This window comes from Neobacillus kokaensis, from assembly GCF_014656545.1.
GTDB classification, from domain to species: domain Bacteria; phylum Bacillota; class Bacilli; order Bacillales; family Cytobacillaceae; genus Neobacillus; species Neobacillus kokaensis.
In genome coordinates, this window is sequence record NZ_BNDS01000002.1 from 360,213 (window position 1) to 417,883 (window position 57,671).

The following is a 57,671-nucleotide window of genomic DNA, read 5'->3' on the forward strand; positions in this document are numbered from 1 at the left end:
CATTCAGAGGCGAATTTATGTTTAATTTTGATGATAAAGATTTAATTCAGATGCTTAGTTTAGGAACTGATTCAGAGGTAGAATTGAATGCAATGAAAGAAAAGAAAGTTGAGTTTAGAAAACATTTTGGACAATTACTTAGTAAGAGTAGAAAAAACGCAAAAAGCAATGAATGTTTTTATTGTGGTGAAAAATGTAGTAGTTTTTGCAATTCGCACTCAATACCTGCTTTTTTTCTAAGAAACATCGCTCACCAAGGGTTTGTTTATAATAACCATAAATTAATAAACATGCCATTATTAGATGATGATATAGGTGTAAACAAGACTGGTACTTTTCAATTAATTTGTAGAGAATGTGATAGCAAAATATTTAGTGACTATGAAAATCCAGATAATTATGAAGGTACACCAACTTCAAAAATGATAGCACAAATTGCAATGAAAAATTACTTAAAAAGCATAAGTAAAAGAAAATTAGAAATTGAAATATTTAATAATATGATGGATAGTACCGAACAACCATTTGAAAACATTGAGCAAAAACAAATTATAAATAATTTAGATTTACAAGAATACATCGAAGGATTAAATCGTGCAAAACGAGTAGAAAAAAAGGGATGGGATAATGAGTATTATTTATTTTATTATCAAAAACTAGACTATGTTGTTCCAATCGCTTTCCAAAGTACTGTTGTATTGCTAACTGATTTTGAAGGTAATATTATTAACAATATATACAACTATTCACCCGAATATCAAATGAAATCGGTTCATATATGTGTGTTCCCACTTGAAAGTTCTAGTGTAATTATGATGTTTGTAGATTCAAAGGAAAAGAGATACAGATCCTTCTACAAGCAATTCCGAAAACTGTCTCACGAAGATAAGTTAGCTGCAATAAACTTTATAATTTTTAGTTATTCTGAAGATGTATTTATACACAAAAAAATCAACGAAGAAGTTTTAAAACATCAAGGTCTGGTAGATGTTAGTAGAAAATCCTTAGAGTTAATAACAACAAATCCAAATATAGATGTTAACCCTTTGTTAATAGGTAAAGAAAATGTTAATTTTGATAAAATGCACGAAATTCCTAACCTGCTCTCGAAGGAGTTCAAAGTTCGATAACTTGTAAGGGGGATTTTTACATTTGTTAATTGATTTGCTTATTAATTAGCAATCACAAAAACCCGTAGAAACTGCGTTATATCAACGCCTCTAGGGTTTTTTATTTGTACTTTGCTTTGTAGAATTTTGAATTCTCCCCCAAAGAATTGGGGGGATTTGGGGGAAGTTTTTAAACCAAAAATATCCAATGGGCAGACGAGTACTTAATTATAAAGATTCTCCTAATAAAAGTCGCGGCACCTGTTTTTCAAATTGGCAGAGGATTTTTTATTATTTATTGTTTACCCATTGTATCGTTCTACGATATAGAAATCCTAATACCATATATATACCAATGACAATTGCTGCAGTTAATAATCTTTCACTTAAAACTCCGTCTGCAAAAAGTACAGGTCCGAGTCCGAAAAATGTAACAAGTGCAAGCAAAATAATAAAAACTATGTGTACTAAAAACCTCATCTAATCACCCCTAATGTCCTCTTTCTATATTAGACGATGCGTTAAAAATGATGTTACCTTTATCACTATTTCTTCAGTCTATTCTCCCCTAATACAATACAAAAAAGCACACCAGGTGTGCTTTTTTGTATTCCTGTTCAACAGCCATTATTCAGGTTTTTTCTGCGGCTTTTTATCCGGTTTAACCTTTTGATTGTCTTTGGGCTTATCTTTTGGTTTTTCTTCCGGCTTTCCAGCAACTGGCTGGTCCTCAGATTTTTCTGGCACTCCGATTTCAATCACATTGGAAGGTGGAGATTCCTTACCGGCAATATCTACTGCCGTAACATAGTAAGCACCATTGCCAGCTGCAAATGAGCGCTTAGAACCGTTTACAATGCTGCCTACTTTTGCACCATCTCGATAAACCCGGTAGCCTACCACATCCTTATCAGAAGCATTAGACCAGGTTAAGGTATTTTTACTAGCTTTTAAACTAACAGGGCTTGGATTTTTCCCATCATCACTCATTTTTGCCGTCGATACAAGGATTTTCCCCCAACGATCCCTCTGCGGAATTAACTGGCTGTAATTATGGAAGTTAGGCCCTACCATCCGCTTGATAAAATCAGGGTTTAGGATCATCCCAAACTGGGTAAACTCTTTTGGTGTGGAATCCAAGGCTAAGAACTTTTTATCTCCAACGGTGACATAATTTCCTTCAATTAAGCTATCATCCACTTTTGTCGGAACATTATTGACATTGAAATAATCACTTTCAACAAGTCCAGCTTTTGAACAGACTGCAGATGGAAGCATACCGGAAACTGCACAATAGGAACGCCTTACAATCCCGCCAGGCATTTTAAACGATTGTTTTGGCGCAATTAATTCGGGTTTAATTTTATATGCTGCATTCATTAATTGAGCCCAGAGATTATTGGTACGCTGGCTATATGACATACTTCCATAGGTCTTTAATGACTTAGGCTTATCATACCCTCTCCAAATACCGAATGTAATATTTGGGTTGGTGGCAACAAACCAGGAGTCGATATACTGATTACCTGTTCCGGTTTTCCCAGCCCAGTCAGCACTAAAGTTAAGCTTGCTCCTAATTCCAGCAGCCGTTCCCATTTTAATGACGTCACGCATCATATCTAGCGTTAGATAAGCAGTCTGCGGTTTAAATACATCCACTTCCTTGATCTTATGCTGAAAGATTGTCTTGCCATTTTTATCAACGATTTTATCGATTAAGTAAGCGTCAATGAATTTCCCACCATTGGCAAATGTACTAAACGCATTCGTATTTTCTTCGATTGTTACACCGTTAGTCATGGAACCAATACTAGTCGCAAGATTCGTATAGTCCGCTTTTGTCAGCGAAGTGAAGCCCATCTTTTCTAGATACTTCGCTGGCTGTTGATTGACTATTTCCTTGTAGAGCTTAACCGCTGGCACGTTATAGGATTTCGCAAGAGCATATCGTGCGGAAACTAATCCGCTATACCTTAAATCATAGTTGTGCGGCCATGGGCTCGAGCTTGCAGGATTAAGAGCTAACGCGACATCCGGAAGCGGCGTTCCTGGGGAGGCCTTTCCTAACTCAATTGCTGGTCCATAGATGAGCAGCGGCTTCATTGTCGAACCATTTTGCCGAATGGCATTTGTAGCATGGTTCAACTGGTGCTCGCCATCATACTTTCTTCCACCGACAAAGCTGATAATTTTCCCGGTTTTATTTTCAATCAGCATTGCTCCAACCTGAACCGGCTCCATAACTGTTTTCCATTCACCGGTTTCTGGGTCCTTTATTTTCTCCGGTTTATCAGGCCCGTACCATTGATAGTTGTCCTTTACTTTTTGCATAGCATCGTAGATTTTTTTATCAATTGTAGTGTGGATTTTATAGCCATTTTGCCGTAAATCATGGCTGGCTAACGTTTTATACTTGTAGTATAGAGACTCATCTTTTTTCAATTCTTTTTCAGAATAACCGTCTTTTTGTGCCAAGACATACGTTAAAACCTCTTTGGCTCGATTTTCGATTTCAAACGTCAGCCAAGGGTATTTTTCAATTGGATTTGGCAAAGGCTTAATAAAGTCCTTTGTAATGTCATAGGCTGATGCCTCATTGTATTGTTTTTCATTGATAAATCCGCCATCATACATTCGCTTTAAAACTGTTTTCATCCTTGTGAGTCCAGGTTCAAGATTCTTTTTCACAGTCGCCTCGTTTGTAAAAGGCGTATAACCAAATGGACTTTGCGGCAGACCAGCAATGAAGGCAGCTTGCGGCAATGTCAAGTCACTCGCTTTTTTTCCAAAGATTCCTTTTGCTGCAGCCTGGACCCCGGCAATGTTTTTACCTGAAGAATTTCTTCCGAAGGTGGCAACATTTAAATAGGCCTCTAGAATCTCTTTCTTATCAAAAAATCTCTCTAAGCGGAGGGCAAGCAAGATTTCGTTTGCTTTTCTTTGAAAGGAAACCTCATTCGTTAAAATTTGGTTCTTAATTAATTGCTGTGTTAAGGTACTTCCGCCAGATTGAACCGAGGAGTTTGTTACCTCTTGGAAAAGTGCTCGGAAAACCGCCTTTGGCACCACGCCGTTATGTTGGTAAAAATATTCATCCTCTGTTGCGATGACCGCTTTGGTTAAATAATCAGATACCTGATCAAGCTTTACTTCCTCACGTTCCAGATCCGTTCTAAGCTTTCCAAGATAGACATTATGATCAAAATATAATTGCGATGTTTCCGTGTAATTATAAATATCTTTTTTCATACTATCGTATGAACGGACGGGTTCATCTTTTACAAGTGAGGCAAAATAACCAGCACCTACACCTGCAGCAAACGAGCCGCCAATAATGACCACTGTCAGAATTAGGAGGATTAAATTCCATACGACCGAATAAGTAATCCGGGCTCCCTTAACCGTTTTTCTATGGGTAAGCAAGGTAAAGATGGATTTGACTTTTTTAATCCAAGTTTGCCATTTTTCATTCATTAAATGCATCACCTCATTTTAAATCACCTATCATTATAGCATATCGAAAATATAAAGTTTGACAACATTCAACATTTTTCTGAAATTTCCATTTCCAATTTGACAAGGGAGAAGCTTTATGTTAAAAAAGACTAATAAGAAAATTTTTATAAAAAGCGTTGAAGGGAACAAATTGTAGTTCTTCTATCCCTGTTCAAGAGAGACAGCGGCTGGTGTAAGCTGTCACATATAGAAGAATGAATTACCTCCTGGAGCTTTCTCTGTGAATGATTAAAGTAACAGAGAACGGAAAAACCGTTATTTTTTTCAAGTTGGAGGAGTATTCCTCAAGCTGGGTGGTACCGCGATTTTTTCGTCCCTGCATTATGCAGGGGCGTTTTTATTTTTTAATGGAGGTTATTCAAATGGATTTATTACAAGATTTAAAGTGGCGGGGAATTATTTATCAGCAAACGGACGAAGAGGGTTTGAAAGAATTATTAAATAACGAAAAAATTTCCCTTTATTGCGGAGCTGACCCAACAGCTGACAGCCTGCATATCGGCCACTTAGTGCCATTTTTAACATTAAGACGTTTCCAGCAGCAAGGACATCGTCCGATCGTATTAGTCGGTGGTGCAACCGGATTAATCGGTGACCCTAGCGGCAAAAGCGAAGAAAGAAAACTGCAGACATTAGAGGCAGTTCAAAAAAATGTCGAAGGAATTCAGAAGCAGCTTGCAGCTATTTTTGAATTTGAAGGAGAAAATGGTGCTATTATGGTGAATAACTATGATTGGACCAGTTCGATGAGCGTTGTTACTTTCCTGCGAGATATCGGAAAAAATATCGGCGTCAACTACATGCTGGCAAAGGATACCATTGCTAACCGACTTGAATCAGGTATTTCCTTTACTGAATTTACCTATACCATTCTACAGGCAATGGATTTCAATCATTTATACGATCATCATAATTGTAAATTGCAAATTGGCGGCAGCGATCAGTGGGGGAATATTACGACTGGCTTAGAATTAATCCGCAAGATGCATACCGAAGAAACAAAAGCTTTCGGGATGACGATTCCTCTAGTAACAAAAGCAGATGGTACAAAGTTTGGGAAAACAGAAGGCGGCGCGATTTGGCTTGACCCTGAAAAAACAACTCCGTATGAATTCTATCAATTCTGGATTAATACAGCGGATGCCGATGTTGTGAAATACTTAAAGTACTTCACATACCTTTCTCACGAAGAAATTGAACAGCTTGAGGTAAGTGTTCAGGAAGAACCACATCTTCGCAAGGCGCAAAAAGGATTGGCAGAAGAAATGACCCGCCTGATTCACGGGGAAGAAGCATTGCAGCAGGCTATTAAAATTTCACAGGCATTATTTAGCGGCGATGTGAAGAATCTTTCGGCTGTTGAAATTAAGCAAGGCTTTAAGGATGTACCAACATATGAGGCGGCAGGTGAGGAAAATTTAGTCGATCTTTTAGTCGCTGCTAAAATTTCACCATCGAAACGCCAGGCTCGTGAAGATATCTCAAATGGTGCTGTTACGGTAAATGGCGAAAAAATTACCGACACTGCTCACATCCTGCAAGAAGAGGACAGAATCGAAGGACAGTTTACGATCATTAGAAGAGGTAAAAAGAAATACACCTTGGTCAAATATTAAAAAAAGAAAGACAGCACAATCTTTAGATTTGGCTGTCTTTTCTTTTGTATTAGTCTTCCATTGTCGAAAGGTCACCGGTCGGTAAATCTAGTTCCCATGCTTTTAGGACACGTCTCATGATTTTACCGCTTCGTGTCTTTGGCAGCTTGTCACGGAAATCAATTTCCCTAGGTGCTGCATGAGCAGCAAGGCCTTTTTTGACAAACTGACGAATTTCTTCTTTTAATTCTTCAGTCGCACTATAACCGTCTCGAAGCGCAATAAACGCTTTTATGATTTCACCGCGGACAGGGTCAGGTTTACCGATTACGCCTGCTTCTGCAACGGCAGGATGCTCTACAAGCTTACTTTCTACTTCAAACGGGCCGACACGCTCACCAGATGTCATAATGACATCGTCTACACGGCCTTGGAACCAGAAATACCCGTCCTCATCCATGTAAGCTGAATCGCCAGAAACGTACCAGTCTCCATGTGGCAAGAAGTAAGATTCATATTTTGCTTGATTATTCCAAATCGTATGCATCATGGATGGCCAGCCTTTTTTGATAGCCAAATTTCCCATACGATATGGCGGAAGCTCATTGCCTTGATCATCAACAATAGCAGCCACAACACCTGGGATTGGTTTACCCATTGAGCCAGGTTTAATTTCCATACATGGGTAGTTGCTGATTAGCTGTGCACCAGTTTCTGTCATCCACCAATTGTCATGGATTCGCTTATTGAATACTTTCGCACCCCATTTTACGACTTCCGGATTTAATGGCTCGCCCACACTCAATACATGACGGAGGCTGCTTAAGTCGAACTTCTTAACAAGCTCGTCACCTGCCCCCATTAGCATCCTGAATGCCGTTGGTGCACTATACCATACTGTTACGCCAAAGTCTTCAATCATTTTATACCATGATTCAGGGCTGAAGCGTCCGCCGATAATCACGTTTGATGTTCCAGTTAACCACGGACCAAAGATACCGTAAGAAGTACCAGTAACCCAGCCTGGGTCAGCCGTACACCAGTAGACATCATCCTCTTTTAAGTCAAGCACCCATTTAGCAGTTTGATATTGCTGAAGCATCGCATTATGTACATGCAGCACCCCTTTTGGTTTGCCTGTTGAACCGGAGGTATAATGCAGGATTAAACCGTCAGTGCGCTCCACCCATTCAATGTTAAGATTGCTGCTTGCTTTTTCGAATTTTTCAAGGAAGTTAATCAAATTACCCTGTTCTTCAACATTTTTTCCGACAAGGAAAATTTGCTTTAATTCAGGCAGATCCTGAACAGGAACTCGATCGAGCAATTCAGGAGTAGTTACAAGAACTTTCGCGCCGCTATCTTGCAAACGGTCTCTGACAGCGCCTTCCATAAATGCTTCAAATAATGGACCTACAATCGCGCCTAATTTAATGGCACCTAAAACAGTAAAGTAAAGCTCCGGTGAACGTGGCATGAAAATAAATACGCGGTCCCCCTTCTCTACATCGCCATAATTCTTTAGCACATTCCCCGCTTTGTTGGAAAGCTCCTTCATTTCCTTAAAAGTATACTTTTCATTTCTTGAACCGTCCCGATAGTAAAGAGCGACCTTATTTTTCCGGAAGGATTCAGCATGACGATCGATGGCTTCAAATGCCATATTGACTAGCCCTGTTTCACTCCAGGAAAATTCCTTCTCCGCATCTTTCCAGTTGAAATGTTCATACATTTCTTCATAGTTGCGTAAATTATGATCCCCTTGCACAACTGGTAATGCTTGCACTTTCACATTAATCTCCCCCTTGAAACTTATTTAGATTATTATATTACAAATAGTAACTATTCACAATTTTAAAAATAATATTTTTTTAAAAATATTATTTGTCCATTATTTATCCTGTTTTCATTTTCATATTACTGAAAATTTTGTGAAATGTCTTATTCATCTGCAAAATTATGTATAATAGAGTTATTATACGATAGATTTTTCTAGGGGTGACCTAATGAAACATAAAAAAACTTATAATGCGAAGGAGTTAAAAACACCTGACGGTACGCTTATCATTGAAGGGCCAATTTCATCAGAATCACTAAAGGGCTATGATTTTCATGAAGATTTAATCGCCTTTCGTCCTCCTGAGCAGCAGCATACAGCATTAATTGGAATTGCCGACCTGCCTGAAGGAAGAATTATCATAGCAAGGCATCAAAACACTATTGTTGGTTATGTTACCTTCCTCTATCCTGATCCCCTGGAACGGTGGTCGGAAGGGAAAATGGAAAATTTAATAGAATTAGGTGCTATTGAAGTTATTCCGAAATTTAGAGGATGTGCCGTCGGTAAAAACCTGCTGAAGGTTTCGATGATGGATGATGCAATGGAAGATTATCTGATTATTACAACGGAATATTATTGGCATTGGGATTTAAAAGGAACGAAATTAAATGTATGGGAATATCGAAAAATCATGGAGAAGATGATGAACGCCGGAGGGTTAGAGTGGTATGCCACAGATGATCCAGAAATATGCTCGCACCCCGCGAATTGTTTAATGGCAAGAATCGGTAAACGGATCGACCTGGAGACAGTTCAAAAGTTCGACCGACTGCGCTTTATGAACCGTTTTATGTACTAACCGGCTTTTTCATCCTGAATTTAATAAGAATTGAGGCGATACTGAAATGATTGTAGAAGAAATCATGAAAACAGATGTCGTAACATTATATCCAACAGATACCATTGCAGATGCTATTCATGTAATGGAAACTAATAATATCCGCCATATTCCAATTATCAATAAGGAGAATAATTTAGTCGGTCTTGTGACTATTTCTAGATTAAAAGAAGTCACCCCGTCAACCTTTCGGACAAATGAAAATCCAGATGAATTAACAAAGCCACTCGAATTAATCATGGAGCAAAATGTAATTACCGGTCACCCGCTGGATTTTGTAGAAGAGTCTGCAGCGTTATTTTATGAGTATAAAATCAGCGCCATTCCGATTATTAAAGACCGCAAGCTCGTTGGAATCATAACAGAAACAGATATACTTCGAACGATGGTGGAACTTACTGGTGCGCACCAGCCTGGGTCGCAAATTGAAATCAGGGTACCAAACATTTCAGGCATCCTTTCGGACATTGCCGGAATCATTCGCAAACGGAATGCCAATATTCTTAGTGTTTTAGTTTACCCGGATAAAAAGGATGATCAATTCAAAATACTTGTCATTAGAGTCCAATTAATGAATCCTACCGGTTTAATTCAAGATTTAAGAAAGGCTGGTCACCAGGTTCTATGGCCAAATCTTCCGGGGATTTAACTATGAAAGATGCTTGCGCCTTTGTTTTTTCAGAAGAACTGCTAAATTATAAATTTAGCAGCCATCATCCTTTTAATCAATTCCGGCTAAAATTAACAGTAGATTTATTAAACAAGATGAATGCACTAGATCCTAAACAAATTATTCCGCCAAGGATGGCAACGGAAGAGGAGTTAAAGCTTATCCATGATCCAGGTTTTATTGATGCCGTTAAAAAAGCAGGCAACGGCCAGCTTCCAAAGGAAATTGCCGAAAATTATGGGCTGGGTACAGAAGATACTCCAATATTTCCTAACATGCATGAAGCAAGTTCCCTTTTAGTCGGCGGAACACTTACTGCTGTCGATCAGGTAATGACAGGAAAAGCCCTCCATGCTGTGCATCTTGGAGGTGGATTGCATCATGGTTTTCGAGGAAAGGCATCTGGGTTTTGTGTTTATAACGATAGTTCAGTCGCCATAAAATATTTACTTGAAAAATATAATGCCCGTGTACTATATGTTGATACAGATGCTCACCATGGTGATGGAGTTCAATGGTCTTTTTATGATGAACCAAACGTGTGTACACTCTCCATCCATGAGACAGGACGCTATTTATTTCCCGGAACTGGGAATATCAACGAAAGAGGACAGGGCGCGGGTTACGGATATTCTTTTAACATCCCAGTAGATGCCTTTACCGAAGATGAATCGTGGCTTCAGGCCTATTCACAGGCAATTAGAGAGGTTGCTGAGTTTTTCAAGCCAGACGTCATACTTACTCAAAACGGGGCCGATTCGCACTACTATGACCCTCTCACTCATTTATCAGCGACGATGAAAATTTATCGAGAAATTCCAAAGCTCGCACATGAAATAGCCCACCAATATTGCGGAGGCAGATGGGTAGCAGTTGGCGGGGGCGGGTATGACATTTGGAGGGTCGTTCCAAGAGCATGGGCCCTGATATGGCTTGTGATGACAGAAAACTCAAATTGTTACGGCAGCTTGCCGAAAGAATGGGTAAACTATTGGCAGAAAAAATCTCCTGTAGAGCTCCCAAAAGAATGGGATGATCCGGATAATCTATATCCTCCCATCCCAAGAAAACCGGAAATCACCGAAAAAAATTTTAATACACTGGAAAAAGCCTTATATCCAATTCGAAATCAAAAAAAGTAAATTTCTATAATTGAAAAACAATATAAAAACGGCCGGTTATTTTAACCGGCCATTTTCTTACTGTTCTCTCGTTGATTGGCGATGCTCTATCCGATGTGGCAGAACAACGATTTGATCTTCCACTTTTTCCTTATTCATCAGCTTTGTTAAGAGACGCATAGCAACAGCACCGATATCATATAACGGCTGAACAATCGTCGTCAGCTGCGGACGAACCATTAATGACAATCGTGTATTATCAGATGTAATCACTTCAAAGTCTTGAGGAATATGGTAACCTTTATCTTCTGCCCCATGAACTACTCCAAGGGCCATCTCATCTGCACCAACAAAAATCGCAGTTGGTCTTTCAGGCAATTCTAGCAATTTTTCGAATGCTTCTAATCCGGAATCGTAAGTATAATCCCCTTCAATAATCAATTGTTCATTAAATGGAATATTTGCTTCATTTAAAGCTCTCTTATATCCCTTAAGTTTTTTTACAGTAATATCTGGCTCATAATGCGGACCATTTACAAAGGCTATTTGTTTATGACCTCGCTCAATAAATTCTTTTACAGAATCATACGCAGCTTGTTCATAATTAATATTTACTGAAGGAATCTTTTCGGTCTCTTCAATTGACCCGGCAAGGACAAGTGGAACCTGTGATTTCTCAAATTCCTCAACATGTTCCTCGGTAATATTCCCGCCCATGAAGACAATACCATCCACTTGTTTTCCAAGCATAGTATGCAGCAAATGTAACTCTTTATCCTTGTTTTGGTCAGAGTTGCTGAGGATAATATTGTATTTGTACATTGTTGCAATATCCTCAATACCACGAGCAAGCTCCGCAAAAAAGATATTGGAGATATCCGGGATGATAACACCCACTGTTGTAGTTTTCTTACTTGCCAATCCCCTAGCTACGGCATTGGGAACATAACCAAGTCTTTCAATTACCTCTAAAACCTTTTTACGTGTAACAGGTTTGACATTCGGATTTCCATTCACTACACGTGAGACCGTTGCCATAGACACGTTTGCCTCGCGGGCAACATCATAAATTGTAATATTATTCACTAATAAACACTCTCCTAAAAACGAACATTGTTTACTTTATTTTATATCACGCAGTGTAAATCTAGTCATACATTCTAGCATCAGTAACTAGTCTGTTTCATTCACACAACACCACTGCGGATTTTGTGATAAAGTAAACAATCTAAATTATGTATTAATGATACGATAAGAACGAAAAAGCCGCAATTACATCGCATCATTTTTTACATTTTCTTTAAAAAAAATTAACCTTCTGCTTCATCAGCAGAAGGCTTTTAATCATAATTAAGTTAAATACGGACAAAATTTGATGCAATCAGTTCATTATAGAATTGATCGAACTGTTCTAAATTCATTTGCTGCTGTGCGTCAGATAATGCAACTGCTGGATCTGGATGAACTTCAGCCATAACTCCATCTGCTCCAATAGCAATTGCCGCTTTCGCACATGGAAGAAGCAGATCTCTTCTGCCAGTAGAATGAGTTACATCAACCATTACAGGCAGGTGCGTTTCTTGTTTTAAAATTGGTACAGCGGAAATATCCAATGTGTTTCTTGTTGCTTTTTCGTATGTTCTTATGCCGCGCTCACACAGAATAATCTGCCCATTTCCTTGTGCCATGATATATTCAGCTGCATTGATAAATTCTTCAATTGTTGCAGCCAGTCCTCTTTTTAAAAGAACAGGTTTATTGACAGCGCCTGCGGCTTTTAATAATTCAAAGTTTTGCATATTTCTGGCGCCAATTTGAATTACGTCAATATATTCAGCTGCCATTTCGATATCAGCTGGATTAACAATTTCACTAATAACCGCCATATCAAATTCAGTTGCCACGCGTTTTAATATTTTTAAGCCCTCTACACCTAAACCTTGGAAATCATATGGAGATGTTCTTGGTTTATAAGCACCGCCGCGCAATAGCTTTAAGCCTTTTTCCTTCATTGCCTTTGCAACGGTCGCTACTTGCTCATATGATTCTACTGCACATGGACCGAAAACAAAATGCTGTTTGCCATCACCGATGTTTTCACCTTTCAAGCTGACAATCGTATTTTCTGGCTTTTTCTTTCTTGATACGAGTAAGGCCTTCTTATGGTCATCCTTTTGTAAATCAAGGCCAGCCTTGAAGATTTCCTTAAAGATATGGTCAATTGTAGCATTGTCAAATGGACCATCATTATTTTGCTTAATCTTATCAAGCATCATTCTTTCACGAACCGGGTCGAAACGATAAACCCCCTGGCTCCCCTTTACATGCCCAATTTCTTGGACGAGCTGGGCTCTTTCGTTGATTAACCTCAACAACTCCAAGTTCACTTCGTCTACGCGGTCTCTTAATTGATCTAATTCATTTTTGCCCATTTATCGTCCCACCCTTTCTTTTGCAAACCAGTATGACTGTCCCTAATTATTATTATTATTAATTGTTTACTGGCTCACAAGCTTATATTTGAAATTTTATAACAATTTAATATTAGGATTTATTATAACTGAAAAAAATTTCTTTGTCATCCCTTTTTTCTTTATTTCTTAAACGCTTTTAAGCGTTAAAGTAATTTTGGATTTATTAAATTATTATATTACTTAGTATTTCAATTTGTGCATTATTATTTTTTTATGAAGGAACAAGAATAATTTATTCATTCTCTGACAAGGCGTTTGTCAAAGTCTTTTTAGTAATCTTCCAATGAGAGGCATTCCATACAGCTTTACCGTTTGAAAATAATATTGCTTGAGGAGACTCATGCTGAATTTGAAAAGTATCAGCAATCTCATTTGATAATGGACGTGAATCCTGAACAGCTAAATAATAACTAGACAGCTCTTGATGTTCCGCTGCAAATTTTTCATATTCCTTATAGGCAGCATGACTGATCGGACATGTTAGACTATGCTTTAAAAAGTAAAATTTCTCTTCTTCTTTTAATAATTGATTAAATTGTTCAGTTGTATCGACTTTTTTTATCATTTTTTTTACCTCCAAAAATAAACGGTGAAGTAATTTTAACACTTCACCGTTTACTTAACAAATAATCAGAATTTTTTTGTACCATCTTATAGTTTTATCCTGTTTTCTTCTTCATCAAAGGCCATTTGTGCCTCCAATAATTTTTTTCTTATTTCATCATCATTTGCAGTGCCTTTGTCTTCCTGTTTTACAGGGGAAGTATTACTGGAACTCCCAATCGAAATATAGTTGATTTCCGTGTCATCCTTAGCTTCTTCCTTGCTTATTGCTTTTTCTTTTACCTTACTTAATAACTCCGCAGACTGCTGAACTATTCCTTGCGAAAGGGTGGATGTTTTCGCTGCAAGTGCAGTGCCTTTAGTCTTCACTGTTTCACTCAATTGCCCTGTTTTATTCACAATAGACCCTGCGTTGCTGCCAATCGTATTCCGCAGGTCTTTTCCAGTTTTAGGTGTTAGGAAAAGGGCAGCTGCTGCCCCAACCGCTCCACCGATAATCGCGCCTAGTAAAAAGCTGCTCGTTGATCCTTCATTGCGACCTTGATTCGTTTCCCGTGAGTCATATTCCCGATTAGCCATTATATCCAACTCCTCATAAGTTTTAATATGAACGAACTTTTTGCTTTTCTTGTAGAATATCCACCTTTTTTGCTTGTTTTCTTTCCTGCCACTTGTCCTTTAATTCGAGAATGACATTACTCCATTGAATAATTTGTGAGACCTTCTCTTTACTTTCATCAACCTGCCTGTCAACTGTTTTCGTTATGTTTTGCAATGTTCCGTTAAAGTTGGAAACGGTAACCCCTACACCCTTAACCGCATCTACAACACTGTTTAAGTTTGCGGATTTCTGCTGAATATCATCAGCTAATGCATTTGTTTTTTGTAATAGTAATGTGGTTTCTCTTGTTACGCCATCAAGCTGTTTCTCCACCCCTTTTAACGTATCAGAGACACTGTCGAGTGTTACTTGAAGTGTTTTAAGCGTTTTGGAAATAAAAATGACCAGTACTAAGAACGCCACAGCTACCAAGGCAACGCTTAAGTATAATATAATTTGCATGATCGCACCTCCGCCTTAATATATCCCTATGTATTACCCAACTTATGAGAAACTAAACTTCGCTAATATCTTATACTACTTCCATTTATTTGTCCTGTTTTCCTGCAAGATGAATAAAATTTTTCAAGTTTGCCTGTTCACTGGAGCGGAATCAATAGTATTCAAATGTAATGACTTTCAACGCTGCCTAATTTTAATAAACAAAAAGGATGCCAAACGCACTGGCATCCCTTTTTTTAGACTAGTTGTTTTTCATATGATTCCTGAAACTTTTGGATATCTCCAGCACCCATAAACAGGATGACACTATGATCATGTTGTTTTAATACAGAAGTATTTTCTTCCGAAAGAATTTCAGATCCGGCAACCTTCTCTTGCAGATCCTTAATCGATAGTTGACCGTGGTTCTCTCGAGCAGAGCCAAAAATTTCACACAAATACGTTTTATCCGCCAATCTCAATGACGCGGCAAAATCCTCGAGGAACGCTTGCGTCCGCGTAAAGGTATGCGGCTGAAATACTGCAATAATTTCCCTGTCTGGGTATTTTTGTTTAGCAGCATCAATGGTTGCTTTAATTTCGGTAGGATGATGGGCATAATCGTCAATTAGAATCTGAGATCCGACTGCTTTTTCTGAGAATCTTCTTTTAACTCCCTGGAAGCTCATTAATCTTTCTTTAACTGCCTCCACACTCATTTCTTCATAATGGCATAAACCAATTACTGCAAGTGCATTTAGCACATTGTGATCACCGAATGTCGGAATTGAAAAAGTATCATAGAATGTATTGCGGATAAACACATCAAAGCTCGTTCCATCTGTTGTTTTGACGATATTTTTGGCCTGATAATCATTCCCCTCGTCAAAGCCGTAGAACAAAACAGGAACCTTTGCCTGAATTTTTTGAAGCTGCTCGTCATCGCCGCATGCAAATATTGCTTTCTTTACTTGTACCGCCATTTCTTGAAATGCTGAAAAAACATCATCAATATTGGCAAAGTAATCAGGATGATCAAAATCAATATTTGTCATAATGGCGTAATCAGGAAAATAGGAGAGAAAATGTCGTCTATATTCACATGCTTCAAAGACAAAATATTCTGCCTCTTCTTCCCCTTTACCTGTACCGTCACCAATTAAAAATGAAGTGGGCCGTGTTCCAGAAATCACATGGGCAAGCAGCCCTGTTGTCGAAGTTTTACCGTGCGCTCCAGTTATTGCAACGCTCGTAAAGTTCTGCATAAAATCGCCTAAAAAACGGTGATAACGTACGATAGGAAGTCCGAGCTTCATTGCCTCTTGAATTTCCTCATGTGTATCTGGAAAAGCATTTCCTGCAATAATTGTCATACCCGGTTTTATATTTTCCTTTTGGAAAGGAAGAATTTTAATTCCTGATTTTTCAAGGGCAACTTGTGTAAAAAAGTGCTTTTCATAATCGGAGCCTTGCACTTCAAATTTCATATCATGTAGAACCTGTGCGAGTGCACTCATTCCTGACCCCTTTATACCTACAAAATGGTAAATAGTCATAGATGAACCTCCAACCAACGTAATACTGTAAAACAGTATATGACATTTGTCTGTAATTGCTAATAATGAAGCATTGCTTAATAAGCGCTAATTCATTTTGTTAAATCATATTTCAATATTATAGCATTGTTTATTTATAAAAACTATTTAATAACTCAACCTGCCAAACAGCTAAGACTATATAGTACTTATTATTTGTCCATGTCTCTAAAGAATACTATTCGATTAAACATTATAGCTGTCCTCTTGGATGGCCGCAAAGTCCGCTTCCGAAATCAATACTTCGCGAGGTTTACTGCCATTTGCACTTGTAATATAGCCATTTTGCTCTAACATATCCATTAGTCTCGCCGCACGATTATAACCGATTTTAAAGCGTCGCTGTAGACTTGAGGTGGAAGCTGCCCCTTGGTCGATAATAAACTCACAAACCTCAAAAAACAGCTCATCTTCGCCTTCTGAAACCTGTGCTTTTTTTAACAGCTCTTCCTGCTCAAATAAATACTCCGGCTCCCGCTGCTCCCTTACATGACCAACAACAAAATCAATTTCTTCGTCAGAAACAAACGTTCCTTGTAAACGAACTGGTTTTGACGAACCGTTTTCTAAAAATAACATATCACCGCGTCCTAATAATTTCTCTGCACCGCTTATGTCAATAATGGTTCGAGAATCAATCTGTGATGAGACGGAAAAAGCAATCCGAGTTGGAATATTGGCTTTGATTAACCCTGTTATGACGTCTACGGAAGGTCTTTGTGTCGCAATAATTAAATGAATTCCGCACGCCCTGGCCTTTTGAGCGATCCGGCAAATGGCTTCTTCTACGTCTGCTGGTGACATCATCATGAGATCTGCCAGCTCATCAATGATAATGACGATAAATGGCAGCTTATCAGAATATTGTTTATGCTCCATTGCCAATTCATTAAATCGGTTAATATCTCGAACTCCAGTATGAGCAAATAATTCATAGCGCCGTTCCATTTCTTCAACAGCCCATTTTAATGCAGCAGTTGCCGCCTTCACATCTGTTATCACAGGGCTGACAAGATGTGGAATACGATTATACGGTGCCAGTTCAACCATTTTTGGGTCGATTAACAATAACCGTACATCTTCTGGCGTTGCCTTATATAATAAGCTTATTAGGATAGAGTTCACGCATACGCTTTTTCCCGAACCAGTCGCCCCAGCAATTAGTCCATGAGGCATTTTCTTTAAATCCGTTACAATTGGCTTCCCGGCAATATCAAGACCTAGCACAGCTGTCAACGGCGAGGAAGATTCACCGAAGGGAGTGCTCTGGATAATTTCACTTATCTGTACTGGCCTTGAAGTTTGATTCGGCACCTCAATTCCAATCGTGTGTTTCCCTGGAATAGGGGCTTCAATCCGAATATCTCTTGCCGCAAGGCTTAATTTAATATCATCACTTAGGTTTGTGATTTTATTGACCTTTACTCCCGGTTCTGGCTGAACCTCGAATCGAGTAACAGAAGGCCCTTGGGTAACATGTACAACACCGGCACTGACATTAAAATTTTGTAATGTTTGATTGAGAAGCTCTTCCTGTTCTGCAAGCCACTCCGTATCTTTTCCTTTACTAATTGGCGGATTTAGCAAACTAAATTCAGGAAAAATATAATGACCAATCTCATCTCTTTGTCCGGCAGTATCAGGCACACTAATAGGCATTTTTCTGGTTTTATGAACGGCGGTTTGGTCTTGCAGCATTTTTTCCTCTAGCGGTTCTTTTAGCTGTACTGGCTTACTTTGGTCTGTCTGTGTTCTGATTATTTCCTGCTTCAGTTCCCATTTTTCCTTATCCTGCTTCAACATCATGACATTAAATGGCAAATGTGTTCTTCCTGATCTCGCAGATCTCCGCTGCTCGAGGTTTTCTTCGTTTAAAAACGGTTCCGCTGTCTTTTCTTTTTCTAAAACCTCTATATTACCTTTGCTTAATTCTGGCGGCGATACAGGCTCCTTATATGTAATTTCCTCCTCATGATCCCTCTCTGCCTTCTCAATCACCTTTGTTAGCATCGCAGGTACTGCCTGGTCGTTCTGAACAATTGGAACGGACTCACTGTCTTCGGTTCCCAATTGGATTATTTCTTCTGCCGTTTCGGCGATGCTTTCCTTCGGTGCCGCTTCAGTTTGCGAAAAATGACTTAATTCATGTTCAACGATAGCAGTTGATTTTCTAGGCCGATTAAATCCAAATACTGGCGACGGAATTTCAGTTGGATGAAATGGGCCGCGCATGTTTGGCAACGGTTCTGTTTTCCCTTTGGGCAGTTCTATTTTCTCGGTTCTCACCTTCGTTGTTTCTGAACTGCTGGATTCGACAACCTTATTTTTTTGATTTTTCGATCTACCTTCTCTAGATGTTTTATTCCTTTTAGGTGCGGAAGGAGTTCCTTTAGGATACTGATAAGAAACTTTTACATCGACATCTTTTATGCTCTCATATTTGTCAGGCGGCGGGAGATCTCCCGTTTTATCATTATGAAAAAAGGAAGCGTCAAATTCTTCTTCCCCGTCTTTTCTTAATTTTTGAAACAAGTTTTGGATCCAGCTCAAAACTATCACTCTTTCTTCTTCATCTATCATTCTATTTTATCAGTATTTGATATTTTTTCGACATAATTCTGCGGAATTAGTCAAAATCTCTTTTGCTTTGGATGATAACGGAAATACCCGATGTAAAAAGGACCAACTAAATGGTCCCTTTCCCTTTTATTATTTATTTTTCCCAAGAATAAAAATAGGTTCTAATTCCCCATTTTCAAAATAAAACGATAGTGCCGTTATCGGTACACGACCGCTGGCAAAAAAGCTCATGGTCATTTGTGCTAATACATCATAACCGCGGTCATTACGGATATCCGCAATAATTAATACGTCCTGATGTGGTACGGCGACGACCATTGTTCCAGTAATTCGCTGTTGGATATCATTTAAGAATCCTTTATTTAATATTCGGCTTGCATCGTACCCATCATTGGTGTTTAGGAAATAGAAGATATTCCCAGCAACCTGATCTTCCTTTAATGATGTTGACAATGACCTGACATTAAATAAGGCTATTTCTTTGATTCGATATGGATCCCATCCCTCTTTTTCAAGAACCCGCGAATCAATTAACCTATAAGTTTTCCCCATATCGAGGGCATAATAAATTTTTGTTTCAGCTGTATGCTCATCCGTTAGAAAAGGAACTCCCTCTTCTGCTTCTGTAGGGAAGGAAGCGGAGCGAATAACGGGAAAAATTCTTTTTTCATGATCTGTTAATTGGACTGGGCTCTCCATTGCCTTAAGTCCCTCTTCCACATAATAAACAACTTCATTTATCGCCTTTTCCTTTTCATTATGCCATTTAGCTACAATTCCACCCAGGGAAAGAGTGATTCCTTTTCCAACTTTCTTACTCTCAATCCGCAGCTGATCATTTTCACGGTCATATGTTATCAGTCGCTCGTCTCCGCCTAAGCGGGACTCTAATTCTCGTTTCATTTTAATGCTATCCATCTTCATTACTTTTCCTCCTCCGTTATCAGGAGCCGTTTCCCCTATTTTACATGAAGAAACCTCCTTCTCCAAGGGAAGGAGGTGAAGATATTAGTTTAAGCCTTTAATAAAGGTTTCAATTTCTTCCTTTGTTTTTCTGTCTTTGCTGACAAATCTTCCAAGTTCCTTGCCATTTTCAAAGGCGATAAAGCTTGGAATTCCGAATACATCAAGCTGCTGGCATAAATCGATAAAGTCATCACGGTCAATATGAATAAATCTATACTCAGAGAAGTCTGCTTCTATTTCCGGTAATACCGGTTCTATCACACGGCAATCTGGACACCAGCCTGCAGAAAACATAAAAATAGTTTTTCCTTGATCACGAAGCTGTTCAAATTGCTCCATTGAATCTAAATGTTTCATTTTTTAACGCCTCCGTTTGCCTTTATACTTATGTAAGTTTCCTTCACAATCATAGCAGGTAGTTTACTTACTAGTCCAACAGAATGCACAAGTGATTTGCGCTTCAGGCGCTTTCTCAGTCAACCTAGTGCAATCAACTTTCTTTTCCCAAACTACTACGATTCAATTTGATTCTGTTTTTGTTGGTAGGTGTATTGTCCGATTAAAAGATTCATTACATGGGTGAACATTTCTGCTCGGTTCACCAGCCCATTTGTAAATACCCCGACGGCTCCTTCTTGCTTGCTTACATTTTTCTTTTTCGCATAGTCTTCCATGACCGGCCCTAGTTCTTCTCCCGTTCGGAGCCTTGCTGCTATTTCCTCGGGAAGCAAAATTCGGGCACCGCCGGCAATGATCGGTTCCAATCCTTTAGCCGCTAATGCTCCCCAATTGCATATGAACAGCCCGTGATTTGTTTCCTGAACACCGCCCTCTAAACCAATGCCAATGTCGCCACTTCCTTCACGAAGGGCCCCTGCCGCCCGATTAATCGCCCCTTTAATCGTTTCTTCGTCTGAAAGAGGCTGATCGCTGACACCTGATGGGATGTCAAGCGAACTTAATTCAATATATTGATTCGTAAAGCTATTTTTTACAGCTTCAATTTTCGCAGGATTTTTTGACCCAATGATAACTCTCATTGCTGTATACCTCTCCTTTTATAAAAAGGAGGCTGATTCCAAAGAAACGCCTCCACGTTAACATTAACTATTTGCTTTTATTGTATCCACTGTTGTTTTATCACAGGCTTTGACTAATTTCACCAATAATTCTTTAGCAGCAGCGTAATCATCCACATGGATAATGGAGGCATGTGTGTGGATATAACGGGAACAAATTCCGATTACTGCACTAGGAATCCCTTCATTCAATTGGTGAACACGACCGGCATCTGTTCCGCCTTGTGATACAAAATATTGATACGGAATATTGTTTGTCTCAGCAGTATCAAGGACAAACTCACGTATTCCCCGATGTGTTACCATGGATCTGTCCAGGATGCGGAGTAAGGTGCCCTTCCCTAATTGGCCAAATTCTGATTTATCACCACTTGCATCATTTGCAGGCGAGGCATCAAGAGCAAAAAAGATATCTGGTTTAATCATATTTGCCGCCGTTTGCGCACCGCGAAGCCCAACTTCCTCCTGCACAGTAGCTCCCGAATAAAGGATATTCGGCAGCGTCTCATCCTTTACTTCCTGCAGCAGTTCAATCGCTAAGCCGCATCCATAGCGATTATCCCATGCTTTTGCTAAGATCTTATTCTCATTTGCCATCGGAGTAAATGGACAGATTGGCAGAATCGCCTGTCCAGGTTTAATTCCCATTCTTTCGGCATCTGCCCGGTCATCAGCACCTACATCAATCAGCATATTTTTTTGTTCCATCGGTTTATTCTTCTTAGACTCATCTAACAGATGAGGTGGAATCGATCCAATGACCCCGATAATCGGCCCTTTGTTTGTCATAACCTGGACTCTTTGGGCAAGAAGAACCTGGCTCCACCAGCCTCCCAGCGGTTGAAATCGAAGCATCCCGTTATCAGTAATAGCTGTAACCATAAAGCCAACCTCATCCATATGACCAGCAACCATAATCGTTGGACCATTTTCATTGCCCCTTTTGACACCAAAAATACTGCCAAGCTTATCTTGGACAATTTCATCGGAGTATGGTGACAGCTGCTCACGCATAAATTTACGGATTGCATGTTCATTTCCCGGTGCCCCAGGAAGCTCTGTTAACGTTTGAAAAAGCTTTAACGTTTGTTCATTCATGGACTTTAAGCTCCTTTTGGATGATTCTATTAATATGTATATACTTTATTTTACAAAATTTATGTTTTACTTACCAACAATTCATTTTCAATATAACTGTAATATTACCTTCATCCTAATAAATACGATATACTGAAGGTAGAATACTGATATGTAATCTTTTCCATATTTAATGTTGGAGGTTCTGCTACATGAACTGGAAATCGTTTATTGTTGGTGCTGCAGTTGGAATTCTAAGCGGCTATGCCGCACGTGAAATCTTCTCAAATAATTCGAAGGTGTCACCTGAAAAAGTGCTGGAAAACGTAAAAAAACAATTTACTCAAAAAGGGCCAATCACGGGTTCCTGGATTCATATGGCCGTAGAACCATATGAAATACACGATATTCATTATCAGGTCTACAAAGGTGGAATTTCAAAAAATATTGACGGTGTTAACGAGCAATACGAATTTGCCGCTGATGCTTCCACAGGAACCCTGATCGATGTCCGCCGTTTATCGGCATCGTAGACGAAAGCCGTATCACACACAAATGATACGGCTTTTCATTTATTTCGAACGCATAATACTCTCAATAATTTGTCCATCTTCTCCCCATTTTACTGCCCGGTAAACTGCATCATGATAAAAGGTAAACCAGGCATTTTTCTCTATAGCATATGGCTGCCACTTTCCTTTTGCAGCAATGGAGTCCATTGGATAATCGTCATAAGCCATTACCCATAAAACATTTTGGTGGGCATGGGTAGCTAAAATGTCCGCCATATGTATAGCCATTTCACCACCATCTTCAATGATAATGATGGAATGTCCATTGCTATGACCGCCTGTATGAACCATGCGAATTGGACCTAAACTCCAAGTTTCCTCAAATAGCTCGACCTGTGTTTCAATCGCTTCCCAGTTTTCCTTCCAATATGTACTCTTTGAACGAATATTAGGATTCCGCATTTCATCCCACTCGATTTGCGAAGTAATGATTTTCGCATTAGGAAATACTGAAACATACTCCCCATTTACCAGCTTTGTTAATCCGCAGGAATGGTCAAAATGTAAATGGGTCATTAACACATAATCAATTTTTTCTGTATCAAGCCCTAGGCTTTCTAAGGACGCATCTAACTCAGATTCCTTTGTCACCCCAAAATTCCGGAGTTGTTTTTCAGTTAATTTTCCATTGCCGAGTCCTGATTCAATTAAGATATTCTTGCCATCTAATTGAATTAAAATAGGATCTGTCGGCAATTCAATTTGGTTTTTATCATTTGCCGGATATTTTCTGGACCATAGCGCTTTTGGGACAACCCCAAACATTGCACCGCCATCTAAATTGGTTATCCCGCCAGACAACCATGTAAGGGAGACGTTCCCTATCTTTAATGTATCCATTTTCATCCACTCCTTTCTTTCATTTTACCATTGCCTGATTATTATGAAAAATAAAATAGGACAACTCCTTATAAAGAGTTGTCCTAAAGTTTATGGTTGGAATTTTACTTCACAACGATAAATTCGATTCCCTTGTTCAGAAAATTTCTGTTCGTACTCTGTCATGATGTTACCTTCAAAATTACTTTTGTGAAGATCAAGGCTGACAAACTTCAATAGCATGCCATATGCTGAAAAACTCATTAACGAATATTCAAATAAGCCTTGATTATCTGTTTTAAAATGAATTTCACCGCCATCAACCATAATATCCTCATATAGCTTTAAAAAATCCTTATAGGTTAATCTTCTTTTTTCATGGCGGACTTTTGGCCATGGATCTGAAAAATTTAAATAGACCCGATCTACATCATTTTTAGTAAAGTATTTCGCTAAATCATTAGCATTGACATTTAACAGTTTAAGATTAGGCAAATCTGCTTCAATTAAACGGTCTAATGCTGCAACAATGACACTATCAAACAGCTCAATGCCCATGTAATTAATATCCGGGTGAGCTTTCGCCATTTCCGTAATAAAACGACCTTTCCCAGTTCCCACTTCAATATGAAGCGGCTGCTCATTGCCAAAAGCTTCATTCCATTTTCCTTTGTAATCTTCTGGATTTGGAACAATATATTGCGGGTATTCCGCTATTTTATCCTTTGCCCAAGGTTTATTTCTAAGTCTCATGTCGGCACTCCTAAAAATATAATTTCGTTCACAACATATCATGAAGCAAATTGACTTGCAAGTGAATAAACAAAAAAAGAATTCACAACCTAAATGTGAATTCCGTTTTAAATTTCACTTGAAAGGATGCACCGATATGCCATTAAGTCATCATGACCAAGTTACATTACTTAAAGATATATTAAATAACCATCAAACAGATTGCTGCGGGTCGACAGCAGAATGTGAACAACTAGAACGATTAGCTAAATCACTGATGGTCAATGCACAGGTTCATCAAAATGTAAAAAGCATTTTGCAGGATGTCTATTATTACAGCCAGACGGGATCGCAGACTGCCGATTTAGACCAGCATATTTTATCCAACCAAGAAAATTTATCACAGTGGGTCAACGATATCGGACAGTTTTCATAATTAAAGAATATCGTTTAAAAATTGTATCCAGTTGTTCATTTCCGCAAAACGATTTTTATTTTTATGCCATTGAATGGATGAAATTGTTTGAAGAACCACATACCATTTCATTCTTAAGCGTAAGTCGTCTGTAAGCTCTTCACCGTACATGGAAAGCCAATCCTGCCAATTTTCCTCGGGAATGTACCAATAAAGAAGCATCCCTAAATCAATGGCAGGATCAGCAATGGATGCCCCGTCCCAATCAATTAAGTACAACTGGTTGTCTTCCGCAAGCAGCCAGTTGTTATGATTGACATCACCATGACAAACAACTTTTTCTTCACTATGAATATTTTTCGCTTCATGTTTTAAAAAGCCTAATGCTTTTTTTACCTCTGGCAAAGAAAGCGTTTCTTGATCCACTTCATTGATCATTGATTGAAAAATCATTTCGGGATTCAATGGGGATTTTTCCAAGCGGCTAAGCATACCAAGCATCGGCTCTGAACGGTGAATTTTCTTTAGGAGCCTGGCAACATGCTCTTGATTCATCTCCGCTGGCTTTAACTCACGGCCCTCAAGCCATTGCTGAGCAGTAATGACATCCCCATTTTCCAATCTTTTCGTCCAAACAAGCTTTGGGACAATCCCTTCAGCTGACAGAACTGCCAAAAAAGGCGAGGAATTCCGTTTCAAAAATAGACTTTGATCCTCATACCTTGCATAAAATGCTTCACCTGTGGCGCCGCCAGCGGGAGTTATTTCCCACTCTTGTCCTAATATATGTTCCAACATTGTTCACCTTCAATTTATGCCGTTCTAATGGTGGCAGTCCACTTTCCCTAACCCATGGAGGAGGACCTATCTTTTTAAGAAGTAAAACCTAGACGTCTAAAGGTTCTACTTTTTTCATTGCCATTTCCATTAAGAATAAGTTTCAAAAGCAAGATTTTGAATTAAATAAAAAAAAGCTATTGATATGTTTTTCTACAATAGCCATCTTTATAAATTTTATCTCCAATTGCCTTTTTTCGTCAAGTCATCTTTTTTAAGAAAACATGTAATGAAATTGGTGCAATCTTCACGTCTCCTTGGTATACATAACCTTTTGGCGTTTTGCCAGCATAATTTTGATTTGCAAGCATGCACCACTCGCCAATTGGAAGTGCAATCGAGTGTTCCTTTTCTGATGGATTGATGACCAGTAAAAGATTGTATTCTTCAGTTTGGAGCGTGCAGCCTAATACAGGAAAAGGCAATGCCAGCGGCTGAATATTCTTCCTAATTTCCACTGCAGTCCGTAAACGAAAACAACGATAGGCCTTTCGAATTTGAATTAGACCTCTCATGTATTCCACATTTTCTTTATGCTCGCTTTTTCGCAGCCAATCAAGCTGATTAATGGAATCAGGAGAACGGTAGCTGTTTCCATCACCCTTTTTTGTTCGAAAAAACTCCTGACCGCTGTGGAGAAAAGGTATTCCTTGTGACAGAATTACAATGCCAGTTGCCAGACGATGGTATTTCCGTTTTACCACTTCATCTACATCCTTCAAGCAAACCTGAAGCTTATCCCATAACGTATGGTTATCGTGGCATTCAATATAGTTTACCGATTGGGTAGGTTCGTTAAATAACCCTTGATTGTCTTCTTTAAAGCCAATACTGCCGGTAATTGCTTCAAATGCCTCCCAATAATAATGTTCATTTCCTAACGCATAACCTTTATCGTAAATGTTAAACGTACTGCCTTTAATGGTATCGCGAAATTGATCATTGAATTGGGCAATTAGCGGTATTTTCTTCTGGTTGGCAATGATGGCTTTCTGCTTAAAAGGCAGCGGGGTATTTAAATTCCAACCCTCCCCAATTATGAGAGTATCTTTTTTAATGGTATCACAAACATTTTTCACGAGGTTCATTGTTTCAATGTCTAAAATCCCCATTAAATCGAATCTAAATCCGTCAATATGATACTCTTCCATCCAGAAGCGAACGGAATCGACAATAAATTTTCGCACCATCCGCCTTTCAGATGCTATGTCATTCCCCACTCCAGTCCCATTTGACGGCATCCCCATCTCATTGTGACGGAAATAATAACCCGGAACAATTCTTTCAAAAGAAGAATGTTCACGTTTATAAACATGATTAAAAACAACGTCCATGATAACCCGAAGTCCGGCGCGATGAACCTGATCTATTAATTGCTTTAATTCGATAATTCTGGAATAAGGATTTGCAGGGTCTGTGGAATAACTGCCTTCAGGTGCATTGAAATGAAGGGGGTTATAGCCCCAGTTATATTCTTCATTAGGTCTTAATTCATCAACGCCTGCAAAATCATGAAAAGGAAGGAATTCAATATGGGTAATGCCTAAATTTTCCACATAGGATACCCCAGTTAGTTCAGTATCTTTTCCTTTTGTATATAGCTCCCCGGCCCCTAGATACAGTCCTTTATTTCTCACACCGCTATCTGGGTGGATAGTAAAATCTCTTATATGGGTTTCATAAATAATAGCATCAACGGAACTTTCGAGAGGAGGGATGTCGATTTTAGAGCGATTTGTTTTCTTTAAATTGACAATAACACCTTGTTCCCCATTTACGCTAACCGCTTTCGCATAAGGGTCAACGGCCTCGTGCCACTCCTGATTCACTTGAACAAGGAAACTATATTGAAAATATTCCAAATCGCGATAAACGACCGCCGTCCAAACCCCTTTGTCCTCCCTCTTCATCTTCACAATCTCTGAATAATGGCTATTAGGAGAACGTAATTTTACCTTTACCTGAGAGGCAGTTGGTGCCCACAGCTTAAATAAACTTTGATCGGGACAGTATGTCACTCCCAAATCGGTTCCCTGATAATAAAACTTCTGATCAAAAGCTTCTGTTCTAATAACGGCACCAATTTGAAGGTCTGTTTTCCCTCCATGTTCATCCATAATCCAATATTGTGTTCCAAAACAATATTTTGCCGATAACCGGCACACATATTTATAATGGCCTTCTATTAAAAGCTTTTCTATGATCTGCAATCGACTCTTACCATGCCCATCTATGATATAAAATGACGAAGACAAGCCTTGGTGATACGAAAGGGGAAGGAGAATCGTAATTAAGTTCATCTCGTCTAAATAGGCAAGAAAATCCCTTTTAATGGATGTCATTCGAATCCCTCGCTTTTACATCAACTTCTTTCATATTTTGCCATCTCGTCAACACTTGCATCGCCTTTACCTGGATATCGATTTTTAAAGGAGATTGACCAATATGCTCTCCGTCACCATGAACGAATAATTTTTCTTTAGATTGGATTGACACCTGCTTGCCCTTAAACGTTTTTACCTCCGAAAAATAAATATGCTTTCCCCAAAATACACTGAAAAATACAAGCAGCAGCTTCCATTTCGATAATTCATGAACGACCGTTATGTCCAGAAAACCATCGTTTGGAACAGCTTCAGGGGCAATTTTCATTCCGCCGCCATAATATGGCTGATTAGAAACCGTTACAAACCATGTTTGATTAAATGTATGCTTATATCCATCAATTGATAAATCAATTGTTGCTGTTTTAAAGGTAAATAATTCTCTTAGCAGTAAATAAACATAGACTAAGCGTCCCAGTGATAGTTTATTGAAAAATGCCTTAATCCGTGAATGATTGACCTTATAGGCAATTAACGCATCAAATCCAGCACCCATATTGTTAATAAAATACTCTTCCCTTCCGTCTTCCATTGTCATTTTCCCTGTATCAATCTGGACAAGTTCGCTTTTTGAAAGACGGAGAAGTACTTTTAAGGCGCTGGCTGGGTCGGCTGGAATCTTGAATCCTCTGGAGTAATCATTCCCGGTACCGCCCGGAATAAAACCAAGTGTTATATTTTTATGCTTGAAGATACCATTCATAACCTCATGCATCGTTCCATCGCCGCCAACTGCAATAATAATTTTTTCATGATCATTCTTTGCCGCAATCTGTCTGGCCAGCTGCTTCGCATGCTCAGGATATTCAGTGAAAAATGCTAGATATGGAATCTGTTCATCCTTTAGTTGAAGCTCAATTTTCCCCCAAACTTTACGACAGCGTCCATTCCCAGCTTTTGGATTGATAATAAAGTACATACTCCTCATATACCCCAAACCTCATTTTTATTTAAGTTTGTAATGGAAAAACAGCTGCAGCTTCATATTTTGGCGTTTGATTTAGATGTGTTCGATATAGAACAACGTCTTTTACCTGAAACAAAAGTGGCTCTTGTTGAATCTCGTCCATTCTTTTTCTTTCGAAATGATCCATAGAGTTCCATTTTCTAGCCAGTGTAATATGTGGGCGGAATGGTCTTGTTTCCAGTTGAAACCCCGCCAGTTCACAAGCAGAAAAGACCTTATTTCTAATCAATTGAAGTTTATGACTTTCTGCCGTATCAGCCCAAAACACTCTTGGGGAATCCTCCCTTCCAAATATCCCAAGACCCTGAATCTGTAAAGAAAAGCTGTTTTCATCCTTTACAGCCTCCCTCACGAAATTTTGAGCGGCTGAGAGTTTGTCAGATTCCGCACTCCCGAGAAAGGCCAATGTGATATGGAAATCCAGATGATGAACCCAGCGGCTGAATGGGAAGATTTCTTTCATTTTGTCAATCCGGTCCTTCATTATGATTTTCGTTTCATCGGGTATTCTGACCGCAAAGAAATAGTGCGCTTGCATCATGTATTCATTCCTTTTCTTAAATTTTATTCTATTTTTGCCTAATTGTATGTAGATGTAGACAAAGAATATTTTATGGTCCGAAAAAGACGTGGAGTTAGTATCCACGTCTTTTCTAAAAACTTTTTATAGGTTACCGCATTGTTTTTCAATTTCTTTTTTAAACAGCTCTTGTAATTGCCTTGTTACCGGTCCCGGCACCCCGTCGCCGACTTTTTTATCGTCAATCACAACGATTGGTGTTACCTCGCTGGTTGTACTTGAAAGGAATACTTCATCCGCCTGCGCTAGCTCCTCAAGTGTAAATGTCCGCTCTTCAACTGGAATCTGCTTTTCCTCACATACTCTTAATATCACGTCTTTTGTAATTCCTTTTAAAATCAAATTATTAGATTCATGTGTAATCACAACACCATTTTTCACAATGAATACGTTAGATGAGCTTCCTTCCGTTATATCCTGTCCGCGATGCTGGATTGCTTCATAGCAGCCATTTTCTGCCGCCTTTTGTTTTGCTAAAATATTTCCTAATAGGTTCAAGCTTTTTATATCGCAGCGGAGCCAGCGGATATCCTCGGTTAGAATGGTTTTTACACCTTGTTGGAGGTTAGCTTCCGGAATTGGCATTTCCTTCGTATAAGCTGTAATACATGGAGTAACATCTCCGACCGGGAATGCATGATTCCTAGGAGCAGCCCCTCTAGTAATTTGCATATAAATGATTCCCAGCTTAAGGTTGTTTTTTTCAACTAGTTCATCAAGCATATTCATTATGTTTTCTGCTGAAAATGGAAGTTTGATGCCGATGCTTTCAGAACTCTTAATAAACCGGTCCATATGTTCTTTCCCAGTAAACATTTTCCCATTGTACACCCGGATGACTTCATATACCCCATCACCAAATTGATAACCGCGGTCTTCGATATCGACTTTTGCTTCAGATCGGTTAATAATTTCACTGTTTAAAATGGCATACCCCATGTTTCACATCTCCCTGTTTATTCTATTTATTTTGTGCTAACTCATATATGGTCTGTGCATAAATAGCAGTTGCTTTTACCAAATCTTCAATATACATATACTCGTCCTTTTGATGGGCGATATCCGGTCTCCCTGGAAATAACGGTCCGAATGCAACTCCTAATTTTAATGAGCGAGCGTACGTACCTCCGCCAATCGCAATTAATTCTGCCTTCTCACCTGTTTGTTCTTCATAAACCTTTTTCATTGTTTGAATCAAAAATTCCTTTTCATCCACATGATGCGGCTTCGAATCCGAGAAGTTTTCCATTACGAAGCCTTCTTTTTCTAATAGTAAATCCAATTTTGCTTTCGTTTTTTCGATTTTATTGGTGACCGAATACCTGCAAGTTATACCGATGCTTCCGCCGGATTCAGCTGAATAAGAGAATTTTCCCGGATTAACCGTTAAATCCCCGGAAATATCATCTGAATAAGCGACCCCTATTTTGACACCTCTAGAATCCTTAAAGAAATAGCGGGAAACAAATTGAAAATAGTGTTCAGCTTTCGAATCTACATTAAGCGTAGAAAGAAATTCTGCTAAAAATAGGCCTGCATTTTTCCCGTGTTCCGGCAGCGATCCATGCGCTGAAATCCCTTTCACTTCTAAAATAAGCTGATCCTTCTCTGAAGTGAAGTTATGTTCTAGTTCATGATTATTCATGAAATTCGTAAATTGCTGGCTGATTTCATTTTGATTTTTTGTATTTAGCACGGCTTTGGCGAAATCGGGGACCATATTATATCTCTTTCCAGAAACAAAGCTTACAACGCCGATATTGTTATTTGATGCTTCAGGAACAAGCACATTCTGTACAATATCAAAATTAGCAATCCCTTTTTCTGCATTAATAATCGGAAAATCAGCATCTGGTGCAAACCCCAATGTCGGCATTTCTTCATGATTAAAATAATGCTCGACACAGCGCCAGCCGCTTTCCTCATCAGTCCCAATTATCATCCGAACACGCTTTGCGAGCGGCAGTCCCAGTTCTTTTACAATTTTCATTGCGTAATAAGCAGCCATTGTCGGGCCTTTGTCATCTAAAGCTCCGCGGGCATAAATTTTACCATTACGAATTTCTGCACCAAATGGATCGCTTGTCCAACCATCCCCTTCAGGAACAACATCCACATGGCAAAGAACTCCAAGAAGGTCCTTACCTTCACCGAACTCTAAATGTCCTGATACGTTTCCAACATTTTTTGCAATAAAGCCATCCTTTTCACCAAGATGAAGCATGTAATCTAATGCCTCTTTCACCCCTTTTCCAAGAGGTGCTTCTGATGATGCATGCTCCTCATCCAAAATGCTTTTAATATGTAATAATCCTTGTGTATCTTGAATAAGCGCATCTTTCCTTTTTTCGACCTCAGCCATCCAATCAATCTTTGTCAAATTCGTTTACACCCCCAATATTTGTATAAAAGTATCTTATCAATTTTGTCCGAAAAAACGAAATATTAATTTATGAAAAATTTAATTTAATAATTAGCAGAAAATTCTAATATCCCATCATAATTCTTACACTATATACCATACCTATATATTAAGTAATTGAACTAAGGAGGTTAGGTCAAAACTTTTTTCAAATTAATGGAACAAATTATATCCTCGTGGTAGAAATTTTCAGAAATTGTGGGTACAATAAAAGTAGATGTATGACATCTAGCATTCACAATTAACCTTCTATAAAAAAAGGAGATGTCTGCGCGGAAAAGAAAACTACATATTTTTGAAGAGCTATCTTCAAACAAGCTGTCGGTAGAGGGATTAGACAATAGGTTTTAAAAAAGGATAGGGAGTGGTTCTTTGAAACCTTCAACTAACCGGATGTTAAACCGCATCAAATGTATCTACATGTTTATTCGTAAGAACGGCACAGTGACAACGCAGGAACTTGTAGAGGAATTTGGTATCACTCCTCGCACCATACAACGAGATTTGAATGTCTTAGCCTACAATGACTTGGTCATAAGCCCAAGCCGCGGAAAATGGACAACAACACAAAAGAAAGTGAAGATGTCATCGTAACAAAACTAAAAAGTAAATATAAGAATAAAATAACACGCGAATCATCGCGTGTTATTTGTTTTATCAAGTTCCCTATTAATCAATCAGGATTGACATTTCCCCAAAAAATGATATATTAATATAAAAATACTTTAGTACTTAAAAGCGTCTAAGTAAAATAAGAAAAGGTGCAGCATGGATAAAAAACATCAAGATTTAAATAAAGGATTATTACCGCGGCATGTACAATTTATCGCCTTAGCAGGTATGATTGGTACAGGAATCTTTAAAGGCAGCTCTGATACATTAAATATTGCCGGTCCCAGTGTCATTGTGGCGTATTTAATTGGCGGGCTCTTACTTTTTATTATTATGGCGGCATTAGGTGAGCTGGCACTTGCCTATCCTAACAACAATGTACAGCATTTAGTAAACAGAGCGTTTGGGTTCCAGATTTCCTTTCTAGTTGGATGGCTTTACTGGATTAACTGGATAATTGTTACTGTAGTAGAATTATTAGCAGCTGGGAGCTTTTTGCAATTTTGGCTGCCGCAAACACCATTATGGCTGCTCAGCCTCATTTGTGCAGTGATCATCATTGGCATCAATTTGTTTCAGGTTAAATATTACGGCGAGCTGGAATTTTGGTTTGCCAGTGTGAAAATTATTGCTTTAACAGCATTTATTGTTTTAGGATTTTTACTTCTTTTAGGTGTCATTCCAAGCGACATTCATAATCCAATGTCAAACTATACAGCCCATGGCGGATTTTTTCCTCACGGCATTGGTGGTACCTTCAGCGCTTTTTTAGTGGTTATGTTTTCATATGGCGGGGCTGAATTAATCGGTGTGGCTGTTACCGAAACAAAGAATGCTGAGAAGGTATTGCCTAAAATCATTAAAAGTGCTGTTTGGCGGGTGGTAATCTTCTACATTTTTCCAATCCTTATTATTTGCGGGATAATGCCATGGAACAAGGTAACCGGCGAGGAAAGCCCCTTCGTTCAAGTGTTTAGTGTAACAGGCTTGCCTGGTGCGGCACATATAATGAATTTCGTACTCTTAACAGCGGTGCTATCAGCGGCTAACTCAGGAATTTACGCCACTTCGAGGACATTATTCTCAATGGCCCAAAGTGGTGTAGCACCTGCTGGACTTGCAAAAATCTCTCGCAAAGGTATTCCGGTTGTCGGGATTATATTGACTAGCCTTTGTATCTTAATTGGTGTGTTCCTAGCATACCTAACACCAAGTGAGGTCATCAGCTATCTCATGACGATTCCAGGTTTTACCGTCATGCTCCTTTGGATGAGCATTTGTGCAGCACAGTTGAAATTAAGACCACATTACTTAAATCAGCCATCCTTTAAGGTAAAATGGTTCCCTTATACGACCTGGTTCGCGATAATAGCCTTGGGCGTTATATTTATTGGATTCTTATTTAACCCAAATAATATCACTGGGACTACAGTAAGTCTTATAACCATTGGACTGTTAATTTTATTCTCTTTTATTACTAGAAAAACAAATACTGCAACAGTATAAAAGCCAGCGATTAAGTGCTGGCTTTTTCTTTTATAATTACCCTATCAGGTTGATAGATCCATGTAAATTGAAGAGATGGCCCTAATCTTTTTTTCGGTTGATAATAGACTCGGTTTCTGAAATGACCAGTATACGGAAGGTTCAATGACTGCTCATTCTTATACTTCTTTTTGGATCGGATTCATCGTTTACCCGTCATTTTTCGGAGTTTACCCGTCTGTCTTGTGAAGTTACCCATCGATTTTTTCACTTTACCTTCAACTTGACTCCTCCAACAATAAAAAAAGCGATATCCCAATAGGAATATCACTCTCAATTTATTGCTGCCCGCTTGTTAGGAGTGCCTGGGCTATTCCGATGAAGTACTCGGATTCACGGATAATGTGCACGAGTACTACTTTAGCTGTGTGATTTGAACTAACGGCGGCGCTATGTGTTTTAATTTGCTGACACAACTGAATGAACCCTTCACTTTGCTGCAGGCAATAAGCAACGAGTTCCATCACTTGCTGCTGCAATTGTTCTGATACCTGATTTCCGGAGCGAACAACTGATTCAATATAGCGGATGACCTGCTGGTGCGTTTCCCCGAGTGCCTGCTCCCATTTTTTCAGAGCATCGACAAATTCAGGTTCCAGCCCGGTTACCAGCTCGCGAATGACTACGGTATGCTCTTCCTCTTGATGTTTCCAAAATTCCGCTTCATCTAATATCCTTAATGGCATTTGCTGGCCATAGTAAAATTGCATACAAACTCCCCTCCCATTCAAAATGTATGGGATAGGCTGTAAAAATATGCTTAGTTTCCAGCTCCGCCGTTAGCTGAAGCAGCATTGTTTCTCCTGCGCTTTTGAATTGCGTTAACCCCCATTACAACTGCTATTAATTCCTCAGTTGATAACTTATTGCTGTGATTGGTTAATTGGAAGGCGGGCGATGCGAAAAAGCCGCTAACCTTTTCAAATTTGGCAATCTGGTTAGACTGCTCGTCAAAAATATTATACTCGCGCGAAAATGCTTCAGAATGAATAAGATATACCCCGCGCCCGTAAGCATCGTATTCATATTTTTTTGACATGAACGTAAATTTCTGTTTCAGGATTCCCAAATCTTCCCCGCTCCGGGTGGTTATCCTCCACTTATTGCTAAAAAAGCCAAAACTTCCGCTTACAACTTGACTGCCATCTTTATCTAGTACATCCATACTGGAAGAAAAAGCACTTCTTAAATTAAGCTCGCCAACCTTTTCTTTCTCACTATTAAAAATTTCTGTTTTTCCTGCGGAAAAGAAATTATCCTTAAAAAATACAGTTTGCTTGCTCATCCCAATCCCCCCTGTATTTTTATTACGTTTCTCCATTGATACAGGTTTCACCATATTGGTACAATATTGGTAAAAAGCAGACCCGAGGTAAAAAATGTATTGGAACAGCCAATTTTTAAGAAGCATTCACTTAAAACGAAATGAGATTCCGTCTTTTAATCGATATCCATTTCAACTTCCTTGTGTAAAAAATTTAGATGTGCTGCATTTTCACCCCAAGGTTACCTTCCTTGTCGGAGAAAATGGCATGGGAAAATCTACATTACTGGAGGCCATTGCAGTTGCCTTAGGGTTTAATCCTGAGGGCGGATCCTTAAACTTTAATTTTTCAACCTATGATTCTCATTCTCCACTCGGGGATTATCTCAAACTCATTAAAGGAATGAATAAACCAGAAGATGGATTTTTTCTGCGGGCTGAAAGCTTTTATAATGTAGCTTCCAATATTGAGGAATTGGACCGGGAAATAATCGGACCAAGAATTATTGATTCCTATGGCGGTGTCTCGCTTCATGAGCAGTCTCATGGTGAGGCGTTCTTTGCTACGTTTCTTCATCGTTTTGGCGGAAATGGAATCTATATTTTGGACGAACCGGAGGCAGCTCTGTCGCCTCTCAGGCAAATGTCCATGCTGACGCGGATTCATGATTTGGTTCAGGATAATTCCCAATTTATCATCGCGACTCATTCTCCGATTATAATGGCATACCCTGATGCGAAGATTTTTGAATTTACAAATACCGGGATTACCGAAAGTAAGCTCGAAGAAACAAACCATTACAAGATAATGAAGCAATTTTTCGATGATAAAAATCGAATGCTTCACCATTTATTGGACGAATAATGGAAAAAGAGCCCGGAGTGTCCGAAGCTCTTTTTCCTATACAATATTTTTCCCGTAAAAAATCTCATCCATTTCCAGCTTGATTCTTTCGGTTATTTCATCTACTTCTTTTTGCGATAATTTATCTTTTGTATATCCGAACAGATAGTTATTAATATCAAAATCCCGCAGCTTACATTTCGTATGAAAAATATTCTCCTGATAGACATTCACATCAATCATATCGAATAATTCAATTAAATCGTCAGGAATGTAATTCTGAATAGAGCTGATTTCATGATCGATAAATAGTTTGTAGCCATCTTTGTTTCTAGTGAAGCCGCGCACGCGGTAATCAATTGTCATGACGTCGGTCTCAAAGGAGCGGATTAAATGGTGCAATGCCTTCAAAGGTGAAATTTCACCACAAGTAGAGACATCAATATCGGCCCTGAATGTGCTGATCCCCTCGTCAGGATGGTACTCAGGGTATGTATGGACAGTGACATGGCTTTTATCTAATTGAAGAACAACGGATTCCATTAACGGTCCTGGTGATTCCTCAAAAATTTCAGATGCCGGATTTTCAACCGGAGCTTCCGATACTAAAAATGTTACACTAGCCCCCGCAGGCTCAAAATCCTGACTAGCGATGTTCAAGACATGTGCGCCAATAATATCAGCTACATCCTGTAAAATTCCCGTTAGCCTTTCAGCACTATACTGCTCATCAATATATTTTAAATAGGCCTCTCGCTCTTCTTTTGTTCTTGTATAGCAGATATCATACATGTTAAAGCTTAGCGACTTAGTTAAATTATTAAAGCCATGTAACTCAATCGCTTTTTCATGTGTTAATTTCATCCACACTTCCCCCCATAAATTCTTTATTTAGTAAGATACCCAAAGTTTAGGTGAAATATCGGGTCAAGACGTTTTTAAACAAAAATCAAGAAATCACTTGAAAATACTATGCTTTTTTTATCATATTTCACCAATTGTTGAGGACATTAACATTGAGGTGACACGATGAAAAAACTAATTTGGCTGTTATTTATTTTTCTAATAGTACCCAGTCTGGCAAAAGCTGAATCACAGAATACTAAAATAAAAACGGTATTTGTCAAGGAAGGATTTCTGTGGACGAAAATAAACGGAAAAGAAGAAAAAATTACAAAGGAAGCGGCAAAATACCCAAATTCACCGCAATGGTCTCACGACGGTGTTTGGATTGTTTACCAAGTGGAACCGCAAAAGAAAATAAGACCTGACCTGGAAAACCAAACGGAAATTTGGGTGTACAATACGAAAACAAAAAAGCATAAGAGAATTACTTTTAACGGAAGGAACCCGCAATGGTCTCCAACGGAAAACCTGCTGGCGTTTAAAAGCGGCGGTGTCTTAAATGTTTCTAATCTTAAACAATTTTATAATATTGCCCTCGGTGTCGGTGATTATCGCTGGTTCCCGGACGGCCGTGCCTTTATTGCATCGTCTGGGGCGACTTTAAAGCCGGACGGCTGGACAGATCCAGTTCTTTATAAAATCGCATTAGAAAAGGACTTAGACAAAATCTCAAGTCTGACTAAAAACGTAAAGAAGATTTATACCATCCCAAGCGAATTAAAGAAAGGCGACATGACACTACTGGCCATTAATGCAACAGATTTCCGGTTCTCACCCGACGGAAGATGGATTTCATTTATGACCAGTCCAACTGCTTCTTGGTCTATGGACAGCAATTTCGCTTGTGTGATTTCAACTGATGGTCAAAAGTTTGAAGTGTTGGATGATATTATTTGGGAAGTCGGTACACCAAAATGGGCGTATCAGCAAAATCGCTTAGGCTATATTGCCGGCTCCGGCAGGATTGTCTTTGGGTTTACGAATAAAAATATGAAGGTTACGGACCTGCCTTCATTTAATTCTCTCAGTCTCACACCGACAAACTTTGCGGAACTAGGTTTTACATGGAAGGATGACTATTCTATCATCGTTTCACGAGTTAAAGAAAGTGAATGGTCAAATGATGCGAAAAAACGCCCAGACCCGTCGTTATTTTTAATAAAAATTGGCGAACAGACCCAAACACAGTTGACCCATCCACCAAATGACTACGGTGATTACGATCCTATTTATCTTCCAACGGCACAAAAACTCACCTGGCAGAGGAAACAGGACCTAGCCTCAGCCCAGAAAGATTTATGGATCGCTGACGGAAACGGAAAAAACGCAATGGTTTGGATTAAGAATATTGAGGGGTATGATTTTTACGAAGAAAAATAGTTTTCTTCAATTGTTTTCGAATTCCAATCGGATAAGGCTGCTGCAGCTTTGTCCGATTTTATTTTTTCAAAAGAAAACTAAAATGGGAAATGGTATGATAAAAATAAGGCATTTAAGGGGGAATAATAAATGGGGCAATTCCGCAAAATCCAATGGATTGTTTTACTTTCTGTGTTGTTTTTATTATCAGGTTGCTGGACGCAAACACCTCACGAGAGCAAAGAAATTAAACGTAAGGAAATTGGTCTTGAACCTAAAGAAATTGATAGTGCCTCCATTAAAATACTGCAGAACATGATGAAGCTGGCACAGGCTGGTACGGTACCTGGTTGTCCATTTAATGTCCTAAATAGCACCATTGATCAGGCTAAGGCCGAATGGGGCGAACCGGATCAAGTTGATCAAGCAGGTTTGGGATTCTACGCGACTTATGAAAAAAGAAATATCGTTCTAGGCTATAATAAAGCTGGCGAAATTTTTGATGTCCGTTCATATGCCGATAACCTAAAAGACCTTACAGACAAAATGGTTGAAAAAGAATTTGGCCAACCCGCGGAAAAAAGGAATAACACCAATGAAAATATTTATGTTTACCCCATATCCCAAGATATCCAGCTTAAAATCATCATTCCGAAAAGCGCTCCAATTATCGATCATTACTCGATTTATAATCCTAACAGGGTTGCTGGTGATTATACCCTTGAGATAAAAGGGAGATCGAATAACCTTTCCAAATCGGCATGGGCCTCCATGCAAAGATGGCGGAATGAAATCGTTGTTTTTTCAAAAGATCAGGAAAATGTCTATATCAATGGACCTGATAAAAAGATGGTTGCCCTTACCTTTGATGATGGACCAGATACGGTTATTACCCCTGCCATCATAGATATTTTAGCCCGCCATCATGTAAAAGGAAACTTCTTCTTTTTGGGAAGTAAAGTGAAGGAACACCCTGATGTTGCTAAAGAAGCCTATAGGCGAGGAAACCTAGTTTTGAGTCACAGCTATGACCATGTTGAATTAACGAAATTGGAACCAGAAGCGATTCGGAATGAAATTGATCAGGCTGGGAAGATGATCAAATCAGTGACTGGAAAAGAACCAGCCGTACTAAGGACACCATATGGGGATACAAACGCTGAGGTAGCGCAAATTTCTAAACAGCAAGGATATTCGATTGTCCTTTGGTCGATTGATACACTAGATTGGTCGCAAAAGGATCCGGAAAATATTATTCACAATGTAGCAGCAAATGTCAGAAATGGTGATATTATCTTAATGCATTCCGATTCCGATAAGATTGCGACAAAAAAGGCATTGCCAAAGCTTATCAAAGAACTCCAGGAAAGAAACTATGAAATTGTCGACCTGGAAGAACTGTTGAATATTCAAGCTTATCAATAACATGAATTTTTTAAGGCAAAGTCTGCTGTCGACCGGCAAACCGCATTAAGCGGAGAAATTTATACGCTATAGGAGGAGCTTAGGGAAAAGGGAATTATCCTAACTGTGATATTAGTAGACTAAAGAGACGAGGCCTCAGTCACCCTATTTCCGAACCAAAAAAATGTCCTTCATCACCTTGATGAAGGACATTTTCTATATTACAAGACCGTATTTCATCCGGGATCGCCTAATCAGTGGCAGGCGCTGTTTCATTTCACCTGATAATCCTTCAATAACTCGACTTCTTCATCCGTCAATTCCCGATATTCTCCAAGCTCGAGCGTTTCGTCCAAAGCAAGTGGTCCCATAGAAATCCGCTGCAGGTAGACGACCCTTTTTCCAACGGCTTGGAACATTCGCTTTACCTGATGAAACTTGCCTTCTGTAATCGTTAATTCAATATCGGAACGAATCCCGGACTTTAAGATTTTCAGATCACCGGGCTTTGTTTTATACCCATCGTCGAGGACGACACCTTGGGCAAAGGCTTTAACATCCTCTTCCGTTACCTCTTGATCAATCACTGCAAAATACGTTTTAGGGACATGCTTTTTTGGAGAAAGCAGGCGGTGTGCCAATTGACCGTCATTGGTGATCAATAAAAGTCCCTCGGTATCTTTATCAAGTCTGCCGACCGGGAACGGCTCATAAACCTGATCCTCAAGTTCCAATAAATCAATCACCGTTTCAGCGTTGTTATCCTCTGTTGCCGATAAAACCCCAGGCGGCTTGTTCATCATTAAATAAATAAATTCTTTATACTCAATTACCTCACCATTAAGTGTAACGGTCTCCGATTCCGGATCAACATGCTGTTTCGCGTCCTTGACCACTACATCATCAACCTTAACGGCACCGCTTTTTAACAGCTGCTTTACTTCCTTGCGGCTGCCGTAGCCAAGATTGGCAAGCATTTTATCAATTCTCAACGCTTCGTCTCCTTCCAGGCAACTTAAATTTTGTCATAATCCGGTCTAATCTTGTGCCAAACAAGCGTCTAGCCAAACCTGACCTTAAAGAAAGATAGAAATAAATCGCTGCCCCTGCTGCAGCACTGATAACAATTATAATCACCGATTGTATCTTCGATGCAGGTGAAAGGAATAACAGCAATAGCTGATAGACACCTTCTGTTCCAGCCCACATCAATCCGGCAAAGATAACAATCAATAAACTTCTGCGCCAAACAAAACGGAATGGATAGTTGGCAAATTTTTTAATGACGATGAGATTAATCATAATCGCTGCTAAATATCCAAGTGTGGTTGCTAAAACTGCTCCTTTTGTTTCCATCATTTTGATCAGCGGAATATTCAACGATAATTTGACCAGTAAGCCGACAAGCAGGCTGAGCACGGTAAATCGTTGTTCATTAATGCCCTGTAAAATGGCTGCTGTTACAGAGTATAGAGAAAAGAGAATTGCGACTGGCGCATAAGCGCTTAGAACTTCTTTTCCAATTAGGTCATGCTGATAAAAGACTGTATAAACCGGTTCTGCCAGTAAGGACAGCCCAATTGCAGCCGGCAATGTTAAAAATAAAAGAACCTGAAAGGACTGATTCAATTGATGAACCATGCTTTTTCTGTCGCCCTCTACAAACGCCTTTGTAATACTTGGGACCAAAGTTAAAGAAAAAGCTGTCGCGAGTGAAACAGGGATAATAACAATTTTATGTGATTCAAAGTTTAGCATGGAAAAAAAGGCATCTGCCATTTTCTCGGTGAACCCAATTTGAACTAATGCTTTACTAAACGTAAATTGGTCAATTGCCTGAAATAAAGGATTGGCGATTCCAACTAAGACAAACGGAAAAGAATACATAATGATTTCTTTATAGATTTCTTTAAGTGAAATATTAATTGTACCTTTATCTTGTTCAAGCAATTGATTTAAATACGATTTTCTTTTATACAAATACCAGAATAATACAGCCAGCCCGCCAATTGCTCCGATAAATGCGGCAAATGTGGCCACACTGACAGCTGTCACAAGTTCGCCATTCAGAAACTTTATTACCACAAAGGCACCCAAGAGAACGAAGGCGATTCTGACAATCTGTTCCACTACTTGTGAAAGTGCAGAAGGTCCCATTGATTGGTGTCCTTGAAAGTAACCTCTAATTAAACTCATAAACGGTACAACAATCAGGGCAAAACTGACAGCTCGCATGACAGCAGTGACATCTTTTAAATTAGCTTCCCCGCCGGTACTCATCTTAGCAAGGGTCGGCGCAGCGAAATACATAATTAAAAAGGCAGCAAATCCTGTCGTCAGCATAATCACTAATCCAGACTTAAATAGCTTTCTGCCAACCCCATATTCCTCTAAAGCATTATATTTTGAAATAAATTTAGAAACAGCCAGCGGCACACCTGCCGTTGCTACACTAATAAAAATTGTATATGGAACGTAGGAATATTGATAAAGTACAGTTCCTTCCCGGCCAACTATTTGAAAAAACGGGATAACATAAATTAAACCAAGAATTTTTGAAAGTATTGTTCCTAATGTTAAGATAAACGTGCCTCGTAAAAGCTTAGACTGCATAGAATCCCTTCCTGACTGAACAAATACGTGTGTTTCATCGGGTCCAAAAAATTCGACCTTTTTTGCACACTATTAGTAGTTTACAACTTCTTTTCCTGTGATGCTACTAACAACCAAGTTATTTTTGTTAAAAATCATTGGAAATTCGTTTATTTATAATAGATATGTATATAATGAAATGAATATATTTAAAGTTGGTGGAAGTATGGAATTTGATGTTATTGTGATTGGCGGCGGTCCCTCAGGATTAATGGCAGCCATTGCCGCTGGAGAAAAAGGCGCTAAGGTGCTATTGATTGATAAAGGGGACAAGCTTGGCAGAAAGCTAGCGATCTCAGGCGGCGGACGCTGCAACGTTACAAATCGGCTGCCGGAAGATGAAATTATTAAACATATCCCGGGAAACGGCAAATTTTTATACAGCGCATTTTCGATTTTTAATAATGAAGACATTATCAGGTTCTTTGAAGGGTTAGGAATTGCCCTAAAGGAAGAAGACCATGGCCGGATGTTTCCCGTATCCAATAAGGCCCAGTCGGTCGTCGATGCCCTATTACAGCAATTAGAAAAACTCAATGTCAGGGTGTATAAAAATAGCCCGGTTGCCGACGTGATGTATGACGATGGCCGGGTTTCGGGAGTTTTATTAAAAGACGGGCAAAAGTTTACTGCTAAATCAATAGTGATTGCTGTCGGAGGCAAATCAGTACCACATACAGGTTCGACGGGCGATGGCTATGCTTGGGCGGAAAAAGCGGGACATACGATTAGTGAATTATTTCCTACTGAAGTGCCTGTTACCTCAGGAGAGCCGTTTATTCAGAATAAAACGCTGCAAGGTTTATCATTAAGGGGCATCGAATTAAGTGTGTTAAATCCAAAAGGCAAGGCACTGATCAGCCATCGCATGGATATGATTTTTACCCATTTTGGAATCAGCGGCCCGGCGGTATTAAGATGCAGCCAGTTTATCGTCAAGGCGATGAAAAAGTGGAACCTAACACAGGTTACGATGAGCTTGGATGCCCTCCCAGATCGCAAAGAAGAAGAGGTATTTCAGGAAATTGTTAAACTAGTAAAAGCTGAACCAAAAAAGAGTATCAAAAATACATTAAAAGGAATGCTTCCTGAACGTTATTTACTTTATCTTTTGGAATATAATGAGATCGATCCTTCCGCGCAAGGCGGAACCATTTCTAATGAAAGTATCCGCAGTTTTGCCAAAAGCTGCAAGCAATTTGAGTTTAAAGTCAATGGTACACTGTCACTTGAAAAAGCCTTTGTCACAGGCGGCGGAGTGTCTGTGAAGGAAATCGATCCTAAAACGATGGGCTCGAAATTCATGAACGGGTTGTATTTCTGTGGTGAAATCCTCGATATTCATGGTTATACCGGCGGTTATAATATTACCTCCGCGCTTGTTACCGGCAGGCTGGCCGGAACGAATGCTGCTTTAACTGCTAAGGCCTGACTTCTTTGTCAGGCCTTATAAATTATCATGGCTGAAAAACAATAGATTTGTTCTTCCTCTTCTTCCTCTGTCATAGCTGCCACATTGTATTTAATATCCAAAAGACTCTTTTCATCCAGTCCTTTTAAAAAGCGGTTCATTTCTTTTTCTAGATCCTTCTCATGCTCCCGGTCAAACAGCTTTACTTGAATCAATGGACTCTTCCTTTCTTTTTTGTATCAGTATTACCAACTTTTCAGAAAATTAAAAACAGAAGAAGCAAAAAAAACGACTCCGTAAAGGAATCGTTACTTTGTATTACCAGTCCAATTTAGCATACCGCCAATCATATTGCGGACCTTGTAGCCCTGCTCCTGCAAATAATAGCAGACATTTTCACTGCGGCGGCTGGAGCGGCAGATAAAAATATATTCTTTGTCTTTGTCAAAATAATCAAGGTTAGCCGGAATATCCCCCATACGGATATGCTTAGCACCAGGAATCATCCCTTCTGCCACCTCTTCATCTTCCCGAACATCTACAAGCTCGAGTTTTTCCCCTGCTTCAAGCTTCTTTTGCAGTTCTTCTGGTGTAATAATATTGATTTCTTCCATCCCGTACATCCTTTCATAAAAGTGACATTCCTTAACTGGTGTCAGGCACCATGTGAATTGTTCACATGGTGCCTGACACCGTAATTATGACACCGTAGTTAATTTTTAGTTTGCAACAATATTAACTAGCTTTCCTGGTACTGTGATAACCTTGCGAACGGTTTTTCCATCGATTTGTTCCTTAACACGGTCATCATCCATGGCGATTCCTTCTAAGGCATCTTTACTTGCATCTTTTGGTACTACAAGCTTTGCCTTAACTTTACCATTCACTTGAATAACAATTTCCACCTCATCGTCTACCAGCTTTGCTTCATCATATGCCGGCCAAGCTTGGTAAGAAATTGTTTCATTATATCCTAGTTTTTCCCAAAGTTCTTCTGCAATATGCGGAGCAACAGGTGCCAGCATTTTAACGAAGCCTTCTACATATGATTTTGGAATAACTGTAGCTTTGTACGCTTCATTTATGAAAACCATCATTTGTGAAATGGCTGTATTAAAATGAAGTGCTTCATAATCCTCAGTTACCTTTTTCACGGTTTGATGATAAACCTTCTCTAAGCCTGATGATTCTTCATTTGGCTGGATTTTAGGACTTAATTCACCATTTTCCTCGACAAATAAACGCCAGATACGATCAAGGAAGCGGCGTGATCCGTCCAGTCCATTTGTTGACCAGGCAATTGACGCATCTAACGGTCCCATAAACATTTCATATAAACGAAGCGTATCGGCACCATGGCTCTCGATAATGTCATCTGGATTAACGACATTACCTTTGGATTTACTCATCTTTTCATTACCTTCGCCTAAAATCATTCCTTGATTAAATAGTTTTTGGAATGGCTCTTTTGTTGGCACCACACCGATATCATATAAGAATTTATGCCAGAAGCGTGCGTATAGCAAGTGAAGAACCGCATGCTCGGCACCACCGATGTATATATCAACAGGCAGCCAATGCTTTAATTTTTCAGGTGATGCAAGTTGTTTATCATTGTTTGGGTCAATATAGCGTAAGAAGTACCAGCAGCTTCCCGCCCATTGCGGCATTGTGTTTGTTTCACGACGGCCTTTTTTACCTGTAACTGGATCAACGACATTTACCCAGTCTTCGATATTGGCAAGCGGCGATTCCCCGGTACCGGATGGTTTAATATCTTTTGTTTTTGGCAATGTCAATGGAAGTTCCTCATCCGGAACAGCCGTCATTGTACCATCTTCCCATTGAATAATTGGAATCGGTTCACCCCAATAACGCTGGCGGCTAAATAGCCAATCACGCAGGCGGTAAGTGACTTTCTTTGTACCGATGCCTTTTTCTTCTAACCAGGAAATCATTTTTGAAATTCCATCCGTTTTGTTTAAACCGTTTAAGAATTCCGAGTTAACGTGTTCACCGTCACCTGTATAGGCCTCTTTTGTAACATCGCCGCCGGCAACAACTTCTTTTATCGGCAGGTCAAATTTCTTTGCAAATTCATAGTCGCGCTCATCATGTGCAGGAACAGCCATGATGGCACCAGTACCGTAGCTTGCTAAGACATAGTCAGCAATCCAGATCGGCATTTTTTCGCCATTTGCTGGATTAATCGCATAAGCACCCGTAAAGACGCCTGTTTTTTCTTTTGCAAGATCGGTACGTTCAAGATCGCTTTTCGCTTTAACTTTTTCAATGTAGGCATCAACTGCTAAGCGTTGTTCTGCCGTTGTAATTTCATCCACAAGTTTATGTTCTGGTGCAAGCACCGCGTAGGTAGCCCCAAATAGTGTATCTGGACGAGTCGTGAATACAGTAAACGTTCCTTTATGTCCTTCAATTTGGAAGTTAACTTCAGCCCCTTCAGAACGGCCAATCCAGTTGCGCTGCATTTCCTTTAAGCTTTCTGGCCAATCTAAATCTTCAAGGTCTTCTAATAATCGATCTGCATAGGCAGTTATTTTCAAAATCCACTGTCTCATTGGACGTCGTTCAACTGGATGACCGCCTCGCTCACTTTTTCCATCAATTACCTCTTCATTAGCTAATACGGTACCAAGTGCCGGGCACCAGTTAACAGGTACTTCATCCACATATGCAAGGCCTTTTTCCCATAGCTTCAAGAAAATCCACTGTGTCCATTTATAATATTCCGGATCGGTTGTGTTAACTTCACGATCCCAATCATAAGAGAACCCAAGAGCTTTAATTTGTCTGCGGAAGGTTTCAATGTTTTTCGCCGTGAATTCCGCAGGGTCGTTCCCTGTATCTAAAGCATATTGTTCTGCCGGAAGACCAAATGCATCCCAGCCCATTGGGTGCAGTACATTATACCCCTGCATCCGTTTCATCCGCGATAGTATGTCTGTTGCCGTATATCCTTCAGGGTGCCCTACATGAAGCCCGGCACCTGATGGGTATGGAAACATATCTAAAGCGTAGAATTTTCTTTTGTCATATTCTTCGCTTGTTTTAAATGTTTTTTCTTCTTCCCATTTTTTTTGCCACTTCTTTTCGATTTGTTGATGATCGAAACTCATATTTGTTACCTCCTATTGAAAAATAAAAGCGGAAGCGCCTCTGTCAGGAACGACACGCACAAGCCGCTAAACACTTTTGCTAGAAAAAATAAAAAACCCCTCATCCCACACAGGGACGAGAGGATTGTATGTATCTTCCCGCGGTACCACCCACATTAGTGCTGATGCACTCGCTTCATTCATCCTTAACGCGGAAAACGGCAAACAATACTTAAGTTTCATGTCTGCAACTCCTAGGCGAGTTCATGATGTTCCCGGTTGACTTTCACCAGCCGTCAACTCTCTAATAAGCGGGTATTCACCATTACTGCTCCTACTCACGGTTTTTAATTTATTCAAAAAGTATAATGTAATAACCATTTTATTAAATTTTCTAACAGGATGCAAGTAAACTTGAGCCTATTTTCATCTTTAACAAAATTTTTGACATTTACACACAATTTTCAGTTGGATTCAGAAAGTGTCCACCCCACATGGACAAATCGTTACATTTGTCCACGGATGGTGCCTGACACCACTTTCAAACTGCGGTCATACATCACTGTGGTTACAATGGCAAACAGGAATAATCCTATTAGTACAATAAATAATGCTGACATGCTGTATAGGTCGACGATAATTCCTCCGAGTAAAGGGCCGACCATTCTGCCGCCGGTGGCCGTACTGTTGACGATTCCTTGGTAAAAACCTTCGCGTCCCTTCGGTGCAAGGCTGAAGGCAACGGTTGGCACAGCCGGCCAGATGAACATTTCTCCAATTGTTAAGATGATCATGGCAACAAGAAAACCTGTAAACGAGCCTGCTTTGCCAGCAATTAAAAATGATACAATAAATATTCCAATGCCAATCAGCATTTGAACCTTTAGAGAAGCTGACAAATGCTTTAGGAGACCGTTTAATAGAGGCTGCCCAAGTACGATAACAGCACCGTTTATAGTCCATAACAGGCTGTATTGTTTAAGCGAAATGTTTATTTCCTGAGTATAAGAGGCAATCGTTGTAGTCCATTGACAGTAGGCAACCCAGCAAAGCAGATATCCTATGCAAAGAATCAATAATGCTTGAAGATTCCGCTTGCTGCTAAGTTGAACTTCTATCTCTTTACTGCTCTGCCTTGCTGAATCTGCAGTGATTCCTTTATATCCAAAAATAGCAATCAATAAAAATAGGATATACATAATCGTATTGGCAAGGAAGATTAGTTGAAATGAATACGCCGCGACAATTCCGCCAAGCGCTGCCCCTACTGCTACACCAAGGTTTTGTGCAACATACAAAACATTAAACGCTTTTCGCCCGCCTTCTTTCCATACAGAACCGGCCATGGCATACATAGCTGGAAAAATAATTCCTGTTCCAAAACCGACAATTGTTAAAAACACAACATACTGCGGCCAGCTATGCCAGATGGTTAAACCGACCAATGCAAAGAGTGAAATAAAAATTCCTAGAAGAATAGATTTATAGCCACCAATTTTATCAAATAAACTGCCGCCATATAGATTTCCAATTACATTTGCTCCCGAGTTTAACATGAGTACAAGTCCCGCTACCGATAAGGACTTTCCTAAATGATCGTGAATATAGATTGTATTTAGAGGCCATAAAAAAGAAGAGCCTATTACATTCACTGCCATCCCGATAATCAAGAGCCATAGGGCACGTGGCATGAAAAACGCTCCTTTATCTAAAAAGTATTTCGATATCCTAGGTAATTTTAGTCGTTTTTATTGACGAGTGCAATCTTTTTTCTTTACCATTTTTCGACGCAGGATGATTCCGCAAAATCCAGAATAATTCCGCCAATTTTTTTGTTTTTCCAGCGATTTTTCGCCGATTTTCCCTCTTATTCGGTGGTTTATCAGCTAATTCGCCTTCGCGTGCTTAATTCGAATCAATTTCAAAAAAATCTCCCAACAGATTGTTGAGAGATTTTTGAATTTTTAAGACGATTGTCCTTTTTCTTGGTGCATTTTCGATTTAACCGGCTGACCGCCTGTATTTTCCATTTTCTTTTTTGCCTGCTTTAGTAAATCCTGTTCCTGACCAAGCTCAAGATCTTGGTTATTTATCCCGTTACGTGTCTTTTGTTCAGGGTTTTGCTGCTTAGAACGCTTTTTCAAAACTGTTCTCCTCCTCTTGACCCCTGTAATATCAAACTGTTTTGGAGCTGCTGCACCTGCAGGCGCATCCGGTGAAGCTGTTCCCTCTGTTGACCGTTGGCGCTATGGGCCATTGTGGCAATATCTTGATACATTTGTTCAAGACGCTGCAAAGCTTGGATGTAATTATCATCATTATATTGTTCCTGCATACTGCTTTGTTTATATTGCTCTTCAGCAAAACGGATTGTGTCCTCAACCTGCTGCGTTAAAGTAGACATTGAATCTCGCGTAGCCATCCTAAGAACCCCCTTAATCATCACTGCCTTGAAGCGTAGTGCTTCATTTCTTATTGTGTTCTTCGTTCATCTTCCTATTACGTAAACAGTTTGATAATTACTTCCAAAAAATATTGAAAACCAGCTTCACAAGGAAGACTTCTATAGTATAAGCATTGCACGAAGGTGCTTTAGCTCTATATAGAAACAATTACATTTGGATATGCAGCATGCTTCGTGATAAAATTATTCTTATGCAAATTTTATATAAGGAGGTTTTCTGAATGCTTCAGACAAAACCTTTTCCATATGCTTCAGATGATAAACGTTACCACACATGGAATTATCATTTGCGCCAGCAATTTGGACATAAAGTATTTAAAGTGGCCCTTGATGGCGGATTTGATTGTCCGAACCGTGACGGCACCGTTGCCCACGGCGGCTGTACTTTCTGCAGTGCAGCAGGCTCAGGTGACTTTGCCGGTAATCGTGCGGAGAGTTTGGAGAAACAATTTAATGAAATAAAGGAAAAAATGCATACAAAATGGAAAGATGGCAAATATATGGCCTATTTCCAGGCGTTCACAAATACGCACGCACCAGTTGAGGAACTTCGTGAAAAATACGAAACAGTTCTAAAGCAAGATGGTGTTGTCGGACTTTCAATCGCAACCCGCCCCGACTGTCTGCCTGATGATGTAGTTGAATATTTAGCAGAATTAAATGAACGAACATATTTATGGGTAGAGCTTGGATTGCAGACTGTACATGAACGAACTGCCATGCTGATTAACCGTGCACATGATTTCCAATGTTATATTGACGGTGTTAATAAGCTTAGAAAACACGGAATACGGATTTGTTCTCATATTATTAACGGGCTGCCGCTCGAAAATTATGACATGATGATGGAAACCGCCCGTGAAGTAGCGAAATTGGATGTGCAAGGTATTAAGATTCATCTGCTTCACCTGCTAAAAGGGACACCAATGGTCAAACAATATGAAAAAGGGATGCTTGAATTCCTCTCACAAGAAGACTATGTAAACTTAGTATGTGATCAATTGGAAATTCTACCACCGGAAATGATTGTTCACCGTATTACCGGTGATGGACCAATTGAATTAATGGTTGGACCAATGTGGAGCGTGAACAAATGGGAAGTGTTAAATGCCATTAATGCGGAGCTAAAACGCCGAAACAGCTGGCAGGGTAAGTTTTATCAAGGAAGTGTTATGTAATAACGATGAAGCTGGATCGAATTCTTCCATTTGCAAAAATTTTATTAAAAAAAGCTGTCTCAACTGGTGGTGTGGTTGTAGATGCCACATTAGGCAATGGTCATGATACGGTTTTCCTCGCAGATCTTGTTGGTGACACAGGAAAAGTATACGGCTTTGATGTTCAGGAACGAGCGCTTGCAGCCACCAAAGACCGTCTAAATCAGCAAGGGTTGCTTGGACGTGCCACCCTTTTTCATAATGGGCATGAACATCTGGCCGCTTCTATTCCACCCGGTGACCACGGAAAAATAACCGGAGCTATATTTAACCTTGGTTACCTGCCAGGCAGTGATAAAACAATTGTCACACGTCCGGAAACAACGATTGCAGCCATAAACCAGCTGCTTGAAATCATGGCACCGGAGGGAATTATTGTGCTTGTGATTTATCACGGTCACGATGAAGGAGCTGTCGAACGAGACGCACTGTTGCAGTATTGCAGCACCATTGACCAAAAAACTGCCCATGTCCTGCAATACCAATTTATTAACCAGAAGCATCATCCACCATTTATCGTGGCAATTGAAAAAATGTAAAACCAGGCCCACAATTGGCGCCTGGTTTATTTAATGAAACAGAAGAAACCGACCCTCTGTTACCTATTTTCTTTGCAGAGAGCGGTAGGCTAGTCCATTAAAATAAAAGAAATAGCTTACCCATCCGCCGGTTTTTATAATGCCTTTAGCGAGCTTTCTCACATTTTTCTGTCTGCGGACTTTGGAGTCGGATAAATAAATCCCAAGCAGACCTCGATTGATTAGCTGATGAAATCTCTTATGTGGAAGCATCTCCGTATGCTTGTCCGCTTCAGCAACAAAATGCTTTAAACGGTTAAACAACGTTTCTTGATTCTCATAGTAAAAGCAAAAGTTCAAATCTCCGCCTGCTTTGTCTTCCTCTTGGTCAATGAAGTAATCAAGCAGTATGTGAAGGCCTTGGATATACGGAAAATATCCATTGCGAATATTTAAGGCATCACTTGCAGTAAAATCGTTACGCATGGCATAAGAAATCAAACAAAATATCCCTAATGTTGAACCGGAACACGCCGAAAATTCATACCATTCCATTTCCGGCAGCTCATCTTGATAATGCTGAAACCACTTTTCAAGCCGAGGTACTCGTTCTTCCTTTTTCACATGCTTATGAATTTGCAAATCGCAATAATACTGACAAAGCTCTTGAAGATAATCTTTAATTAACTCATAATGCTCAAGTTCACGTAAACACGCACGGCATGTTTCTGACAAATCATATAAATAATCAGCATCATCTTGATCTTCGCGTAAACGGTAATAATTCTTCTTATCAGCTTGTAATACAAGAGCATCTGACATCGACTCATGGAGCGCTGCAAAATCTTCAGGGTCAAGTGACGTACTGCGATCACAAAGGTTATCCAGATAATCGCTGATTGTTTGATAGGCAACGATGAACTTTATTGCCTGTTTATAATGGTTATTTGCCGTCAGAGCCAGAATTGCTCCGCCTTCACAATGGAAGGTTTTATGTTCAATGCTCGCCAAAGCTTGTTTTCTTAGCTCTGGATTTGGAATTTCTTCAGCACGACTTTTCCAATAAGCCAATTCTTGGTGAACAGCTGGCAGTATTTTACGATATACACTGGACATTAGGGTAAATGGCTTCATGGAAACAACAACCTTTCTATACAATATAACCAATTGATTTTAACTGGCTTAAAACAAAATCCTTTGCGTATTCAAAAACCTCTTCTCGTTCAGGCTCATTGAAAATTTCATGGTAGCATTTCGGCCATTCCTTAAATCTCTTTTCCGATAATGGAACGCGGTTAAACCAATCCTTGACAGGAACTTTATTGACAATTTTATCATCGCCGCCCTGCATCACCAGCATCGGTACATCTTGTATTTTCTCGAGATTCAGGAAAGCCAGCTTAATGGCATGGACAAGTTCACGATACCACCTGACAGAAACCTTTGTCACGTAAAGTGTATCATTCGAATCGGCTTCTCTAACATCCTCATTTCTCGTCGCCATTTGAACGGTCAGACCGGAGTTCATCCTAAATGAAGGAAACACGATATTTAACAAATGAGATATAAGCTCTAAAAATTTTGATGGTGCTTTAACAAGTCCAAGACATGGGGATGAGAGAATGACCCCTGCGATATTCAATCTTTCCTCCTGTAAAAGACGGATAGAAATTAATCCCCCCATGCTATGTCCGACCAAAAATACCGGCAGATTATATCGGTAGGCTGCCTGCACCCAATCTTTGACTTCGATTATGTATTCATCAAAGGAGTGAATATGTCCGCGGTTTGCTCTTGTTGTCATTCCTTGCCCCGGCAAGTCGGACATAATGACATGGAAGCCTGATGAACGCCACATTTCAATCAGCCAGCCATATCTTCGGTGATGCTCCATGGCACCGTGAACAATCACAATGACTGCCTTTGCTTCCCCTTCTGCTTCCCACTTCCACATACTACCTTCCTCCTATAAATTTCATTCATTATTAATTTATTTTACCATAAATGCCGTTCTTAAGCGCGTTATGCCCTATAAGCAAAAAGCCTTAAGAGATAACCTTTGTATTTCTTTCTTCCTTTTCGATAAAATAGAACCATCATTACTTGAACAAGGAGCGAACATTATGATTTATCCTTATAAAGATATATACCCCAAAATTGCAGATTCAGCATTCATTGCAGATTATGTAACCATTACCGGCGATGTTGAAATTGGGGAAGAATCCAGTGTTTTTTTTAATACATCTATTAGAGGCGACGTGGCCCCTACCAAGATTGGCAGAAGGGTTAACATTCAAGACAATTCCGTACTTCACCAAAGTCCTAATAATCCGCTTATTTTAGAAGATGAAGTAACAGTGGGCCATCAGGTCATTCTCCACAGCTGTATTATTAGAAAAAGGGCATTGATTGGAATGGGGTCTATTATTCTTGATCAAGCCGAAATCGGTGAAGGGGCGTTTATTGGTGCTGGCAGCCTTGTTCCCCAGGGAAAGAAAATCCCACCTAATACTTTAGCATTTGGCAGACCGGCAAAAGTTATTAGAGAATTAACGGATGAAGATAGAAAAGATATGACCCGGATTTACAATGAATATGTTGAAAAGGGGCAATATTATAAGTCTCTTCAAAAAAAATAAGCACCTTTTGCAGGTGCTTATTTTTTATTAATTATTGGCAAGTACTTTTTCCACCTTATATTCATCTTGGAAAGAGTACACATTCTCAACATATATTTGATGCCAAACCATAAACATGAGAACCGTCCAGATTTTACGGCTATTATCCGCTTTTCCTAGGCAATGGTCATCAAGCAGCTTCAACAGATACGATTTATTAATTAAATGATCCGTCTGACTCGCGTGGATAATGTTTTTCGCCCATTCGTTCATTTCCGCCTTCAGCCAGTGTCGAATTGGAACCGGGAAGCCAAGTTTCTTACGATTCAGCACATGGTCTGGAACAATACCTTCTGCTGCTTTCCGTAAAATATACTTTGTCGTACCATTAGCTGTTTTTAAGCTTGTTGGTATTTTCGAAGCCACTTCGAATACAGCTTTATCTAAGAATGGAACACGTAATTCTAATGAATGAGCCATCGTCATTTTATCTGCTTTTAGTAATATATCGCCGCGCATCCATGTATGGATATCAATATACTGCATCCGGTCAACCGGATCGTATCCTTTGGATTCCTGGTAAAGCGGCTTTGTTATATCTGTATATCTCAATCCTTCATGATATACATTTAATAACTCTCGCTTCTCTTCTTCGCTAAACATTTTCGCATTCCCAATGTAGCGTTCTTCCATTGGTGTTACACCGCGTTCGATGAAGCTTTTTCCCTTCATCCCCTCAGGCATCATGCTGGCAATTAATTTTAAGAATCCGTGGAACACACGTGGTATTTTATTAAAAACATCTAAATCCTGTGGTTCACGATAAATATTATAGCCTCCAAACAGCTCATCGGCACCTTCACCGGAAAGTACCACCGTTACATGCTTCCTTGCTTCACGTGCTACAAAGTACAGTGGAACACAAGCAGGGTCTGCGAGCGGATCGTCCATGTGCCACATGATTTTCGGAATTTCATTCATATATTCCTCTGGCGAGATGATATAGCTAATGTTTTCTACCCCAAGTTTCTCAGCCGTTTCCTTGGCCACATCAATTTCACTAAATCCATTATGATCAAAACCGACAGAGAAGGTTTTAATTGCCGGATGAAACTCCTTTGCAATAGAAGCAATAATAGATGAATCAATGCCGCCTGAAAGGAATGAACCGACAGGAACATCACTGCGCATATGCATTTTTACTGAATCAAATAACACATCTTGAATTTTTTTAATAAAATCTGTTTCTGATTTTTGAATTGGTGCAAAATGTGCCTTCCAATAGCGTTTAATCTCCATCTTGGAACCGAATTTTTTCGTGAAAAAGTGACCTGGTTCAAGCTTCTTAATACCTGAAGACATTGTATTGGGTTCCGGTACAAACTGATATGTTAAGTAGTGCTGCAGTGAGTCATAGTCTAACACATCATTTTCTAATGCAAGTAAAATACTCTTTTTCTCAGAAGCAAAGAAGGTTCTTTCGCTGTCCTCAAGATAAAAGAATGGTTTAATGCCAAATGGGTCGCGGGCACCATAGAGAGTTTGCGTTTGTTTATCCCAAATAACGAAGGCAAACATTCCCCGTAACTTTTCTACTGCCTTTTCTCCCAAGTGACTAAAAAGAGCGATAATAACCTCAGTGTCGGAACTCGTGTTAAACGTTAGTCCCTCTTTTAACAATTCTTCACGCAGCTCTACATAATTGTAGATTTCACCGTTAAAAATAATCCAGTAGCGTTCGTTTTCATAGGTAAGCGGCTGGTGACCGCTCTCAATATCAATAATACTTAAACGGCGGAAGCCGAATTGAATATGGTCATCAAAATAATAACCATCATCATCCGGTCCACGGTGGGTAATGATATCATTCATATTTTTAAATTGTTGTTTTTGTTCATCTCTGTAATTTTGAGACTTTTCATGTACACAGCCAATAAATCCGCACATTATGTACCTCACCTACTCCATTTCTATACATTATGGATTACTCCATACAAATACTATCTAATACTACCACTTTTTCTTTCAAAATTGCATAGTAACATAAGGAAATTAAAGGTATCCTCATTTTTCACTTCTAAAGTCCTACTTAAACATTGTATTCCCACTACATAGCTCTTGAACAAAAAATTAGACGAAAAAATAAAAATGGGAGTTACATTATAAATGCAACTCCCATCATGATTAATGATTTTCAGCTTGACTGCGAAGTGTCTCTGCTTTATCTGTACGTTCCCAAGGCAGGTCAACATCTGTACGGCCAAAATGACCATATGCTGCCGTTTGCTTATATATAGGACGACGTAGATCTAACATTTTAATAATACCTGCGGGACGCAGGTCAAAGTTTTGGCTGACTAAATCCACTAATACATCCTCACTTACTTTACCAGTACCAAACGTATCAATTGAAATAGAAACAGGTCTTGCCACACCAATCGCGTAGGCTAACTGCACCTCACACTTATCAGCAAGTCCTGCAGCCACAATATTTTTAGCTACATAGCGTGCAGCATACGCAGCAGAACGGTCAACCTTTGTCGGATCCTTACCGGAGAATGCCCCTCCGCCATGACGAGCGTAACCGCCGTAAGTATCGACAATAATTTTACGACCCGTTAAGCCGGCATCACCTTGAGGACCACCGATGACGAAACGGCCTGTTGGATTAATAAAATATTTAGTATTATCATCAATTAGTTCTTTGGGCACAACTGGATTAATAACATATTCTTTAATATTACGCTGGATTTGCTCTAACGAAATCTCAGGATGGTGCTGTGTTGAAATAACAATTGTGTCAATACGAACCGGTTTGTTGTTCTCATCGTATTCAACTGTTACTTGTGTTTTTCCGTCCGGACGCAGATAGGGGAGAATATCCTCTTTACGTACTTCTGTTAGACGGCGGGAAAGCTTATGTGCAAGTGAGATTGGCAGCGGCATTAACTCTTTTGTTTCGTTGCAGGCAAAGCCAAACATTAACCCTTGGTCTCCTGCTCCAATCGCTTCAATTTGCTCATCCGTCATTTGTCCTTCCCGAGCTTCAAGCGCCTGATCAACCCCCATTGCAATGTCAGGAGACTGCTCATCAATAGAGGTAAGGACAGCACAAGTTTCCGAATCAAAGCCATATTTGGCACGATTATATCCAATCCCCTTAATAGTTTCACGAACAATCTTTGGTATGTCTACGTATGTAGAAGTAGTAATTTCTCCGGCAACGAGCACTAAGCCAGTTGTAACAGATGTTTCGGCAGCAACACGGGCATTAGGGTCTTTTGCTAAAATAGCATCTAAAATCGAATCAGAAATTTGGTCACAAATTTTATCAGGATGACCTTCAGTTACTGATTCTGAAGTAAACAAGTGACGTTTTACGGACATACTGAATTCCTCCTATATTAATGAAATAAGTGAGATTAATTGTAAAGATAATGCTGCTGCATTTCTGTTTAACCTCAAATTGAAACGGAACTCATTCCCTTAGTAGTATGAAGTAAAAATGGGAAATTTATTAAAGTACAATAAAAACCCACACTAGATTCTTTAACTGAAAAAGTTCATTCAAAACAAAAAACCTTCCCTATGATGAGGAAAGGTTTCATACACAGTTTCGTATTCCTTTCGCTCTTATCGTTCAAGGTCAAGCCTTGCATCAGGTTTAGCACCTTTGCTTCAGAAAATGTCCAAAATAAATAGATTGCACATTTCATCATTGCAGGTTGCTGGGTTTCATAGGGCCTGTCCCTCCACCAGCTCGGGATAAGAGAGTATCCGTTCAAATAAAACCTTAACGCACTATATCCCGCTGTGTCAATGAATATTTTATTAAATAATGGAAATGTTTACTTTTAAATTAAATTATTCATGTCTTTTCATCTGAATAATGAATATAGTGAAAAAAAACAACATAATTTCTTTAATTAGTATAGACTATTGATTTT

At 39.4% G+C, this 57,671-nt stretch carries 53 protein-coding genes, 1 riboswitch and 2 other annotated features; of the genes, 16 read left to right on the forward strand and 37 right to left on the reverse strand.

Features of this window, described 5'->3' with window-relative positions:
* Positions 1-17: 17 nt before the first annotated feature.
* Positions 18-1,130: a hypothetical protein gene (locus IE222_RS04265; RefSeq protein WP_223282573.1), complete on the forward strand. Its 1,113-nt coding sequence runs from the start codon at positions 18-20 to the stop codon at positions 1,128-1,130.
* 270 nt (positions 1,131-1,400) lie between these two features.
* Here the strand turns inward: IE222_RS04265 and IE222_RS04270 are convergent, their stop codons facing one another.
* Positions 1,401-1,589 carry a DUF6954 family protein gene (locus tag IE222_RS04270; RefSeq protein ID WP_191270006.1) on the reverse strand — a complete coding sequence of 63 codons (189 nt, stop codon included), beginning with the start codon at positions 1,587-1,589 and terminating at the stop codon, positions 1,401-1,403.
* 147 nt (positions 1,590-1,736) lie between these two features.
* Complete coding sequence (locus IE222_RS04275; RefSeq protein WP_191270007.1) at positions 1,737-4,583, reverse strand: transglycosylase domain-containing protein; 2,847 nt, start codon at positions 4,581-4,583, stop codon at positions 1,737-1,739.
* A 149-nt stretch (positions 4,584-4,732) separates the two neighbouring features.
* Positions 4,733-4,946 (forward strand) — a binding site (T-box leader).
* Between the two features lie 41 nt (positions 4,947-4,987).
* On the opposite strand from IE222_RS04275, the gene tyrS reads away from it, so the two are divergent.
* Entirely contained in the window at positions 4,988-6,241 is a 1,254-nt protein-coding gene (gene tyrS, locus IE222_RS04280; RefSeq protein WP_191270009.1) for a tyrosine--tRNA ligase, read from the forward strand.
* A gap of 49 nt (positions 6,242-6,290) precedes the next feature.
* Here the strand turns inward: tyrS and acsA are convergent, their stop codons facing one another.
* Positions 6,291-8,012, reverse strand: coding sequence for an acetate--CoA ligase (acsA, locus tag IE222_RS04285; RefSeq protein ID WP_191270011.1), 1,722 nt, complete (start codon positions 8,010-8,012; stop codon positions 6,291-6,293).
* 214 nt (positions 8,013-8,226) lie between these two features.
* On the opposite strand from acsA, the gene IE222_RS04290 reads away from it, so the two are divergent.
* Genes IE222_RS04290 through IE222_RS04300 form a run of 3 tightly spaced genes read left to right on the forward strand, consistent with a single transcriptional unit; the run spans position 8,227 to position 10,710 of the window.
* On the forward strand, positions 8,227-8,859 hold the full coding sequence (locus tag IE222_RS04290; protein WP_191270013.1) for a GNAT family N-acetyltransferase: 633 nt from the start codon (positions 8,227-8,229) through the stop codon (positions 8,857-8,859).
* Between the two features lie 46 nt (positions 8,860-8,905).
* Complete coding sequence (locus tag IE222_RS04295) at positions 8,906-9,547, forward strand: acetoin utilization AcuB family protein (RefSeq protein WP_191270015.1); 642 nt, start codon at positions 8,906-8,908, stop codon at positions 9,545-9,547.
* A 2-nt stretch (positions 9,548-9,549) separates the two neighbouring features.
* Entirely contained in the window at positions 9,550-10,710 is a 1,161-nt protein-coding gene (locus IE222_RS04300; RefSeq protein ID WP_191270017.1) for an acetoin utilization protein AcuC, read from the forward strand.
* A gap of 57 nt (positions 10,711-10,767) precedes the next feature.
* Here IE222_RS04300 and ccpA read toward each other — a convergent pair whose 3' ends face one another.
* The 11 genes from ccpA to IE222_RS04355 form a co-directional block, all read right to left on the reverse strand.
* Positions 10,768-11,775, reverse strand: a complete 1,008-nt coding sequence (ccpA, locus tag IE222_RS04305) for a catabolite control protein A (RefSeq protein WP_191270019.1) — start codon at positions 11,773-11,775, stop codon at positions 10,768-10,770.
* A gap of 269 nt (positions 11,776-12,044) precedes the next feature.
* Positions 12,045-13,121: a bifunctional 3-deoxy-7-phosphoheptulonate synthase/chorismate mutase gene (locus tag IE222_RS04310; RefSeq protein WP_191270021.1), complete on the reverse strand. Its 1,077-nt coding sequence runs from the start codon at positions 13,119-13,121 to the stop codon at positions 12,045-12,047.
* Positions 13,122-13,395: 274 nt separating this feature from the next.
* Complete coding sequence (gene ytxJ, locus IE222_RS04315; RefSeq protein ID WP_191270023.1) at positions 13,396-13,728, reverse strand: bacillithiol system redox-active protein YtxJ; 333 nt, start codon at positions 13,726-13,728, stop codon at positions 13,396-13,398.
* An 86-nt stretch (positions 13,729-13,814) separates the two neighbouring features.
* Positions 13,815-14,306: a YtxH domain-containing protein gene (locus tag IE222_RS04320; RefSeq protein ID WP_191270024.1), complete on the reverse strand. Its 492-nt coding sequence runs from the start codon at positions 14,304-14,306 to the stop codon at positions 13,815-13,817.
* A 22-nt stretch (positions 14,307-14,328) separates the two neighbouring features.
* Positions 14,329-14,790 carry a DUF948 domain-containing protein gene (locus IE222_RS04325; protein WP_191270026.1) on the reverse strand — a complete coding sequence of 154 codons (462 nt, stop codon included), beginning with the start codon at positions 14,788-14,790 and terminating at the stop codon, positions 14,329-14,331.
* A gap of 236 nt (positions 14,791-15,026) precedes the next feature.
* Positions 15,027-16,325 (reverse strand): UDP-N-acetylmuramate--L-alanine ligase, encoded by a 1,299-nt coding sequence (gene murC, locus IE222_RS04330; RefSeq protein WP_191270028.1) that lies wholly within the window; start codon positions 16,323-16,325, stop codon positions 15,027-15,029.
* A 225-nt stretch (positions 16,326-16,550) separates the two neighbouring features.
* A complete protein-coding gene (locus IE222_RS04335) occupies positions 16,551-18,914 on the reverse strand; it encodes a DNA translocase FtsK (protein WP_370465005.1) in 2,364 nt (787 codons plus the stop codon).
* A gap of 159 nt (positions 18,915-19,073) precedes the next feature.
* Positions 19,074-19,862 (reverse strand): DUF1444 domain-containing protein, encoded by a 789-nt coding sequence (locus IE222_RS04340; protein WP_191270221.1) that lies wholly within the window; start codon positions 19,860-19,862, stop codon positions 19,074-19,076.
* A 90-nt stretch (positions 19,863-19,952) separates the two neighbouring features.
* The gene (locus IE222_RS04345) at positions 19,953-20,267 is read right to left on the reverse strand and encodes a thioredoxin family protein (protein WP_191270032.1); all 315 of its coding nucleotides are present in this window, start codon (positions 20,265-20,267) and stop codon (positions 19,953-19,955) included.
* 155 nt (positions 20,268-20,422) lie between these two features.
* Entirely contained in the window at positions 20,423-20,950 is a 528-nt protein-coding gene (locus IE222_RS04350) for a DUF84 family protein (protein WP_191270034.1), read from the reverse strand.
* A 63-nt stretch (positions 20,951-21,013) separates the two neighbouring features.
* The gene (locus tag IE222_RS04355; protein WP_191270036.1) at positions 21,014-22,087 is read right to left on the reverse strand and encodes a M42 family metallopeptidase; all 1,074 of its coding nucleotides are present in this window, start codon (positions 22,085-22,087) and stop codon (positions 21,014-21,016) included.
* Between the two features lie 191 nt (positions 22,088-22,278).
* Between IE222_RS04355 and IE222_RS04360 the strand changes: the two genes are divergently transcribed.
* Entirely contained in the window at positions 22,279-22,599 is a 321-nt protein-coding gene (locus tag IE222_RS04360) for a PepSY domain-containing protein (protein WP_191270038.1), read from the forward strand.
* Between the two features lie 39 nt (positions 22,600-22,638).
* On the opposite strand, the gene IE222_RS04365 is transcribed toward IE222_RS04360, so the two are convergent.
* Complete coding sequence (locus IE222_RS04365; RefSeq protein WP_191270040.1) at positions 22,639-23,478, reverse strand: YtnP family quorum-quenching lactonase; 840 nt, start codon at positions 23,476-23,478, stop codon at positions 22,639-22,641.
* Between the two features lie 90 nt (positions 23,479-23,568).
* The gene (gene trmB / locus IE222_RS04370) at positions 23,569-24,210 is read right to left on the reverse strand and encodes a tRNA (guanosine(46)-N7)-methyltransferase TrmB (protein WP_191270042.1); all 642 of its coding nucleotides are present in this window, start codon (positions 24,208-24,210) and stop codon (positions 23,569-23,571) included.
* 136 nt (positions 24,211-24,346) lie between these two features.
* Here trmB and IE222_RS04375 point away from each other — a divergent pair, with 136 nt between their 5' ends.
* On the forward strand, positions 24,347-24,625 hold the full coding sequence (locus tag IE222_RS04375; protein WP_191270044.1) for a YtzH-like family protein: 279 nt from the start codon (positions 24,347-24,349) through the stop codon (positions 24,623-24,625).
* Here IE222_RS04375 and IE222_RS04380 read toward each other — a convergent pair whose 3' ends face one another.
* The 6 genes from IE222_RS04380 to pepV form a co-directional block, all read right to left on the reverse strand.
* Positions 24,626-25,399, reverse strand: coding sequence for a phosphotransferase family protein (locus IE222_RS04380; RefSeq protein ID WP_191270046.1), 774 nt, complete (start codon positions 25,397-25,399; stop codon positions 24,626-24,628).
* Positions 25,400-25,641: 242 nt separating this feature from the next.
* Entirely contained in the window at positions 25,642-27,783 is a 2,142-nt protein-coding gene (pulA, locus tag IE222_RS04385; RefSeq protein WP_191270053.1) for a type I pullulanase, read from the reverse strand.
* Positions 27,770-28,753, reverse strand: a complete 984-nt coding sequence (locus tag IE222_RS04390; protein ID WP_191270055.1) for a diacylglycerol/lipid kinase family protein — start codon at positions 28,751-28,753, stop codon at positions 27,770-27,772. Before IE222_RS04390 ends, pulA begins: the two co-directional genes overlap by 14 nt.
* A gap of 22 nt (positions 28,754-28,775) precedes the next feature.
* On the reverse strand, positions 28,776-29,333 hold the full coding sequence (thpR, locus tag IE222_RS04395; protein ID WP_191270057.1) for an RNA 2',3'-cyclic phosphodiesterase: 558 nt from the start codon (positions 29,331-29,333) through the stop codon (positions 28,776-28,778).
* Positions 29,334-29,456: 123 nt separating this feature from the next.
* Positions 29,457-30,311, reverse strand: a complete 855-nt coding sequence (dat, locus tag IE222_RS04400) for a D-amino-acid transaminase (protein WP_191270059.1) — start codon at positions 30,309-30,311, stop codon at positions 29,457-29,459.
* Between the two features lie 22 nt (positions 30,312-30,333).
* Complete coding sequence (gene pepV, locus IE222_RS04405; RefSeq protein WP_191270061.1) at positions 30,334-31,752, reverse strand: dipeptidase PepV; 1,419 nt, start codon at positions 31,750-31,752, stop codon at positions 30,334-30,336.
* Positions 31,753-32,166: 414 nt separating this feature from the next.
* On the opposite strand from pepV, the gene IE222_RS04410 reads away from it, so the two are divergent.
* Positions 32,167-32,388: a DeoR family transcriptional regulator gene (locus tag IE222_RS04410; protein WP_191270063.1), complete on the forward strand. Its 222-nt coding sequence runs from the start codon at positions 32,167-32,169 to the stop codon at positions 32,386-32,388.
* A 174-nt stretch (positions 32,389-32,562) separates the two neighbouring features.
* On the forward strand, positions 32,563-33,912 hold the full coding sequence (locus IE222_RS04415) for an amino acid permease (protein ID WP_191270065.1): 1,350 nt from the start codon (positions 32,563-32,565) through the stop codon (positions 33,910-33,912).
* A 317-nt stretch (positions 33,913-34,229) separates the two neighbouring features.
* Here IE222_RS04415 and IE222_RS04420 read toward each other — a convergent pair whose 3' ends face one another.
* Both IE222_RS04420 and IE222_RS04425 read right to left on the reverse strand, forming a co-directional pair.
* Positions 34,230-34,661 carry a DUF2935 domain-containing protein gene (locus IE222_RS04420; protein ID WP_191270066.1) on the reverse strand — a complete coding sequence of 144 codons (432 nt, stop codon included), beginning with the start codon at positions 34,659-34,661 and terminating at the stop codon, positions 34,230-34,232.
* A gap of 50 nt (positions 34,662-34,711) precedes the next feature.
* Positions 34,712-35,236, reverse strand: coding sequence for an LURP-one-related/scramblase family protein (locus IE222_RS04425; RefSeq protein ID WP_191270068.1), 525 nt, complete (start codon positions 35,234-35,236; stop codon positions 34,712-34,714).
* A 94-nt stretch (positions 35,237-35,330) separates the two neighbouring features.
* Between IE222_RS04425 and IE222_RS27020 the strand changes: the two genes are divergently transcribed.
* Positions 35,331-36,080 (forward strand): AAA family ATPase, encoded by a 750-nt coding sequence (locus IE222_RS27020; RefSeq protein ID WP_191270070.1) that lies wholly within the window; start codon positions 35,331-35,333, stop codon positions 36,078-36,080.
* Between the two features lie 36 nt (positions 36,081-36,116).
* Here the strand turns inward: IE222_RS27020 and speD are convergent, their stop codons facing one another.
* Positions 36,117-36,923, reverse strand: a complete 807-nt coding sequence (speD, locus tag IE222_RS04435; RefSeq protein WP_191270072.1) for an adenosylmethionine decarboxylase — start codon at positions 36,921-36,923, stop codon at positions 36,117-36,119.
* 165 nt (positions 36,924-37,088) lie between these two features.
* Between speD and IE222_RS04440 the strand changes: the two genes are divergently transcribed.
* Together IE222_RS04440 and IE222_RS04445 are read left to right on the forward strand one after the other, a co-directional pair.
* Entirely contained in the window at positions 37,089-38,345 is a 1,257-nt protein-coding gene (locus IE222_RS04440) for a TolB family protein (RefSeq protein ID WP_191270074.1), read from the forward strand.
* Positions 38,346-38,474: 129 nt separating this feature from the next.
* On the forward strand, positions 38,475-39,749 hold the full coding sequence (locus tag IE222_RS04445) for a polysaccharide deacetylase family protein (RefSeq protein ID WP_191270076.1): 1,275 nt from the start codon (positions 38,475-38,477) through the stop codon (positions 39,747-39,749).
* A 251-nt stretch (positions 39,750-40,000) separates the two neighbouring features.
* On the opposite strand, the gene IE222_RS04450 is transcribed toward IE222_RS04445, so the two are convergent.
* Both IE222_RS04450 and IE222_RS04455 read right to left on the reverse strand, forming a co-directional pair.
* On the reverse strand, positions 40,001-40,720 hold the full coding sequence (locus IE222_RS04450; RefSeq protein WP_191270078.1) for a pseudouridine synthase: 720 nt from the start codon (positions 40,718-40,720) through the stop codon (positions 40,001-40,003).
* Positions 40,710-42,341, reverse strand: coding sequence for a putative polysaccharide biosynthesis protein (locus tag IE222_RS04455; RefSeq protein ID WP_191270079.1), 1,632 nt, complete (start codon positions 42,339-42,341; stop codon positions 40,710-40,712). The genes IE222_RS04450 and IE222_RS04455 overlap by 11 nt, the downstream gene beginning before the upstream one ends.
* A 205-nt stretch (positions 42,342-42,546) precedes the next feature.
* On the opposite strand from IE222_RS04455, the gene IE222_RS04460 reads away from it, so the two are divergent.
* Positions 42,547-43,812 (forward strand): BaiN/RdsA family NAD(P)/FAD-dependent oxidoreductase, encoded by a 1,266-nt coding sequence (locus IE222_RS04460; RefSeq protein WP_191270223.1) that lies wholly within the window; start codon positions 42,547-42,549, stop codon positions 43,810-43,812.
* 8 nt (positions 43,813-43,820) lie between these two features.
* Here IE222_RS04460 and IE222_RS04465 read toward each other — a convergent pair whose 3' ends face one another.
* From IE222_RS04465 to IE222_RS04490, 6 genes are all read right to left on the reverse strand, one after another.
* Complete coding sequence (locus tag IE222_RS04465; protein WP_071356693.1) at positions 43,821-44,006, reverse strand: sporulation protein Cse60; 186 nt, start codon at positions 44,004-44,006, stop codon at positions 43,821-43,823.
* 93 nt (positions 44,007-44,099) lie between these two features.
* Positions 44,100-44,405, reverse strand: coding sequence for a rhodanese-like domain-containing protein (locus tag IE222_RS04470; protein ID WP_191270081.1), 306 nt, complete (start codon positions 44,403-44,405; stop codon positions 44,100-44,102).
* Positions 44,406-44,510: 105 nt separating this feature from the next.
* A complete protein-coding gene (gene leuS / locus IE222_RS04475) occupies positions 44,511-46,928 on the reverse strand; it encodes a leucine--tRNA ligase (RefSeq protein ID WP_191270083.1) in 2,418 nt (805 codons plus the stop codon).
* Between the two features lie 108 nt (positions 46,929-47,036).
* Positions 47,037-47,258 (reverse strand) — a binding site (T-box leader).
* Between the two features lie 155 nt (positions 47,259-47,413).
* Positions 47,414-48,598 carry an MDR family MFS transporter gene (locus tag IE222_RS04480; protein ID WP_191270085.1) on the reverse strand — a complete coding sequence of 395 codons (1,185 nt, stop codon included), beginning with the start codon at positions 48,596-48,598 and terminating at the stop codon, positions 47,414-47,416.
* 273 nt (positions 48,599-48,871) lie between these two features.
* Complete coding sequence (locus IE222_RS04485; protein ID WP_191270087.1) at positions 48,872-49,051, reverse strand: glycogen biosynthesis protein GlgD; 180 nt, start codon at positions 49,049-49,051, stop codon at positions 48,872-48,874.
* Positions 49,048-49,329 carry a YtzC family protein gene (locus IE222_RS04490; RefSeq protein ID WP_191270089.1) on the reverse strand — a complete coding sequence of 94 codons (282 nt, stop codon included), beginning with the start codon at positions 49,327-49,329 and terminating at the stop codon, positions 49,048-49,050. Before IE222_RS04490 ends, IE222_RS04485 begins: the two co-directional genes overlap by 4 nt.
* A gap of 263 nt (positions 49,330-49,592) precedes the next feature.
* Here IE222_RS04490 and mnmL point away from each other — a divergent pair, with 263 nt between their 5' ends.
* Both mnmL and mnmM read left to right on the forward strand, forming a co-directional pair.
* On the forward strand, positions 49,593-50,549 hold the full coding sequence (mnmL, locus tag IE222_RS04495) for a tRNA modification radical SAM protein MnmL/YtqA (protein ID WP_191270091.1): 957 nt from the start codon (positions 49,593-49,595) through the stop codon (positions 50,547-50,549).
* A gap of 5 nt (positions 50,550-50,554) precedes the next feature.
* Positions 50,555-51,127 carry a tRNA 5-(aminomethyl)-2-thiouridylate-methyltransferase MnmM gene (gene mnmM / locus IE222_RS04500; RefSeq protein WP_191270092.1) on the forward strand — a complete coding sequence of 191 codons (573 nt, stop codon included), beginning with the start codon at positions 50,555-50,557 and terminating at the stop codon, positions 51,125-51,127.
* 63 nt (positions 51,128-51,190) lie between these two features.
* On the opposite strand, the gene tbcS is transcribed toward mnmM, so the two are convergent.
* A complete protein-coding gene (gene tbcS / locus IE222_RS04505) occupies positions 51,191-52,240 on the reverse strand; it encodes a tetraprenyl-beta-curcumene synthase (RefSeq protein WP_191270094.1) in 1,050 nt (349 codons plus the stop codon).
* 16 nt (positions 52,241-52,256) lie between these two features.
* Entirely contained in the window at positions 52,257-53,060 is an 804-nt protein-coding gene (locus IE222_RS04510; protein ID WP_191270096.1) for an alpha/beta hydrolase, read from the reverse strand.
* Between the two features lie 169 nt (positions 53,061-53,229).
* On the opposite strand from IE222_RS04510, the gene IE222_RS04515 reads away from it, so the two are divergent.
* On the forward strand, positions 53,230-53,745 hold the full coding sequence (locus tag IE222_RS04515; protein ID WP_191270098.1) for a gamma carbonic anhydrase: 516 nt from the start codon (positions 53,230-53,232) through the stop codon (positions 53,743-53,745).
* 27 nt (positions 53,746-53,772) lie between these two features.
* Here the strand turns inward: IE222_RS04515 and asnB are convergent, their stop codons facing one another.
* Positions 53,773-55,671, reverse strand: coding sequence for an asparagine synthase (glutamine-hydrolyzing) (gene asnB, locus IE222_RS04520; protein ID WP_191270100.1), 1,899 nt, complete (start codon positions 55,669-55,671; stop codon positions 53,773-53,775).
* 237 nt (positions 55,672-55,908) lie between these two features.
* Complete coding sequence (metK, locus tag IE222_RS04525) at positions 55,909-57,111, reverse strand: methionine adenosyltransferase (protein WP_191270102.1); 1,203 nt, start codon at positions 57,109-57,111, stop codon at positions 55,909-55,911.
* Between the two features lie 243 nt (positions 57,112-57,354).
* A riboswitch (SAM riboswitch) is annotated at positions 57,355-57,496 on the reverse strand.
* Positions 57,497-57,671 lie beyond the last annotated feature (175 nt).

Bases quoted from the DNA above. Each gene is read 5' to 3' on its own strand.
- IE222_RS04265 (WP_223282573.1), top strand. From the start codon at position 18: ATGTTTAATTTTGATGATAAAGATTTAATTCAGATGCTTAGTTTAGGA.
- IE222_RS04270 (WP_191270006.1), bottom strand. From the start codon at position 1,589: ATGAGGTTTTTAGTACACATAGTTTTTATTATTTTGCTTGCACTTGTT.
- IE222_RS04275 (WP_191270007.1), bottom strand. From the start codon at position 4,583: ATGAATGAAAAATGGCAAACTTGGATTAAAAAAGTCAAATCCATCTTT.
- tyrS (WP_191270009.1), top strand. From the start codon at position 4,988: ATGGATTTATTACAAGATTTAAAGTGGCGGGGAATTATTTATCAGCAA.
- IE222_RS04290 (WP_191270013.1), top strand. From the start codon at position 8,227: ATGAAACATAAAAAAACTTATAATGCGAAGGAGTTAAAAACACCTGAC.
- IE222_RS04295 (WP_191270015.1), top strand. From the start codon at position 8,906: ATGATTGTAGAAGAAATCATGAAAACAGATGTCGTAACATTATATCCA.
- IE222_RS04300 (WP_191270017.1), top strand. From the start codon at position 9,550: ATGAAAGATGCTTGCGCCTTTGTTTTTTCAGAAGAACTGCTAAATTAT.
- IE222_RS04310 (WP_191270021.1), bottom strand. From the start codon at position 13,121: ATGGGCAAAAATGAATTAGATCAATTAAGAGACCGCGTAGACGAAGTG.
- ytxJ (WP_191270023.1), bottom strand. From the start codon at position 13,728: ATGATAAAAAAAGTCGATACAACTGAACAATTTAATCAATTATTAAAA.
- IE222_RS04320 (WP_191270024.1), bottom strand. From the start codon at position 14,306: ATGGCTAATCGGGAATATGACTCACGGGAAACGAATCAAGGTCGCAAT.
- IE222_RS04325 (WP_191270026.1), bottom strand. From the start codon at position 14,790: ATGCAAATTATATTATACTTAAGCGTTGCCTTGGTAGCTGTGGCGTTC.
- murC (WP_191270028.1), bottom strand. From the start codon at position 16,325: ATGACTATTTACCATTTTGTAGGTATAAAGGGGTCAGGAATGAGTGCA.
- IE222_RS04340 (WP_191270221.1), bottom strand. From the start codon at position 19,862: ATGGATAGCATTAAAATGAAACGAGAATTAGAGTCCCGCTTAGGCGGA.
- IE222_RS04345 (WP_191270032.1), bottom strand. From the start codon at position 20,267: ATGAAACATTTAGATTCAATGGAGCAATTTGAACAGCTTCGTGATCAA.
- IE222_RS04350 (WP_191270034.1), bottom strand. From the start codon at position 20,950: ATGAGAGTTATCATTGGGTCAAAAAATCCTGCGAAAATTGAAGCTGTA.
- IE222_RS04355 (WP_191270036.1), bottom strand. From the start codon at position 22,087: ATGAATGAACAAACGTTAAAGCTTTTTCAAACGTTAACAGAGCTTCCT.
- IE222_RS04360 (WP_191270038.1), top strand. From the start codon at position 22,279: ATGAACTGGAAATCGTTTATTGTTGGTGCTGCAGTTGGAATTCTAAGC.
- IE222_RS04365 (WP_191270040.1), bottom strand. From the start codon at position 23,478: ATGGATACATTAAAGATAGGGAACGTCTCCCTTACATGGTTGTCTGGC.
- trmB (WP_191270042.1), bottom strand. From the start codon at position 24,210: ATGAGACTTAGAAATAAACCTTGGGCAAAGGATAAAATAGCGGAATAC.
- IE222_RS04375 (WP_191270044.1), top strand. From the start codon at position 24,347: ATGCCATTAAGTCATCATGACCAAGTTACATTACTTAAAGATATATTA.
- pulA (WP_191270053.1), bottom strand. From the start codon at position 27,783: ATGACATCCATTAAAAGGGATTTTCTTGCCTATTTAGACGAGATGAAC.
- IE222_RS04390 (WP_191270055.1), bottom strand. From the start codon at position 28,753: ATGAGGAGTATGTACTTTATTATCAATCCAAAAGCTGGGAATGGACGC.
- thpR (WP_191270057.1), bottom strand. From the start codon at position 29,333: ATGATGCAAGCGCACTATTTCTTTGCGGTCAGAATACCCGATGAAACG.
- dat (WP_191270059.1), bottom strand. From the start codon at position 30,311: ATGGGGTATGCCATTTTAAACAGTGAAATTATTAACCGATCTGAAGCA.
- IE222_RS04415 (WP_191270065.1), top strand. From the start codon at position 32,563: ATGGATAAAAAACATCAAGATTTAAATAAAGGATTATTACCGCGGCAT.
- IE222_RS04420 (WP_191270066.1), bottom strand. From the start codon at position 34,661: ATGCAATTTTACTATGGCCAGCAAATGCCATTAAGGATATTAGATGAA.
- IE222_RS04425 (WP_191270068.1), bottom strand. From the start codon at position 35,236: ATGAGCAAGCAAACTGTATTTTTTAAGGATAATTTCTTTTCCGCAGGA.
- IE222_RS27020 (WP_191270070.1), top strand. From the start codon at position 35,331: ATGTATTGGAACAGCCAATTTTTAAGAAGCATTCACTTAAAACGAAAT.
- speD (WP_191270072.1), bottom strand. From the start codon at position 36,923: ATGAAATTAACACATGAAAAAGCGATTGAGTTACATGGCTTTAATAAT.
- IE222_RS04440 (WP_191270074.1), top strand. From the start codon at position 37,089: ATGAAAAAACTAATTTGGCTGTTATTTATTTTTCTAATAGTACCCAGT.
- IE222_RS04445 (WP_191270076.1), top strand. From the start codon at position 38,475: ATGGGGCAATTCCGCAAAATCCAATGGATTGTTTTACTTTCTGTGTTG.
- IE222_RS04455 (WP_191270079.1), bottom strand. From the start codon at position 42,341: ATGCAGTCTAAGCTTTTACGAGGCACGTTTATCTTAACATTAGGAACA.
- IE222_RS04460 (WP_191270223.1), top strand. From the start codon at position 42,547: ATGGAATTTGATGTTATTGTGATTGGCGGCGGTCCCTCAGGATTAATG.
- IE222_RS04470 (WP_191270081.1), bottom strand. From the start codon at position 44,405: ATGGAAGAAATCAATATTATTACACCAGAAGAACTGCAAAAGAAGCTT.
- leuS (WP_191270083.1), bottom strand. From the start codon at position 46,928: ATGAGTTTCGATCATCAACAAATCGAAAAGAAGTGGCAAAAAAAATGG.
- IE222_RS04480 (WP_191270085.1), bottom strand. From the start codon at position 48,598: ATGCCACGTGCCCTATGGCTCTTGATTATCGGGATGGCAGTGAATGTA.
- IE222_RS04490 (WP_191270089.1), bottom strand. From the start codon at position 49,329: ATGGCTACGCGAGATTCAATGTCTACTTTAACGCAGCAGGTTGAGGAC.
- mnmL (WP_191270091.1), top strand. From the start codon at position 49,593: ATGCTTCAGACAAAACCTTTTCCATATGCTTCAGATGATAAACGTTAC.
- mnmM (WP_191270092.1), top strand. From the start codon at position 50,555: ATGAAGCTGGATCGAATTCTTCCATTTGCAAAAATTTTATTAAAAAAA.
- tbcS (WP_191270094.1), bottom strand. From the start codon at position 52,240: ATGAAGCCATTTACCCTAATGTCCAGTGTATATCGTAAAATACTGCCA.
- IE222_RS04510 (WP_191270096.1), bottom strand. From the start codon at position 53,060: ATGTGGAAGTGGGAAGCAGAAGGGGAAGCAAAGGCAGTCATTGTGATT.
- IE222_RS04515 (WP_191270098.1), top strand. From the start codon at position 53,230: ATGATTTATCCTTATAAAGATATATACCCCAAAATTGCAGATTCAGCA.
- asnB (WP_191270100.1), bottom strand. From the start codon at position 55,671: ATGTGCGGATTTATTGGCTGTGTACATGAAAAGTCTCAAAATTACAGA.
- metK (WP_191270102.1), bottom strand. From the start codon at position 57,111: ATGTCCGTAAAACGTCACTTGTTTACTTCAGAATCAGTAACTGAAGGT.